The organism is Enterococcus sp. (assembly GCF_032555305.1).
Taxonomy (GTDB): domain Bacteria; phylum Bacillota; class Bacilli; order Lactobacillales; family Enterococcaceae; genus Enterococcus_A.
The window spans coordinates 1-57671 of sequence record NZ_JAWGOQ010000022.1; the positions used below are offsets into that span (position 1 = coordinate 1).

The following is a 57671-nucleotide window of genomic DNA, read 5'->3' on the forward strand; positions in this document are numbered from 1 at the left end:
TTTCAACGGTGTAAAAAGCGATGATCGGTGCTAATTTTTCTCTAGAGTATGGATATTTTGGTCCGACATGTTTTTCGTTGGCTACGATTAAGCGGCAGCTCTTCGGAATAGTCAAACCTGAAAGCTCAGCGATATGCTGAACAGATTTTCCGACTATTTGCGGATTCATTGTTCCATTTGGTCGTAGAATAAATTTGGCTAGCTTTGCCGCTTCTTCCTCAGATAGAAAATGTGCTCCCTGTTGGACTAATTCAGCTCGAACCTCTTTTTCATTGGCCCTCTCCACAATAATCGACTGTTCAGACGCACAAATTGTTCCGTTGTCGAAGGTTTTTGAATCCATAATTCGCTTGACTGCTAGCTTGATATCAGCGCTGCGTTCGATATAGGCTGGTCCATTTCCAGGCCCAACCCCAATTGCTGGTGTGCCAGAAGAATAGGCCGCTTTCACCATGGCGTTCCCACCGGTTGCCAGAATCAAATTTGTGTCTTTATTGACCATAAGTTCATGGGTTCCTTCCATGGTAGGCATGGTCATGGCGGATACACAGGCTTTCGGAACACCTTCGTTTTCTAAAACTGTTTGGATGATTTTAACTGTCTCTATGATGCAGCCTAACGCATTAGGATGTGGTGAAAAAATAATACTATTGGCTGCCTTAAGAGCAATCAGTGCTTTATAGATCACGGTTGATGTAGGGTTGGTTGAAGGAATCAAACCGGCAATCACGCCTACTGGTACAGCTATTTCTGTGATTCTGTTTTCCACATCTTCTTTAATCACGCCAACCGTTCTCAGATCCTTGATATATTCATAAACTGATTTTGAGGCAAAGCTATTTTTGATCACTTTATCCTGCCAAATGCCAAAACCAGTTTCCTGATTAGCCATTTTCGCTAGTTTTTCCCGTTGGTTATAGGTTTCTTCAGAAATAGCCTGACAGATACGAGCAATTTGTTGCTGTGACAAGCCCGCTAGTATTTTTTGTGCTTTTTTGGCTTCGTGGATCAAATTTCTAACTTCTTGAATCGATTGTAAATCTTTGTCGATTAATCCCAATCACTTTCACTCCCCTCGGATTCAATTAAAATAGCCTTGATTAAGCTTTCTTTTGTTGCAAATTTTATTTCCTTTTTGGTCAGTGATCGAAGATTCATTTTATAGGCGATCGTTCGCAACTCGGTAACTTTTTTATCTGATAATTTTTTCTTCAATCCTTTATCTTCAGCATTTTCGCGGATAATAGGCCGGTCGGGAATCTTTTCTTCTATAGTGGTTGCTTCAGTAGTTTCTTCCTCATTCATTTCTTGATGAGTTGTTTCTTCTGGTATTTCTTCACTAATCTCATGAGAAGTTGTTTGTTCTGGTTGCCTCATCAAAGCCTTGGTTTGCTCATCTAAACGAGCAATTACATGACTAGACAGAAGGCAATTTAAAGTTTTTGCCATTTGTGTCGCCGCCTCTACCGCTGCATTTACCGCCGCTACATCGCCAGTTAATTGAATGGTCGTTATACCGCCTCGAATGACTTCCGCGTTATTCAACGTTACATTGGCCGCCTTGAGTGCTGTATCGGCAACACTAACTGCTCCTAAATATCCACGGACTTCAATCATTCCTAGTGCTGTCATCTTGTATCACATCCTTAATAATCCTTGGGATCGGCTGCTACATTTTGAACGGTTTGGGCGAAGGCGTTGCAGGCTGCTTTACAAGCTGATTGCGTACCAGATAACAAGGCGCCGCCGAAATTGGTTTCTGACGGTGGTCCATAAAAGACGCCCATTTTTACATCAGCTGCTTTAAGAGCTGCGTCTAAACCTAGCATCGCTTCTAGTGGCGGCGCGATCAAGTAAGCGATCGCTTCTCCTTCAGTGACATTGGCTTCTTTGGATAGAAAACGGCCAGAACGTGAAATCACATGAGCAAAGTAAGGAATGCTATCATCATCATTGGCACTGATAAAGCTTGCCTCATTTTCGATGACTTGAATAGCGATGGCTAAGCCACTGCTCACTTCTGCTGGACTGGGACCAGCTAAGATCCCGATCACTTCACCCGCTAATTTTGTTGAAGCATTTCCAGCTCCTCCGTACATACTTTTAGCATAAACAACTTCGACCTCGGCTGCCTTCGTGGCTTCATCCAGTGCGACATAAGTCACATCATCGCAATCAGAAGTAATGATACCAAATGATTTCATTCCTTTTGGCAGGTCAAACTGTTTTGCCAAGTCCTCATCAGCATTGGCGATCATTTTTACACTTAGGACGGTTGCTCCTAAACGATCATTTCTCATTTTTTTCCCTCCTTCGGCTATTCCGCTTCCTTCAAATCAATTCCTGATTTCTTTTTCTGCAACATTTTATGGATCAGCTCGACAATATAAGCTCCCGCTTCAACAGCAGGAGTCCCGCCTTTATGAATATTGGAAATCACTGTTCGGCGCGCTTCTGGCATTCCAACTGTCGGACGATAAGCGATATAGGCACTCATGGATTCCGCAGTTACCAAACCTGGCCGCTCTCCAACCAGCAAGCAAACTACTTCTGCATCGGTTAATTCCGCAATTTTATCCATCGCAGGAACTCGGCAGTATTTAACAAATAGTACTTGGTCAAAATCCAGATCATACATTTTCAAGCCTTGTTTAATAGACGGGAGAATTTCTCTAACATTTGCTTCTATTGCCGCTGAGCTAAGTCCATCACCAACGACAATTTGTAATTTAGCACCTTTTTGGCACTTGTCTTTGATTATTTCACAGTTGGTTTCATCGAAAACTCGACCATAATCTGGTCTGGTTAAATACTCATCTTTACTTTGGCAAATGGTTTGAGTTGGAATTAAGTTCAACTCTTTAATTAATTCCTCTGAAACATCTGAAAACACTGCATCTTGTGCGGCAGCATGATCTGCTCGAAAGCGCAAGACGGATTGAGTCATATAACGTTGTCCCGCACGACCGACGCCGATGCGTGCCGGCGTAAAGGATTTCATTTTCAAATAGCCATCCGCATCATTTGGTTCAGTCACTAACAGTTGTTTTCTTAAATCGACTTCCGTAATGTCCGCGATACTACAGTTCTCATCGACGTTTTCGGATACTTTATCATTGGCTGCTTCTATAACATTTTTAGTTGCTACTGCCGTATTGCCTTGCTGATCCACTAAATCGGTTAAAATTGATTCCACCATTTTCTTGATATCTTGTTCGTTCATTTTCTTCACCCTCTCTTATTTAAGAAATAATGAGGCATCGCCAGCTCGTTGAGTCAGCTTGCCATTTTCTATAATGCCCATTTTTTCCAACCATTCTTCAAACTCCTTGATTGGTCTTAAATTGAACATTTCACGTATCGTCGCTGTTTCATGGAAGCCGGTGGTTTGGTAATTCAGCATGACATCATCACCATGGGGAATGCCCATGATATACGTACAGCCTGCTGCAGCCAGTAGGACGGTAAGATTTTCCATGTCATTCTGATCGGCTTTCATGTGGTTGGTGTAGCAGACATCACAGCCCATTGAGATGCCCGTTAGTTTCCCCATAAAGTGATCTTCAAGACCGGCTCGAATAACCTGTTTGGAGTCATAAAGATACTCTGGCCCAATAAAGCCTACAACGGTGTTAACAATAAAAGGGTCATATTTTTTAGCAAAACCGTAACAGCGAGCTTCCATCGTAACCTGATCTGCTCCGAAATTAGCTTCTGAGGAAAGTTCAGAACCTTGTCCTGTTTCAAAATACATCACGTTTGGCCCTACCGCTTGTCCCTGTTGTAAAACTAAATCTCGTGCCTCTTGAATTAAACCGCCGCTGATTCCAAAGGCCGTGTTGCCCTTTTCTGAACCAGCAATTGATTGGAAGACTAGTCCTGTTGGAGCCCCTTGGCGAATCGCCTCCATTTGCGTCGTTACATGGGCGAGCACACAGGTCTGTGTCGGAATGTCCCATTCGCTTCTGAATTCTTCAAACTTATTTAGGATTCGCACGACACTTTCAGTTGAATCATCTACGGGATTTAGACCGATAACGGCATCACCAACACCGTATGACAAACCTTCCATGACCGATGCCATGATTCCATCCACATTATCAGTAGGATGATTCGGTTGCAGACGAGCGGAAAATGTTCCTGTTTTTCCGATGGTGGTATTCGCAGTCTTTTGGATTTTGATCTTCTTAGCACCAACAATCAAATCCATATTCGACATTAATTTACAAACCGCTGCTATCATTTCAGCTGTCAAGCCTCTGGATATTCGTTTAATCTCAAAATCGCCTGTCTTGTCAGACAGAATCCATTCCCTAAGCTCCTCCATGGTCCAGTGTTTAATTGAATCAAAAATCTTAAGATTGACTTGATCAACGATAATTCTCGTTACCTCATCTTCATCGTAATCAACTACTGGATGATTAAATAAATCCTCTAAAGTTAATTGCGCAAGGACTACTTTAGCGGCAATTCGTTCCTCGGAGCTCTCAGCCGCTACTCCTGCCAGCTTATCGCCGGATTTTTCTTCATTGGCTTTGGCGAGAACTTCCTTGACGCTTCGAAACTGATAAGTCTTACCAAAAAGCATGGTTTTCAAAATCATTTCTATTTCACTCCTTTTAATTAAATACTAGTGTTTTAACAATCACTGGCAGAACGGCTCCGCCAGCCACTGGTTTTCCAATATCAATATAATCGCCGTTTTCAACTAAGATTGAATCCAGACAGACAAAGGGATAATTCCTTGGCAGCTGGGCAAAGAGACTATGCCCTAAAGCTTTAGCCATATCTTCTTTGACAAGTACAATCAAGGGGGATTTTTCATCAATCAATGGTTTCAGTCCTTTAACAATTCCGGCTGCGTATCTTTGAATGTCGATAAAACTGGGGTTTTTTTTCCCTTCAATAGCTAGAACGATTTGCGACAAATCGTCTTCCAACCGATGCCAATTCAGCTTTTCCTTAATTTGAAACGCCATTTGTTCTGTATCTTGTGTCTCATCCTTTTTTGAAAGCTTCAGAATCGGTAAATTTTTTAATGGCAATAACTTTTCTGTATAAGAAATGGTACTTCCGCTCACCTCAGCAGTATGAGAACCAGCTCCGACGACCGTTGCTCGAATCGTTTCTTCGGAAGGCAGGACCTCCAGCTCTGAAAATAATCTGGATTCTTTTAATTGCTGGCCTAGTAATAAACCGATATCTCCGTATTTGAAGCAATCCTTTTCCTGACTTTCAAGACAATCTGCGACTCCGCCTGAAAATGTTAGAGAGGTAAGATCGTAATCCAGCTTTAATCCATGGTTGGTCATCAGCAAATCATAATAGACACTTTTTTCTCCTATTCCCACGCTGTTTTCAAGAACGGTTACTAACTCTGCAACAATCTTTTGGAGCTCTTGCTTTTCCGCTGCTTTCCCCTCTTCTATCAAAAGCTTTTGTTCTTTGATAATTTGTTTGAGCTTTGGTGAGATATATTGGATGGTCTGTGTTTTTGAATCTATTTTGATTAAGCGACCGCCAATATCAAAGCAAGCTGTATCTAACGTATCTCCGTCTCTAAAGGCTGCTAAATTTGTGGTTCCTCCACCAATATCTAAGTTGACAATGGTTCCTTTGTACTGCTTCGATAACTTCTCCGTTCCTGCCCCTTTTCCTGCAATAATGCTTTCCAAATCCGGTCCAGCAGTGGCTACTACGAAGTCCCCGGCGTAACCGCTGAGTGCCTTCAACACTTTACTAGCATTTGTCTTCCTCGCCGTCTCACCTGTAATAATTACAGCACCCATTTGAATATCGCCTTTTTCGATTTCGGCCTGTTTATATTGTTCGGTCACGAATCGTTTGATGGGTTCATCATCGATTTCCTTTTGATTCATCAGAGGTGTAAAAATAATCTCACTACGATAAATGACTTTCTTCTCAGAAATCGTAATTCTGGGAACTGAGAAGGCAGATGCGTAATTTTCGATTGTCAGCTCCGACAAGACTAGCTGCGTAGTTGATGTTCCTAAGTCGATGCCAACGGTTAACATTTTTTCTTTTCCCAAAACCTACCCTCCTGTCAAAACATAAAAAAGACGCTTAAAAAAGAGAAAATTTCTTTCCACTTTCTTAAGCGTCTTTGCTTAATTTTTAAACAACGTCAATGTTGTCATTTTCAAAGGTGAAACAGACTTTTGTACCGTTTCTCCCCGATTCAATTTTTATCTTGCCTTTTAATTTATCCTTTACATAGCTTGTGATGATCATTAGGCCGAGACTGTCGCCGTGATCCGCCTTTGGATCGAAGCCTTTCCCATTATCCTCGACTGTGATGGAGATTAAACTCTTCTCCTTTATTCCAGTAATTGTTACTTGCCCCGATTGATTTGGTTCAAAAGCATGATCGAATACATTTTGCAGCAATTCATTCACGATCAAAGAGATGGTGACCATTTCATCACTTAGAACCTGAATCTCTTGGTCGATGTCTAAAGTCAAATCAATTTCTCGCTCTGACGAACTTTGGATGATATGGCGGAAATTGAAAACAACTGCCTCCAGGGTTTGATACAGCGAAACTTGATCTTCAACCTGCTTAGAAAGTAATTCGTGAGAAGCCGCAATGGCCATAATCCTTGAAACGCTCTCCCGAAGAATTTTTTTGGCTTCTGAACTGCTAGTTCTTCTTTCTTGAATCCTTAATAAAGAGACGATCGACTGTAAATTATTCTTTACACGATGATGGATTTCTCTGATAACAACCGATTTGGAAATGATCTCTGCCTCTTTGCTTTTGACATCGGTATTATCTTGGATAATGACTAGTAATTTTCCACCTTTTTCCACCCAGATCTTCTTAATGATAAAATAATAGCTCAGATAAGCTGTTTCGTTTTCAATCGGTTGATTGGAATCTTGTCGACCGATTTGATACATGATGTAGTCAAAGGTCGTATAATCAAGAGTTAAATTGTCATAATGCATATTCTTGATTCGGTCTTTGTAGCCCAATCTACGATATAGGTTTTTCGCTTCTTTATTGCTAGAGATCAAAAATCCATACTTATCATAAACGAGGATTGCCTCGGGCAGTTGATTGACAAAGGATTGGTCTAAGTGACTTAGAGTCTCTGATGACGGAAGCTTATCGGAAAGTCGCTCATTGCTTTCTTTTTTATCGTCTTCGGTCACACCTTTTTCCAGAATGATCACGCCGATCGTCTTTCCGTTATTTTTGATTGGAAAAACCGATTGCTGAATCAAAATATTTTCCTGGCTAACGGCCATGAGCTTCACCGAATTTAGACCCGTTTCTAAGGTTCTTAATGCTCCCGGTTCATTTTTTAACAGTGCATCTTCGCCGACAATATCGCGTTTGTATAAGGATTCTTTGGTCTTTGGACGCTTGTGATAAATCACCAACGCTTCCTTTTTCATTTCGTTATAAACATCGATGAACACATCGATGTCTTCGTAATGAGGATTTTTTTCAACTTGCTGAGCTGAATGAAGCAATGCTTCTATGTCGTCAGGGGAAAGTGAGGTATACTCCTGACAAAGTTGGATCATTCCAGCATTACTCATCGTTTATCACGATCAATTCAGCAATTTCACTCATTGGACAACGCTTGTCCATGCTTAACTTACGAATCGTTTGGTAGGCCTCGGCTTCGGATAAGCCATTTTCTTTACTCAAAATGCCTTTTGCTTTTTCAATGATTTTTCTTTCATCTAGTTTTGTCTTTAATTTTTCAACCTGCTTGATTAAATCTTGAGTTTCCTTACCACGAGCAATACTCATTTCCAACGTTGGGATCAATGATTTTTCATCTAAGGGTTTTACCAGATAGCCGATTGCACCAAGGTTCTTTGCTTTTGTCGTATTTTCTACATCACTGTAGGCTGATAGGAACACAATGCTACTGGCTGTATTGTCCTGAATAATTTTCTTTCCTGCTTTTAGTCCATCCAAAACGGGCATTTGAATATCCATTAGAACAACATCTGGGCGCGTTTTTTTACAAATCTCTATGACCTCAAAACCATCTGCTGCTTCGCCAACGACTTCGTAGCCCGCTCCTTGTAAAATATCGCGAATATCAAATCTTGTAATTGGCTCATCATCGACTATTACAACTCTTCCATTCATCCCTTCACATCCTTACACTTTTTCAAGAATCCGCCTACTTTATTTTGTAGTAAAAATAATCTCTAGTGATCGATCTAACAAACCTCATTAAAAAGTACGCGAAAATTCTTATTGTACTTCAACAAGTGCTCCTCATAGGAGATAAAAAGCAAATAAAGTAGACATAAAAAGCTCCCAAATAAAAAACAATAACAAAATGTCTGTTTTCTATCAAGGAGCGTCATTGCTCTTAAATTTTGGGAGCACCTCGTTGTGCTAGTTCGATTATAGGGTAGTTTGAAAGGGCTGTCAATGCTTTTATAAAATCTCTTGAATGATCGTTTCGATGTCTTGGATAGACGGCACAACAGGATTTGTTTTTGTACAGGCATCATTTATTGCAGCTTCAGAAATTGCTGGTATTGCTTGTTCAACTTCTCTCTTGTTAATGCCAAATTCTGAGAGTGTTGCTGGCATTTTCAAGCTGTTCCGCAACTGAATAATTTGACGAATCAGCGTGTTCACACCCATACGCGGATTATTTGTTGATGCACCTAAGCATTTAGCTAGTTTTAAATATTTCACTGCTGCCTTATTTTGGAGATGTCCTACCTCATTTAAATCCGCATTGAACTGAATTACACTAGGTAATAAAATCCCGTTGATTCGACCATGAGGAATGTGTAAGCGAGCCCCCGCGGCGTGAGCAATCCCGTGATTGATTCCTAATGATGTTTGATTAAAGGCGATACCAGCCAAACAAGATGCAAGATGCATCATTTCTCTTGCCTGTCGATCCTCGCCATTTTGGTAGGCCCTTTCCAAATAAGCAAAAACAAGTTTGATGGCTTTTTCACAATAAGCATCGGATAAAACAGTGGCCTTGATCGAGACATAGGATTCGAGGATATGAGTTAAGACATCCATTCCTGTATCCGCAGTGATTGCAGGTGGGACTCCCATGACTAAGTTCGTATCTAAAATGGCGATATCCGGCTGAATTTCATCAGTAACTAGAGGAAATTTCGTTCCTCTTTCAGGAATCGTGATGATTGAAAAATTTGTTACCTCTGACCCCGTTCCGCTTGTCGTAGGGATAGCAATTAATTGATCGATCTTATTGGTTAAGATTCGATTGGTGAAATATTTCATTGCTTTTGCTGCATCAATTGCTGATCCTCCGCCAATGACCAGTATAATGTCTGCTTGAAAATCAACGATTTGCTTCACTCCACTGACAATCTTTTCAACTGGCGGATCTGGGACGATATCACTAAATATTAAATAGTCGTTTTGATCAATGTGGCGAACGATGTCATTAATCTCGCCATTTTCGATCAAAAAGGGATCTGCTACTAAAAAAATTCGTTTACTTTTTAGCTCCTTAAGCCCTTCAAGGACCTCTGAGCCCAGCCAGATCGTTGTCTTAAAATGAATTTTTTGCATACTATTCCTCCTTAAATAAAAAAGACACTCCAAACAATCATTCATTGTCTGGAGCGTCATTGCTCTGCATCATTACCACCTTGTAAAGACTGGTTATTTAATTGTAAAATCTCAACAAAAGGGAGTCAGCAGTACATCCTTGTACCTGTAATCTCTTTCCGCTTTGAAAGACCAGCCCATCCCCCATTACTGTACAGCAATGTACAATAAAATGGCAAACATAGTTATCTTATTTTGGTTGGGCTGGATCTTTTATCTTAACAAGGGTTTGTAAAGAAAACATCCTGCTTTGCAACGAAACAGCATGCCCGTTAATGAAAAAGTAAAAAGATCTGACTTAAAAGCAAGTTCTGCTCCTCACAGTGGCGGCACCGTACCAGAATTTCACTGGTTTCCATTTATCTTTTTCATAAAATAACTATTATCGACCTACAGATAAAATAGCATAGTTCGTAAGCGAATACAATCTATAAGTCCGTACTTTTAATCTTATGGAAAACTTTTTCACCTCTCTCGTAAAAGATATCTTCTTGCTTCTCCCGCGCATTGATGACTCTAGCCAATGCATAAAAATAATCAGACAAACGGTTAATAAAAATGACGATTTCATTATTTAAAGTAGCTGTCCAGCTTAAAGTAACTATGGATCGCTCTGCTCTTCGGGTGATCGTTCTGGCGACATGTAGCATACTTGCAATTGTTGTTCCACCAGGTAGAATGAAACGTTCAATTTCCGGAGCTTCATCGGTATAGCGATCAATTCGTTCCTCCAGCCAGACAGAACTTCCAGAATACAGACGACCTTCCGTGCTGGCGCTTTCTGGCGTTGCTAAATCTGTTCCAAGATCAAAAAGCATTTGCTGAATTTCTTGCAGCTCCTCTGTGATTTGTTTGTCTTGCGTTTCTGAAATAATGTAACCGATCCATGAATTTAATTCATCGATTGTTCCATAGCTTTCCACCCGATCAGAATCCTTTGCGACCTGAGCGCCCCCAACTAACCTTGTCATACCCTTATCGCCTGTCTTTGTATAGATTCGCATATTCATCTCTCCTTTTGTAAGCTGTTAAACAGTCATCGTTCGTTCCAACGGTAGATATTTTTCGATATTTATTTCTTTACGAAAGCTAGATGGAGATTTTGAAGTGATGTCCCTAAAACTCTTGCAGAAATAGCTTGTTTGTGAAAAGCCGACACGTCGGGCAATGTCATCGATGCTCAAGTTTGAATGACGGAGAAACTCTTTGGCTTTGATTACTCGTTGGTATTTTAAATAGGTTACAAAATTCATCCCTAGTTCCTTTTTAAAAAGCTTGCTGAAATAGTACTGACTTAGATACACCTTGTTTGCGACCTCTTCTAGACAAATTTTTCGATGAAGATTTTTTTCGATATACTTTACTGCATTGATAATTTCTGTTTTTTTAGGAAACGTCTCGATCATTTCATTGGCGTCTCTTAACTGTCCAACATCGATTTTTCGTTTAGGGTTCGATGTGGTTAAGGTACTTTGAGCAAGGTTTACAAACAAGTCAACAACTTTTTCCAATCTTTCTGCTGAAAAATAGGTTTCCGTATTCAATTGATCAGAAAGCATACTAGTCTGATTTTTTTCAAGCAAAGAACGGTTCTGTATCTCTGCCAATCGTCCAATAATGATATATCCGACTAAAATATTGTTGATATAAACTGGCAGCGGAACATGGGTAAAACCTGCATGACATAGATATTTATTTATGCTCCCATTTTTTATAGGACGAATCATCTGATGCATTTGGCAATTTTCACAGGCTGCTTTTTCTTTAGCAGTAGATTTAATCTTTTCACAAAGGCAATGACTTCCAGTAATCACTGATTGTCGATCCCCGTTGATATCAGCAATAAAAAAACAAATACCGACTGCTAGAGAATAATCCCTCATCAAATGAAATAGCTGTGGCTCCTTTTCCTCACTTAGTATGAAATAGCTCTTACTCATGCTCCCATCCCTTTCTAAAAAAGACAAAAAGAGACTTAGTATCAACAGGTTCGTTGATTACTAAGCCTCTTTGCTTACTTAATTAAATCGTCCATGATTTAATTTATTTGATTTTCTAACCGAATTGGATTTTAAGTGAACACTTCACCACGTTGTAAAGTGCTTTCAAGAACTTATCGACATTATATACTAAATACAAATAATCGGCTATACAAAATTCATTAAATAACGAATTTTGTATTTGATTAACTCAACCAGTTCTCAGGATCTTTCCGCCATTTTTTTAACAGCTCAAGCTGCTCCTGATTGATGTAATTTTCTTGTAAGGCACTTTCAATCAAGGTTGAGTAGTTGGTTAAGGTAGCCAAAGGTGTGTTAGCCTCTTCGAAATTCTTCTTACCCTTAGCTAGCTCATAGGTGAAGATTGCTGCAACTCCTAATACATCTGCACCTTCGCGTTTTGCCGCAACAGCAGCTTCTAGCACACTGCCACCAGTAGAGATTAAGTCTTCAATCACAACCATCTTCTGTCCTTCAGTTATCCGGCCTTCGATTTGGTTGCCGCGACCGTGATCTTTGGCCTTACTGCGGATGTAAACCATTGGTAAATCTAGGATTTCTGCTACCCAAGCAGCATGCGGGATACCTGCCGTTGCTGTTCCTGCAATGACTTCTACATTGGGGAATTTTTCCTTGATTTTCGCTGCTAGGCCTTGCGCGATTGCACGGCGTACTTCTGGATAGCTCATGGTTACACGGTTATCACAGTAAATAGGTGATTTGAGTCCGCTTGCCCAAGTAAAAGGCTCGTCGGGACTTAAAGAAACTGCTTCGATTGATAATAGGTCTTTGGCAATTTGTTCTGCGATCATTTATGCTTCACCGTTCCATTCTTTTTTGATTTGTAAGTAACTTTCATAAGGATTTTCAGCTTGCGTGATGGGTCTTCCAACTACGATATAATTTGAGCCAATTTCACGAGCTTTAGCCGGTGTCATTACGCGTTTTTGGTCGCCAACGCTAGCCCCTTGCGGACGAATTCCCGGTGTTAAGCAGATAAAATTATCGTTTGTTGCTTGATGGATTTTTTCTACTTCATGGGCTGAACAAACAACGCCCTCTAATCCAGCTTTTTCTGCACATTTTGCATAATGCAACACGCTTTCTTGCAGACTGACCTCGATTAGCTGATCCTCATGCATTTGTTCTTCGCTGGTAGAGGTTAATTGGGTAACAGCGATTAATTCAGGAATTGTTCGATCCTCTTTTGTTCCTTCAGTCAGACCTTGCTTCGCCGCTTGCATCATTTCCACACCGCCGGCTGCATGGACATTCGTGATTTTCACGCCCATCTTTGCGATCCCCCGCATTGCTTTTTGTACGGTATTAGGAATGTCGTGAAGCTTCAAATCAAGGAAAATATCATGTCCTTGACTACGTAGAAAATTAACGATTGCTGGTCCTTCTTGATAAAAAAGTTCCATCCCGATTTTCACGAATAGTTTTTCACTGATGGGAAAATGGTTTAAAAAGGTTTCAATTTCCTGTTTTGAAGCGAAGTCAAAAGCAATAATCGGTCGATTTTCCATTAGAACCCTCCTCTAATCTCTTGTCTTAGCTGCTCCAAAGATTCGATCCCAAGCTCTGCCATACGGATCGGCAGTTCTTCAATCAATTTTGGACAAATGTATGGATCAGTAAAGTTTGCTGTTCCGACTGCCACTGCACTAGCACCCGCCATAAACATTTCTAAGACATCATCAACGGTTTGCACGCCGCCCATGCCGATAATCGGCAGTTCGCTAATGGCAGCCACCTGGTTGATCAGCCGGATTGCGACTGGTTTGATGGCTGGACCGGATAAGCCGCCGGTTCTATTTGCTAAGATTGGTTGGCGCGTTTTTAAGTCGATCCGCATGCCAAGTAAGGTATTGATCATGGTGAAACCATCCGCTCCACCTTTTTCAATGGCTTTAGCGATCGGTACGATATCAGTCACGTTGGGACTTAATTTGACGTAGACGGGAACAGTGGCAACTTCTTTAACTGCCTTCGTTAATCGATAAGCAACCTCTGGATCGGTCCCAAAAGCGATTCCGCCGTGTTTTACATTGGGGCATGAAATATTTAGTTCGATGGCTTTGACATTTTGTGCGTCACCGATTTTAGCGCAGACTTCAACATAGTCTTCTTCGCAAGCACCTGCCACATTGGCGATGATTGGCAGTTCTTGATACTTTTCTAAACTTGGTAGGATCTCTTCTAGCACGACGTCCATGCCAGGATTTTGCAGACCGATCGCGTTTAGCATCCCGCTTGGTGTTTCCGCTACGCGCGGAGTTGCATTTCCAAAGCGTTCTTTTGGTGTAGTCGCCTTGATCATGATGGCGCCTAATTGATTCAAATCATAGTAATCCGCATACTCCTTGCCAAATCCGAAGCATCCGCTTGCCGGCATAATCGGATTCTTCAGGTCTAATCCGGGTAACTTCACTGCAATACTCATTAAAAGATGACCTCCCCTGCTTGGAAAACGGGCCCGTCTTCACATACTTTGACACTCTTGTTTTCATCCTCAGGTACATGACAGACGCATGCATAGCAGGCGCCCATCCCGCAAGCCATGCGGGATTCTAATGAAAGCTGCACATTGGCGACTTCACTGTACAATTGTTCGACTGTTTTTAAAAGACCGTTATTGCCGCAAGCAAAGACCGCGTCTGGTTGGCGTTCTTCTGCCAGCAATAAATTACCGACATTGCCTTGGATACCGAACGTTCCATCATCTGTTGAAAATTGCGTCTCACCTAATGCTTGGAATTCATCTGCATAATAAACCACTTCCTGTGTCCCAAAGCCTAAGAAATGGATGCCCTTTACCCCTTTTGCCTTAAGTTCTTTTGAAAGCTGGTATAAAGGGGGAACTCCGATCCCACCACCCACGATAAAGGCAGTGTCTCCGGCATTCAAGCTGTCGATCTCAAAGCCATGGCCTAAAGGTCCCATCACATCCAGCTGTTCGCCAGCGGACATTTCAGAAAAATAGCTGGTCCCATCACCTTCGACACGATAAATGATCGTGCAGGTGCCTGCGGATTGATCGTATTGATTAATACTAATGGGACGGCGCAATAATAAATCACTTCTTGGTACGCGAATATGCAAGAACTGTCCCGGCATCGTCATTTCTTTGACTAATTCTCCGGTTAAAACCAGCTCATAGATTCTCGGTGCTAACTCTTGTTGACGAACAATCGTCATCATTTCCTGCTTCATAACGGCCTCCCTATAAATCGCCAGAGTGAAGCATGCTCCACTCTGGATGAATTAAATTTCTTGGATTGAAAATGCACGTGATTCCATGACTCTTAAGATGGCATCCGCTGTGTCTAAGGATGTGAACAATGGCACACCGTGCTCAACTGCTTCGCGGCGAATGATAAAGCCGTCTTCGGATGAGTTTTGGCGATTTTTATCAGTCGTATTGATGACCACTTGCGCTTTGCCCGTGCGAATCAGCTCAATCACATTGTGATCATCTGATTCAGAGATTTTCGCGATTCGTTCCGCACTCAAGCCGTTTTCTTCTAAGAAATTGGCTGTTCCTTCTGTCGCAACTAAACTGTAGCCGACAGCCTTGAAGCGTTTTGCCAAATCTAGTGCTTCATCCTTATTTTCATCAGCTACCGTGAATAGGACTGCGCCGAAATCTGGTAAATGCAAGCCAGACGCTGCGAAGGCTTTATATAGAGCTTTTGCCAAATTACGATCAGTTCCCATGACTTCACCCGTCGATTTCATTTCAGGTCCTAAGTAAGTATCGACCTTTTGCAGCTTCGTGAAGCTGAAGACCGGTGCTTTGACGTGAACCATGTCGCTTTCAGGATAAAGGCCATCTTCATAGCCAAGCTCCTTCAAGCTTTGGCCCAAGATTGCTTTTGTTGCGATCTGCGCCATCGGGATATTCGTGATTTTACTCAAGAATGGCACTGTACGACTCGCACGAGGATTGACCTCGATGACAAAGACTTCATCGTTATGGATGACAAACTGAATGTTCATCATGCCGATGCAGTTCATGCCTAATGCTAACCGGCGTGTGTAATCTTCAATCGTTGCCTTCAACTCATCGGAGAAGGTTTGTGGCGGATAGACCGCCATTGAGTCACCTGAGTGTACCCCTGCGCGTTCGATATGTTCCATAATTCCTGGAATCAAGACGGTTTCACCGTCACAGATGGCATCTACTTCACACTCTTTACCAACCAAATAGCTGTCCACTAAAACAGGATGTTCTGGAGAGGCTTTAACCGCGTGGGCCATATAGTCTTCCAAATCGGATTGGTTTTCAACGATTTCCATCGCCCGTCCGCCTAAGACATAGCTTGGACGAACCAAGACTGGATACCCGATTCTTTCAGCGATCTTGACTGCTTCTTCGGCGCTCGTTGCTGTATCACCTGGCGGTTGCGGAATTGATAGACTTTTCAGCACCTGTTCGAACTGATCACGGTCTTCCGCGCGGTCTAAGTCTTCGATGGTTGTTCCTAAAATTTTAACCCCATTGTTAACTAAAGGCTCAGCAAGATTAATCGCAGTTTGTCCACCGAATTGAACGATGACCCCGATCGGTTGTTCTAACTCGATTACGTTCATCACATCTTCAAGGGTTAACGGCTCGAAGTAGAGCTTATCTGAGATGGAGAAATCAGTCGAAACAGTTTCTGGATTGCTGTTCATAATGATCGCTTCATAACCAGCTGCTTGAATCGCTTTTACCGAGTGAACAGTTGCGTAGTCAAACTCCACTCCCTGTCCGATCCGGATCGGACCTGAACCAAGAACTAGGACAGATTCTTTGTCAGAACGAACACTTTCATTTTCAAATTCGTAAGTGCTGTAAAAATAAGGCGTTTGGGATTCAAATTCTGCCGCACAAGTATCTACCATTTTATAGACTGGAACGATTCTTTCGGCAGTTCGGAATTCCCGCACTTCATTTGCTGTCATATCCCAAAGTTGTGCGATTTTTACATCGGCAAACCCATTTTGTTTGGCTTTCTTCAATAGCTCAACATCTTTTTTGTTTTGAGCTAAAGCTGTTTCTAGTTCAACGATATGAAGCAGCTTATCTAGGAAGAAGAGATCGACTTTGGTCAACTCATTGATTTCTTCGATTGAATACCCGCGACGAATCGCTTCAGTTAGATAGAATAAGCGATCATCTTGTGCCTTGACCATTTTTTCAGTTAATTCATCATCGGTAACCTCGCTTAGTTCTGGTAATTCCGCGTGATAGGTTCCGATTTCTAATGAACGCACGGCCTTCAATAATGATTCTTCGATGTTCCGGCCGATTGCCATGACTTCACCAGTGGCCTTCATTTGTGTGCCTAAGACACGTTCGCCACTTTCGAATTTATCAAAGGGCCAACGCGGAATTTTGGCAACGACATAATCTAGCGCCGGTTCAAATTCTGCATACGTCGTTTCTGTTACTGGATTTTTCATTTCATCCAGCGTCAGGCCTACCGCGATTTTTGCTGCCAGCTTCGCAATTGGATAACCCGTTGCTTTACTTGCTAGAGCGGATGAGCGAGAAACTCGCGGATTTACTTCGATTACATAGTAGTTGAAGCTATGTGGGTCAAGAGCCAGCTGTACATTACAGCCGCCTTCGATTTTCAAGGCGCGGATGATCGATAATGACGCATCCCGCAGCATTTGATATTCGTAGTCAGATAATGTTTGGCTTGGTGCGAAGACGATCGAATCGCCGGTATGAATACCAACAGGGTCAAAGTTTTCCATGTTACAAACCACGATGGCATTATCAGCAGAATCCCGCATCACTTCATATTCGATTTCCTTGAAGCCGGCAATTGATTTTTCAATCAAACATTGAGTAGCTGGCGAAAGCTTCAAGCCGTTTTCAGCGACAGTCCGAAGCTCTTCTTCGTTGTCACACATCCCGCCACCGGTTCCACCAAGTGTAAAGGCCGGACGAACGATGATCGGATAACCGATGGTATTGGCAAAGGCAACCGCTTCTTCAACGGTATTCACGATCTCGGATTCAGGAATTGGTTGGTTCAACTCTTCCATCAATTGCTTAAACAAGTCGCGGTCTTCCGCTTGATCGATCGCTGATAATTTTGTTCCCAGCAATTCAATTTTTAACTCATCTAAAATACCTGAATCTGCTAATTCCATTGCCATGTTCAAGCCAGTTTGCCCGCCTAATGTTGGCAGGATTGCATCTGGCAATTCTTTACGCAGGATACGAGAAACAAATTCGAGCGTGATTGGTTCGATATAAACACTGTCCGCGATTTCTTTGTCGGTCATGATCGTTGCTGGGTTTGAATTCACCAGAACAACTTCATAGCCTTCTTCTTTTAGCGCTAAGCAAGCTTGTGTGCCGGCGTAATCAAATTCCGCGGCTTGTCCGATCACGATAGGTCCAGAACCGATCACCATGATCTTTTTAATATCTGTACGTTTTGGCATTTATGCTTGCTCCTTCCATGCATCCATCATTTCCATAAACTCATCAAATAAATGAACCCCGTCGTGTGGTCCCGGCGCAGCGTCTGGGTGATACTGAACGCTGAAGGCTGGGTAATTCCGGTGACGAACTCCTTCAACCGTGCCGTCATTGACTTCTACGTGGGTAACCATTAATTTTTCTGGATCAATTGTTTTTTCATCCACTGCAAATCCATGATTTTGTGAAGTAAAATCGATGCGACCTGTAGCGATTTCCCGCACCGGATGATTCAATCCACGGTGTCCAAATTTCATTTTATAAGTATCCGCTCCGTTAGCTAATGAGAACAGCTGGTGTCCAAGACAAATCCCGAAGATCGGCACTTTTCCTTGAATTTGCTGAATCATTTCGATTGCCTCTGGCACATCTTTGGGATCTCCAGGACCATTGGTCAACATCACACCATCTGGGCAAAGGTCTAAAATCGTTTGAGCATCTGTGTTATAAGGCATCACAGTCAAATTACATTCGCGACGTGATAATTCTCGCAGAATACTGTGTTTTAGACCGAAGTCGATCACGACCACATTACGGCCTACGCCTGGGCTTGGGTAAGGAGTAACTGTCGAAACTTGTGCAACTTGGTTCGTTGGTAAGACCGTTGCTTTTAGTTGATCAAACGAATGTTCAAACTGATCGGCTGGATCAACAATACTGCCTTTCATGGTTCCAACGCTGCGTAATTTTTTCGTTAATGCGCGGGTATCAATTCCTGAAATTCCGGGAATCCCTTTGCGCTTCAAAAATTCGTCTAGCGTCATTTGGTTGCGCCAGTTGCTAGCTAAGCGGGCGTGTTCTTTTACGATCACGCCTTTACAGGTGGGGGCGATGGATTCATAATCATCGCGGTTCACGCCATAATTTCCAACCATTGGATAGGTGAAGGTAATGATCTGTCCATTGAAGCTTTGGTCCGTAATCGTTTCTTGATAACCGGTCATACTTGTGGTGAAAACCACTTCGCCGACCACATTTGCTTCAGCGCCGAAGCCTTCCCCTTCAAATACTGTGCCATCTTCTAATATTAAAAGTCTTTTCAACGTCTTAGTCCTCCTTGTTGTATACCAACTGACCATCCACGAAGGTCATCAGTGTCGCACCCTTGACCGGCCAGCCAGTGAAGGGCGTGTTCACTCCTAATGAAGCAAATTTTTTGTCATCGATTTTTTCTTCGTGACTCAGGTCAAATACCGCGATGTCCGCTGGCTGACCAATGTTTAAGGTTCCCACCGTCATTCCGAAAATTTCTGCTGGCTTGACTGCCATCCAATCAATTACTTGTTCTAAAGTAAAGCGTTCTGTTTCAACAAAGTGTGTATAGATTAATTGGAAGGCTGTTTCACTGCCAACGATTCCGAATGGTGATTTCAAGAAGCTTTGATTTTTTTCTTCGAAGCCGTGAGGTGCATGGTCGGTTGCGATACAGTCGATCGTACCGTCAAGCAAACCTTCGATCAAGGCTTCGCGATCCTCCACCCCGCGTAACGGTGGATTCATTTTCCAGTAGCCGTGATCCTCTGGAATATTTTCATCGACTAAGATCAAGTGATGCGGAGAAACTTCTGCGGTAACATGTACACCGGCTTTCTTCGCGTCGCGGATGACACGAACGCTTTCTTTAGTAGAAACGTGGCAAACATGGTAGTGAACTCCGGTTTCTTCTGCTAAGATCAAGTCTCTAGCGATTTGCGAAGATTCAGTCGCGCTTAAAATCCCTGGTAAATCGAGCTTTTCGCTGATTTTTCCGTGATGCATCACGCCGCCGAATAATAAGGATTCATCTTCGGTGTGAGCGACTAGCGCCATATTATTTTCCGCGGCTTCCTTCATGGCTAGATACATGGTTCCAGCTGTTTGTACCCCTACTCCATCGTTCGTGAAGGCGAAGGCGCCGGCTGTTTTCAAGCCTTTTTGATCGGTTAAGGTTTCGCTGCGAAGCTCTTCTGTAATCGGTGCGTATTGATGGACTTTTACGACTGCATCCTTATCAATAATCGCTTTTACATCGTTGAATTTTTCGACGGTGTCAGGAACTGGATCAAGATTCGGCATCGCGCAGACTGTTGTGTAGCCGCCGCGAGCTGCCGCTTTTGAGCCATCCTTGATGGTTTCTTTATAAGTAAAGCCTGGTTCTCGTAAATGAACATGAACATCAACTAAACCTGGTGTGATTAATTGATTGTTTGCGTCGTACTCTTGATCAAACGAAATGCCCGAAAAGTCTTTGCCGATACCGGCGATAATCCCGTCTTCCAGCCAAAGGTCACATGCCATTGTTTGATTGTCTTTTGTTACGATCTTTCCATTTTTAATTAATGTTTTCATATTATCTGCCCCTTTACGCTTTTCCATTAAGTACTGCTTCTAAAATAGCCATCCGAATATAGACACCATTGGTCATTTGCGGAACGATTCGTGATTGTAAGCTTTCAACTAAACTGTCTGCAATTTCGACATCACGGTTCACAGGTGCCGGATGCATGATGATCGCTTTTTCCTTTAATTGTTTCCCGCGTTCAATCGTTAACCCGTATTTTTGATGGTACTCTTCTTTCGAAAAGCTTTCCTGTCCATCATGCCGTTCGTGCTGTACTCTTAAGAGCATCATGACATCCACCTCAGGTACAAGCTCATCCAGAGGACGGTAGGTGCCGTAGACATCAAAGCTTTCGTCATACCATTCTTCCGGTCCGGAAAAGAACACTTCTGCACCTAGGCGTTTCAGCATTTGCATGTTAGATTTTGCCACTCTCGAGTGAGTAATATCACCTGCGATGGCAACTTTCAATCCAGCAAAACGACCAAACTCCTGATAAATTGTCATTAGATCAAGCAGGCATTGCGTTGGATGTTGACCGCTGCCGTCCCCGCCGTTGACGATGGAGCATTGAATCGTTTTGCTTTGAATTAATTCATCGTAGTAATTTTCATCCCCGTGACGAATCACTGCGACATCAACACCAAGTGCCGACATTGTTAACACAGTATCGTACAATGTCTCGCCCTTTTGAACCGAGCTGGTTTTGGCGTCAAAATCAATCACATCAAGTCCGAGTTTTTTCTCAGCGACTTCAAAACTTTTATGGGTCCGGGTGCTGTTTTCAAAGAAAAGATTAGAGACAAAGTATTGGTCCTTATGGGGTGTCCAGCGCGCACCTTGTTTAAACTGCTGCGCTCGGCGAATCAGTCCCATTACCTCTTGATCGGTTAGAGCTTCGACGGTCAATAAATGTTTCAGACTGATCTCTTCAGACTGGATGATCATGAAATTTCCTCCTTTAATTCCTAGATAAAGTGATTATTTCTCGCTACGTGCCTGTTCCGGCAAGATTAAGTTCAAGATAATTCCTAAAACTGTGGCTAATGCCATGGCAGATAAGGTGAAGGTCCCCGCTTCAAAAACCAAACCGCCAATACCGATGACAAGGATGGTTGAAGCAATCAATAGATTCTTTTTCTTATCAAAGTCAATTTTGTTTTCAATTAAGATTTTCAATCCGCTGGCTGCGATGACTCCGAACAAGATGAAGCTGATACCTGAGATCACCGGCCCCGGGATACTTAAGATCAAGGCACTGAGTTTGCCGACAAATCCTAGTAAGACTGCGAAGACTGCTGCACCGCCGATAACGAACACGCTGTGTACGCGAGTGATTGCAAGGACACCGATGTTTTCGCCATAACTGGTTACTGGCGGTCCGCCAACTAAACCTGCGACGATTTGTGCTAATCCATCGCCCATCAAGGTACGATCCAAACCAGGATCTTCGAAGAAGTTGCGTTTTGTTAGCTTGTTCAAGACCATCAAGTGACCGATATGCTCAGTCATAGTGACAAAAGCGATGGGCGCCATCGTGGTAATTGCATTTACGTACAGTTTTGGCTGGTAAGTAGCAAATGGTACGCTGAAAGCGGGCATTGCCAACCATTTTGCGTCGATGATCGGTTGATAGTCAATGATGCCGAAGATCATTGCTGTCACATACCCACCAACAATTCCTAATAAGATTGGGATCAAGCCCAAAAATCCGGTGAAGAACATATTGAAGAAAATCGTTAAGGCTAAAGTAAGCAAAGCGACTAACACATACTTAAAGCTGTATTCGCCATTGTTATACATGGCGTTCTGTGCGGCGTTGCTGGCTAATCCTAAGCCGATAACCATTACAACGGGTCCAACGACGATTGGCGGTAAGATTTTGTCCAGCCAGCCAGAGCCGATTTTTTTAATAATGAAGGAAACGATCAGGTAAACCAAGCCGCAAGTCAAAGCGCCTTGGGCGACTGCTGGGTATCCATCACTCTTCATCAATAATTTCATCGCCGCGATAAAGGCGAAGCTGCTGCCTAAGTAAGCAGGTATTTTACCTTTGGTTACAGTTAGGTAGACCAGTGTTCCTAGCCCTGAACTAACCAGTGCAATACTCGGATTGATTCCAACTAAGATCGGTACCAATACAGTCGCGCCAAACATGGTGAATAAATGTTGAATACTTAAGCCTACCCAGTGTCCTGCACTTGGGCGGTCGTGGATATCTAAAACAACGTCATCATTATGAAACTCTTGCATGAAACTTCCTCTTTCTAGTATCTAAACAGTTGTCTAATTAGTCTTCTTTTTGAATTAAGATGCGATCTTGTCCGTCATTTTCTTCCATTTCAACGACGATCTCTTCCGTTAATGCTGTTGGAATATTTTTTCCAACATAATCCGCGCGGATTGGTAATTCACGATGACCGCGGTCAACTAGAACGGCTAATGAGATACGGTTTGGACGTCCTAAGTCAATGACAGCATCTAGCGCTGCGCGAATCGTTCTGCCGGTGAACAATACATCGTCAACTAAGATCACTTCCTTGCCCTCGATTGAGAAAGGAATGTCTGAAGAATGCAATTCTGGTTCAGCTTCTGCTACATCCACATCATCTCGATACAACGTGATATCTAGTTCTCCAACTGGTACATCGATGTGCTCCAGTTGTTTTAAACGTTCAGCAATTCGTTGGGCAATAAAAATCCCGCGGGTTTTAATCCCAATCAAGACGATATCTTGAACTCCTTTATTTCGTTCGATGATCTCATAAGTGATTCGAGTCAATGCCCGTTTCATTGTTACCTCATCTACAACTTCTTTTTTATGCATCCTGTCTCCTCCTTAAATTTTCCAATAAAAAAACTCCTACCCGTAGTTAGGTAGGAGGAATGTTATCGACTTCGTCAAAATGATAGTGTTCACCTAGGCGCACCCAGTCCAAATCACTATCTACTTCCTTCTTAGCCTCACGGGACTACTCTTAAAGGATTACTATTTAGTTATTTATTTCTTACTACAGACACTATACTATTCCTTATTTAAGAAATCAATCTTTTTCTTTTAACTGCTTCAAAGTTTTTTTGAAAATTTCTGGCAGCGGTGCTTCAAAGACCATCATCTCGCCGGTTGTCGGATGTTCAAAGCCTAATAATTTCGCATGTAAAAATTGCCCATTGCCCTTCAAGGTTTTCTTTGGTCCGTATAAAGGATCGCCGGCAACTGGGTAACCGATATATTGCATGTGGACTCTGATCTGGTGCGTCCGCCCGGTTTCTAACTGTAACTCGATCAATGTGAAACCATCAAAACGCTTCAAGACTTCGAAATGTGTCACAGCCGGTTTGCCGTCTTCAATCACGGCTTGCATCTTACGATTAACCTTCGAACGACCAATCGGAGCTTCAATCCGACCTTTCTCGTGAGGAATCTCTCCATGAACCAATGCGACATATTTTCTCAGAGAAGTTTTATCTTTCAATTGCTTCGCTAACGCTTCATGTGCTCGGTCATTTTTTGCTACCATCAACAATCCAGAGGTGTCCTTGTCGATTCGGTGAACAATCCCTGGACGAATCACGTCATTGATGGTTGACAAACTCTTGATTTGATACAATAATCCGTTGACCAATGTCCCTTGTGGATGACCAGCTGAAGGATGGACCACCATGCCTTGTGGTTTGTTTACTATAACTACATCATCGTCTTCATAAACAATATCTAAATCAAGGTTTTCTGGAACGAGATCCAACTCTTCTGGTTCAGGAATCTCGATCAAAATGCGATCACCAGCATTTACTTTGTAGTTTGCTTTAATAACTTTGCCATCGATAGAAACATGTTGATCTTTGATCCATTGTTGGATCTGTGAACGGGAATAGTCAGCTAATCGTTCGTTTAAAACCTTATCGATCCGTCCGGTTTCTTTTTTTATTATTACTTCAATTTGATTATTCATTTTTCTTGTCTCTCTCATCTAATAGAATATAAATAAAAATCATGATGACACCAACGACTAAAGCCATGTCAGCGATATTAAAAATCGGAAAGTTGATAAAATCCAAGCGGAACATATCCACGACATAACCTAAACGGAAACGATCAATGAAATTACCAATCGCTCCTGCTAAAAAAAAGCTTAAACCCAAGGTCAGCCATTTGCTCTCGTGTAAGTGTTTCACTAAATAATAGATCACTGCAATGACCGCAACGACCGTGATGACAATAAAAAAGACCTGCTGTCCCTCAAATAAACTAAAAGCACCGCCGGTATTGCGAATATGTGTCAATGATAGAATATTTGGAATGATTGTTTGACTGTCACCGAAGCTATATTGACTGACGATCCACCATTTGAACCATTGATCAAGCACGATGATTCCCGTGCTTAATAATAAATAAATAAATAACAAGCTTACTGCTCCCCTTCTTGACTATAAATATCCCGTGGCCGAATAATCCCCAGCAAATTACCATCCGAGTTGCCATTTTTTGTAATTAAAATAGCTTCTAAAATGGCTTCTGTCTGAAACATTTTTTCTACCTCAGAAACTTTTGTATCAGCGGAAACGAATTTAAAATTTGCTCGCTTCCCATTTCCCAACAATAAATCCTCAGCCACTCTCCCTTTAAGACTGACTGATCCATTCAGGCTTGCTTGTGCAAAATAAAATCCAATTGTCCGTAAAGTTATCAAGCCCATGAACGTACCAGAATCATATACCGGAAACTGTGAAAAACGCTTTTCCGTAATGATTTTCATTATATCTACTAATGGCAAATTACGTTCAAAACCAGTAACTTTTTTCCCGAATCGCGGTAATACCTTTTCTGGACGTAATAGACCTTCTTCAATTTCTTGAATTCGTTTGACTGCCCACTCATTCGGTTCAGCGATAATGAAATCATCCGCCACTTGATCATGTACGATAGCATTGCGTAATTGAGCTAGCTGCAACAAATCATTTTCGCTGCCGCCTATCACATTATCACGTCGTTTTGATAAGCGTCGCACTGCCTCGCTGAAGCTCATATTTGTTGGATTACCTAATTGACGTTTTAATTCTTTTTCAATTCGATTAAAGGTACTTAAAAAAATATCTGCCCGTTCTCCCACTGGGTAGCTCCTTTTCTTTACTAAAAAATCTGATAACTTCAGTATAAGTGAAAAAAGGCCTTATGGAAAGCCCGAGACTTTGAAAAAAGCTTATAAAGTAATCGCCTGATTCAAAAAAAATGCCCCGAAAAAAACTTTCGGCACATTCTCTACATATCATTCAAGATAACTTTGCTGATTATTTCCAAACCTTGCTCCAATTCTGACTGACTAATTGTCAGCGGTGGCAACAATCGTAAAACACTCTTTCCTGCTTTGATAGCTAATAATCTCTGCTCTTTCAATTGTTGGATAACAACCTGCAATGTTTCAGGTGAAGAAAGCTCAACCCCAATCATCAATCCTTTACCTCGTACGGCGATGACCTTATCGGATTTTTCAATTAACTTGGATAGTTCCTCCATCAGATAATTTCCTTTAGCTGCAACACTTGAAAGAAATTCCTGTTGATTGATTTCTCTAATTACTGCATTAGCAACCTTCATCGCCAGATTATTACCGCCAAACGTAGTTCCATGAGAACCAGGTCCAAAAGCTTTAGCCAGCTTACTTTTTCCTATCATCGCCCCAACTGGAATGCCATTCGCTAAAGCTTTAGCGATTGTAATAATGTCTGGTTCGATCTGATAATCCTCAAAAGCATAAAAGGTTCCTGTTCTTCCCATACCTGTTTGAATCTCATCTATGATCAATAAACTGTCATTTTCTTTACATAATTTCGCAACAGCTTGGAGCCATTCCTTATCTGCCGGAATAATACCGCCTTCTCCTTGAATAACTTCCAGCATTACAGCTGCTACACTATCATCCAACTTTTCTTTCAAGGGACCTAGCTGATTATAAGGAAGATAGTCAAAGCCTTCGACAATTGGATAGAAACCCTCTTGTAAAGCAGGCTGACCTGTAGCACTCAACGCACCATATGTTCTTCCGTGGAATGACTGCTCAAAACTAAGGATTGTGGATCGACCAGTAGCTTTTCGGGCTAGTTTGATAGCTGCTTCATTGGCTTCAGTACCGCTATTACAGAAAAATGCCAAATAATCCTTTCCCATAGTTAGCTTTTCGGCGACTTGTTCTTGTAAGTGATTAGAATACAAATTAGAGCTATGCCAGATTTTATCCGCCTGTTCGAATAGAGCTTCCATGACTATAGGATTGTTGTGTCCTAGATTACTTACAGCGATCCCGCTCATAAAATCCAAATAGTTCGTCCCGTTTTGATCCTGAACATAACTGCCAGAACCAGCGACTAGGTCAATGGTATCCCGTGCATAATTTGGAAACAAGTAACTCATGCGAAGACCCCCTCCTTTACGATCACAGTACCTGCACTTTCAATACAATTTGTAATATGGACTTCTGAGACACCATTTTCTAAAGCATCAACAGCGCTATCTAATTTTGGTATCATTCCTCCAGTAATTACTTTATCAACCTTCAACTGTTCTACTTCATTAGTAGAAATTTTTTCTAGCCATTCATCTGCTTGTTTGACACCAGGTACATCCGTTAACAAATACAAGGCATCAGCATCAACAGCTTCCGCGATTTTACAGGCGGTATCATCGGCATTAATATTTAGCCATTGACCTGTTTCAGTCATTCCCAAGGGAGCGATTATTGGAATATAATTCTTATGCAACACACCTTCTATAGCAGCTGGATTGATTTCAGTGATTTCACCTACATACCCCAATTTATTTTGATCAATAAAAGTTCCTTGAATCATATTGTCACTTGAAGCATTAAGGCCGATTGTTCCAAATCCTTGTTGTTGAAATAGCGTCGTAATAGTCGGCTGAACTTGTCCGATTAAAACCATCTGAGTTACTTTTAGTGCCTGCTCGGTTGTCACACGCAAGCCGTCCTTAATCATGACAGGAATGTTCAAACGTTCCATCATCTCAGTAATATAGTAGCCTCCGCCATGAACGATAATTATCTCATGACCGTATGATTGCCATAACTCAATTTGTTCAAAAAAACTTTCTGTTAAATTATCGCTGGCTACGCCACCAATTTTTACGACTATTTTCCCCATAGTATTTCGCTCCTTATTTCATACTGATCATTTCACTACAATGTGAGTGCGCTGCTTTTACGTATGATACAATGCATTTACCTCGACATATTTATAAGTTAGATCGCAACCCCAAGCCTTTCCACATTGTTCACCAATATTCAAATCGACAGTAATATTAATTTTTTCTTTTTCTAAAGTTTGCTTCATTATTACTTCATCGAAATCTTGAGGCTGGCTGTTTTTCAACAACTGCTGATTACCGATCCACATATCGATCTTTTCTGGATCTGTATGTGAACCTGCATAACCCACTGCACAAATGATTCTTCCCCAATTTGGGTCCTCACCGAACATAGCCGTTTTCACTAAACTTGAACCAACCACTTTTTTTGCGACTAATCGAGCTTCACTGCCGTTGAGTGCTCCCACAACTTGTGCCTCAATTAACTTAGTTGCACCTTCTCCGTCTTTTGCAATTTTCTTGGCCAATGTTTCACTGACTAATTGGAACATCGAAATAAATTTTTCATGAGCTTCAGTATTTTTCTCAATCATAGGATTTTCGGCTAGACCGTTAGCTAGAACTAGGACCATATCATTCGTAGAAGTATCTCCATCGACTGTGATCTGATTGAAGGTTGTTTCAGTTTTGTCAGCCAAAACTTCCTGAAGTAGTTCCTCCGATATTTGAGCATCAGTCGTAATAAATGCCAACATCGTAGCCATGTTAGGATGAATCATACCGGACCCTTTAGCTACGCCAGCCATTGTGATTATTTGACCATTGATTTCTTCAGTAACGACAATTTCCTTCGTTGCAGTATCAGTTGTCAAAATCGCTTCGTGAAATGCATAAGATTCTTGCGTTTGCAAATCGACTCTACTAATTCCTTCTTCGATAATCTCCATGGGTAATTGTTTGCCAATTACACCGGTGGAAGCGACTGCTACATCTTCTTTAGCAACCTGCAAATGTGATGCAGCTAAACTCTGCATTGTTTGTGCGTTTTCCATTCCAAGTTTTCCAGTACAAGCATTCGCGATTCCAGAATTGACGACCACTGCTTGAATCTTTGAATCTTTCATAGCTTCCTTAGTTACAAAAATCGGAGCTGCTTTGACTTGGTTTGTCGTGTATACTGCTGCTGCGTTAGCAGGGATCTCTGAATAGATTACTCCTAGATCTTTTTTTTCTTTTTTTAATCCAACATGTAAGCCAGCAGCACTAAAGCCTTTTGGACTGGCGATTGTTCCATCTATAATTTGCATATTTTTCACACTCCAACATTTTTTATGGATAAATTGGTACTAGATTTAATCCAGTAGTTTCAGGCCAGCCTGCTAGATGGTTTAAATTATGAACAGCTTGTCCAGCGGCGCCCTTAACTAAATTATCCAATACAGTAACCACGGTGATGATATTCGTTACCTCATTATAAGCGACTCCAATATCACAGAAATTTGAACCTACAATCTGACGTAAATTTGGATAGACGTCTTGGTCTTGAACTCGAACAAATGGTTTCTTTTCATAGAAGCTTTTGAATAATTCTAAAACCTTTTTTTGCGTTAATTTTTCTTTACTACGAGCATATGTCGTAATAAAGATACCTCGTGTGACGGGAATCAACGAAGTAGAAAACTGAATAGCTGGAATTTTTTCATTCCACATTTTCAATTGCTGCATGATTTCTGGAATATGCTGATGACTGTTCATCTTATACAGTGTCATGTTTTCATTGCTATTCACGAAATGGCTAGATTCTGATAAATTCTTCCCTGCACCAGACAGCCCCGATTTTGCATCAACAATGATTGAATCTGTCTCGACAACTTCCTGTTTAACCAGCGGAGCTAGTGATAGCAATGTACCAGTAGCGTAACACCCTGGGTTAGCAATCAGTTTAGAAGATGGTTCTGAATAAAAATCAGCCAGTCCATAGTGTGCACTTTGTAAGATTTCAAATGGCGCACTTGAATTTTTATACCATTTTTCATATTGTCCGTCTGTTTTTAATCGAAAATCTCCAGAAAGATCAATCACTGGAAAATCCGCCTGCACAAATGCGGTGGCAATCTCCTTAGAAATACCTGATGGAGTAGCGAAAAAGACTAGGTCTGATTGCTCCATGATTTTTTTTGAATCAATTGGTTCCAAAGGGAGGTCTAACAGTCGATTTAAGTGAGGCAAATATTCATTTATATCTTTGCCGTTTTGAGAATAACTGTGAATGGAACTAATTTCTACTTTGGGGTGTTGCAACAGTATTCGCACCAGTTCAACCCCGCTATAGCCTGTCACTCCGATAATCGAAACTTTCAAATTAACCCCTCCTTGCATTTGTATAATAATACGATTAGAATACTACTATTTCTGACGATTATACGTGTAGTGTTTATACAAGTCAATGGTTTTTTATAAATAATTTTGCATATTTTCGATATATTATGCAAAATAAGCTTTTGAATATGCAAAAAAGGAGCAAACACTCAGTGAAATGAGTATTTACTCCTTTTTGTATTTTAGAACAAGCCTATAGCATTACCTTTTTCATCAACATCCATGTTTAAGGCAGCTGGTTTTTTCGGCAATCCAGGCATCGTCATCACATCACCTGTCAATGCGACTATAAAGCCCGCTCCAATTTTTGGTACGAATTCGCGGATTGTTACATCAAAATCGATCGGTGCTCCCAATTTACTTGGATCATCAGATAATGAGTATTGCGTCTTTGCCATACATACAGGCAGGCGGTCCCAACCATATTTTTTGAAACTTGCTAACTGTTGCTCTGCTTTCTTACTATAGATAACTTCATTTCCGCCATAAATTTCACGAACGATCGTTTCGACCTTCTCATTTAAATCATCATGATCTCTGCTGAAGATCGAATGGTAATTGCTCTCTTCGTTTGCGATTGTATCTACAAGTGTATTGGCTAGATCAATGCCGCCATCTGGCCCTTTTTCCCAAACACTGGCTAACTCAACTTTGACATCTTCTTGCTGGCAAAGTTCTTTTAACAGTGAAATCTCCTTATCAGTATCACTGATAAACTCGTTGATTGCGACAACTACTGGCAAACCGTATTTCCGCATATTGCGAATGTGTTTAGCTAAGTTACTGAAGCCATCTCTTAACGCATCAAGATTTTCTGCACTTAAGTCCGTTTTCGCTACACCACCATGCATCTTCAACGCACGGATTGTAGCAACAATCACTACAGCATCCGGGGCTTTACCTAAGCTTGGTACTTTGATATCTAAGAATTTTTCACCACCAAGGTCTGCGCCAAAGCCAGCCTCTGTCACAACGTAATCACCGCAATGTAAAGCAGCTCTCGTGGCTAGAATACTATTACAGCCGTGTGCAATATTCGCAAATGGTCCGCCATGCACAAAAGCAGGCGTTTGATATATCGTTTGTACTAAGTTAGGCTTAAGTGCATCTTTTAATACAAGTGCTAATGCACCCTCTACGTTCAAGTCGCCAACGGTCACTGGCTCGCGATCAAATGTGTATGCTACCACAATATTTGACAAACGACGTTTTAAGTCCTCAATACCTGTCGCAAGGCATAAAATAGCCATGATTTCGCTGGCAACTGTGATATCAAAACCATCTTCACGAGGCACTCCATTCACCGGCCCACCTAGCCCAACAGTGATATGACGAAGTTCACGGTCGTTCAAATCTACAACACGCTTCCAGATTACGCGACGAGCATCAATTTTCAATTGATTTCCTTGATGAATGTGATTGTCCAGCAAGGCGGATAGTGCATTATTCGCTGTCGTGATTGCATGCATATCACCTGTGAAGTGTAGATTGATATCTTCCATCGGCAATACCTGAGCATAACCACCGCCTGTTGCACCACCCTTAATCCCCATTACTGGTCCTAAAGAAGGTTCTCGTAGTGCAATTACTGTTTTCTTACCAATTTTATTTAATGCGTCGCCTAAACCGATTGTGACTGTCGATTTTCCTTCTCCAGCTGGTGTTGGATTAATAGAGGTCACTAAAATCAATTTTCCTTCAGGATTTTTTTTCATTTGTTCTAAAGCATCAAATTCGATCTTTGCCTTATATTTACCATGCAATTCTAAATCATCAAAAGATAAGTTGATTTTTTCTGCGACCTCAGTTATTGGTTTTAAAGTCGTTGCTTGAGATATTTCGATATCAGTTTTCATAAAAACTCCCTTTCCCGAACGTTACTCAGAAAAATACACTTTTTTATTCGTTCATTTGTATTATAACGAATTCTTTAAAGAAAAACAGCACTTAGAATCATCAATCTTATTGATTCGCAATTTTTGTTTTCATCACGTATAATAAAACCAGCAATTGCAAAGGGGTGTTGTGTAATGAATAGTGGCATTGTTAAATGGTTTGATGAGAAAAAAGGTTATGGCTTTATTGCCTATGAAGAAAATCAAGAAGTTTTTGTTCACTTCACTGCTATTGAGGAGGAAGGATTCAAAACCTTGGATCCCGGTGACGAAGTTGAATTTGTAATTGTGGAAGGTGCTCGCGGTATTCAAGCGGCTCATGTTAAGAAGAAATAAACGAAAAGATCAGTCATGGCTGGTCTTTTCGTTTTCTTTGACTTCAATTTCAGGATAAAAGGCTGTAAAATCTTTAATAAATGCTGTTCTTTTCTTTTTGGTCATAGCAAAATGGAAAGATGCCCCGCTGAGTCCTTTGCGCTGAATGATTACTCCGTCTTTACACGGGCTCAAATAATCGATATGTTCTCGCAGAAGCGTCTCTCGTCGCCAAAGGCGCGCGTAACGAACTCTTATCCCAGATTCATCAATGTTTAAATAGCGATGGAGTCCCACAATTGCAAATAAAATAGATATTCCGATGACTATGTTTCCTTGCAAATACGGATGAGTTTTTTCCAATGTCAGAATCAACCCATAAAAAAGAACAATCAGAGTCAACGACCAATATATAATACTGATTGACAGCTCTGGTTGCCAAAAATAGCGTTTTTTATTCATTCATATACTCCTACTCTAAAAAAGGATGGTCATTATGTTAAAAGTTTACACAGATGCAGCCACGAACACGGAAAAAAGCGGCGGTGGCATTCTAATTATTTCTGAAGAGCAAAAACAAGTTTCTATCTCACTAACAGAGACGAATAATCATCAAGCTGAATTGGCTGTGATTCTCTATGCTTTAAATTATTTGATTGATCATAAGTTGAATGATCAAACGATTTTACTCTATTCTGATAGTAAAACTGCAATAAAAATTTTAGACCAAAGGCAGACAAAAAACAAGCTCTTCCTGCCATATTTATCAGAGTTTAATGAATTAGCTTCACAATTTCCCTTATTAGTACTTCAATGGATTCCTGAAGCAAAAAATAAAGGGGCGGACAATCTTGCCCGCCAAGGTTTGCGAAAAAAATTATAAAACAGGTGATAACAAGCGTGAGAACCGCTGTTTGAAATTCAACCAGTAGGATTGATTTGCGATCATTTCATCTGTTAACAAGATACAATCTTTCATATCTTCCTCAAATATTTGTCTAAATTGCTGTGCGATCTCTGGATCGTAAATAAAGCTGCTGACTTCAAAGTTCAATTCGTAGCTGCGAATATCTTGATTGGTTGATCCAAAACTTGCTAGCTCATCGTCTACAACAACGGTTTTAGAATGGAGAAAGCCATCTGCATAGTGGTAAATTTTTACGCCTCTTTGATGTAGATAGTTTGCATAATATTGGGTTGCCCGATAAATGAAAGGATGATCTGGCATATTTGGAATCATTATACGGACATCAATTCCTGAACGAACAGCGATTAAAATAGCAGAAATCATTGTTTCGTCTGGAACAAGATATGGGCTCTGTATCCAGACACTTTTTTCAGCCGCTAAGATCATACGAACAAATCCATCCTTGATAATCTGTTCACTGGAATCAGGTCCATCCGCAACGATTTGCATAGCAACTCCTTTTTTAATGTGTTTTTGTGGTAGAACAAAATACTCTGGCAAATAGCTCATCCGATCAGCTTTATCTTTAACAGAAGCATTCCAATCACGAATAAAAATCTCCTGCAAGGTAAAACTTGCGGTACCTTCGATTCTTCCGTGAGTATCCCTCCATCTTCCAAATCGTTTCGATTCCCCAAGATACTGATCCCCCACATTGAACCCACCTGTCCAACTGATCTGTCCATCCACCACCACAATTTTTCGATGCAAGTGATAATTCAATCGTGTTTTGGCCAAAATATTTCTTGAGGTGATAAAAGGAGCGACTTTCCCGCCATTTTTAATCAAGGTCTCAAAAAACTGTTTATTTGTTTTGGGCGACCCCCATGGATCATAGATCATTCGTACTTCTACACCTTCAGCGGCCTTCTCCTCTAAAATGCGCATAAAACGATTGCCGATTCGATCATTAAAAAACGCATAATACTCGACATGAATCGTACTTTGAGCTTCCCGTAAATCTTTAAAAAGACGCTCGAATTTCTCTGTTCCATCTAGAAAAAATTCCAATTCATTTCGAATCGCCAAAGGAGACTCATCTAAATTTTTAAAATATTTTACCAATGCTGTTGCTGCTGGATACAGTTGATCCGGTTCATTATAATCCACGTGTCGATTGTCTTGTTGGATTATTTCATTAATTTCCTTTACCCGATCTTCATCCTCTTGATCAAAAAGATACATCGTTTCCCCATCGATACCGCGACCGCAAAAAGCATAAATCAAAAAGCCAATGACGGGTAAAAAAATTAACGTCAGTAACCAAGCCCAGATAGTCGTAATGTTCCTGGGTTTACGAAATACGGTGATAATCGCCCCTACCAAGTTGACGATAAAAATAAAAACAATAATTTGCTCAATAATTCCCAAATGGTCCCCTCTTTTCAGAAAAATAATTCTCTCATTTGAATTATACCTAAAGCGTCCGATTAATAAAAGAAAGTCGCTAGAGAATCTCCATTTTCTCATTAAAAGAGGCAACATCATAAAGATGCTGCCTCCAGACTTTATACAAATTAAGCTAACCAATTCTCAACTTCTGTTAACGCATCAGCAAGTCCTGCTGGATTTTTCCCGCCAGCTTGTGCCATGTCAGGACGACCACCGCCACCGCCGCCAACTTTTGGTGCGATAGTTTTGATCAATTCCCCCGCCTTCAAGCCTTTTTCATTCGCTGCTGGGCTCATTGCCGCCAACAGATTTACTTTTTCGCCTTGAACGGTTCCAAGAACCAAAACATCAGATAATTGTTTTTGTTTCCACTGATCTGCCAATTGACGTAGCTGATTCATATCTTTAACATTTACCTGTGCTGTAATTACAGTCGTACCGTTGATGTCTTTAACGTTTTTAAAGATATCTCCAGCTTGTTGGTTGGCCAATTTTGTTGCCAGCTGTTCATTTTCTTTTTGTAGTTCACGTAATTGTTGCTGTAATTGTTCTGTTTTTCCGACTACTTCCTTGATTTGTGGTGATTTCACGATTTGAGCCACTTGCATTAATTGTTCCTCTTCTTCGCGGAAAGATTCATACGCTTCTTTTCCGGTCAAGGCTTCGATTCGACGCACACCTGCACCAATGCCTGATTCAGACACAATTTTGAACAAACCAATATCTTCAGTATTGATTACATGTGTCCCCCCGCAAAGTTCGATTGACCAATCTCCAATGTTTACTACACGTACATCATGTCCGTATTTTTCACCAAACAAAGCCATAGCACCCATGTTTTTTGCAGTATCGATATCCGTTTCAATCGTTACAACTGGAATCGCCTCCCAGATTTTCTGGTTAACGATTTTTTCCATTTCCTTCAACTCATCAATTGTTACTTGACCAAAATGAGTAAAGTCAAAACGTAAATGTTTATCTGTAACTAATGAACCTGCTTGGTTCGCATGATCACCTAATACTTCCTTCAATGCTTTATGCAATACGTGAGTCGCTGTATGGTTCTTGATCACCTTATTACGGAAACCAGCATTCACCTGCAAGAAGTAGGTTTCTCCTTCTTTTAATGAGGCTAACACTTCTACAGTATGAAGCGCTTGGCCGTTTGGTGCTTTTTGTACATCTGTTACATTGGCGATAATTTTTCCATCTTGATCAACGATTATTCCTTTATCAGCGATTTGACCACCCATTTCAGCATAGAAAGGTGTTTTCGCAAAAATTAACTGCGCTTCCCCTTCGTTGACAGCTGAAACAAGCGCATCATTTTGTAAAACAACTAACAATTCACTTTCAATTTCTAAATAATCGTAACCAACAAAGGTACTTTCAACTTTGATATCCCCTAACAAAGCTGTTTGAACACCCATTGATTTTTCAGTCGTCCGAGCAGCTCGAGCACGTTCCTTTTGAGCTTGCATCTCTACTTCAAAGCCTTCATGATCGACTTTTAATCCTTCGTCTTCTGCTACTTCTTCTGTCAGTTCTACAGGGAAACCAAATGTGTCGTAAAGCTTGAAGATTGTTTTTCCATCTAAGGTTGTCTCCTTCTTCGCTTTCAATTCGGCTAGAACATCATTTAACATGCTTAATCCATCGTTAATCGTTTCGTGGAAACGTTCTTCTTCAGTACGTACAACCTTTTGAATGAAGGCTTCTTGCTGCTTCACTTCAGGATAATAGCTGACCATGATTTCACCAACAACAGGTACTAGCTTATATAAGAACGCTTGGTCAATGCCTAATTTCTTACCATGCATAACTGCACGACGTAATAATCTACGTAAAACATAACCCCGTCCTTCATTTGAAGGTAAAGCGCCATCGCCGATTGCAAACGCCAATGAACGGATGTGGTCTGCAATGACCTTGAATGACACATCCATTTGCTTATCCACGCCATATTTCTTTCCGCTCAATTCTTCGACTTTACCAATGATCGGCAAAAATAAATCAGTTTCAAAGTTTGTTGGTGCATCTTGGATAATCGAGACCATTCGTTCAAGTCCCATACCTGTATCAATGTTTTGATGTGGTAATGGCTCATATGTTCCTTGCGGTGTGTGATTGAATTCAGAAAAAACTAAGTTCCAGATTTCTAAGTAACGTTCATTTTCACCGCCAGGATAATTTTCAGGATCATCTTCAGCTAAGTCATTAAATGCTTCGCCGCGGTCATAGAAAATTTCTGAATCCGGACCGCTGGGGCCTGCTCCTAAGTCCCAGAAATTGTCTTCGATTTCTACCACGTGATCAGCTGGAATGCCAACTTCTTCTAGCCAGATCCGCTTTGCTTCTTTATCTTCTGGATAGACTGTCACATATAATTTATCTGGATCAAAACCGATCCAATCTGGTGATGTTAAGAACTCCCATGCCCACTCGATTGCCTTAACTTTAAAATAATCTCCAATCGAAAAATTCCCCAGCATTTCAAACATGGTATGATGACGAGCTGTTTTCCCAACATTTTCAATATCATTAGTTCGAATTGATTTTTGTGCATTGGCAATTCGTGGGTTTTCTGGTACGACACTACCATCAAAATATTTTTTCATAGTCGCTACACCTGAATTGATCCATAACAAAGTTGGATCGTTGACAGGCACTAAAGAAGCGCTTGGTTCAATCATGTGATCCTTAGTCTTAAAGAAATCTAAAAACATTTGACGCACTTCAGCGCTTGATAAATTTTTCATCTGTTCTCCTCTTTTCTAAAAAATAAAAACTACCACTGCAGTCAAGGACGAAAACTCGCGGTACCACCTTGATTGCAATGATAGTTTGATCATTACCTCTTCAGCTCGATAACGCTGAGCAGCGTTGGTTTTTCAACCAAAATCTGATGGGAGCAATTCATTATTTGCAACATGCAGCTTTCAACAATCGTGCACTCTCTGTGGAAGCAAAAATAATAAACCATATCCTTCTAAGAGTATAGAAAAAACTTTACTAAAAGTCAAACTAGATCTTGATCAAAATCGCCTTGCGATACAAGTAATCGCTCGGAGATAAAATCTCTTCGTGAAGCATCGTTGTAGTATTGCTGAAATAACTAGATAATGGTAGGAAATCCACGATCGGGATCCCTACGTTATTTTTTTTGTTAGTCAATTTTAATACCCCAGGATCTTCCGTAATCTCGAAACGATCCATGGTGGTGTCAAAAAATAGACCAAACATGTTTGCTTGCTCCATCATTTTCCGGACATTTCTCCCACGATATGGGTCCTTGACATTCAGGTCATTGCCCCAACGGAATAACCGACGACTCCCGGCTCCATTGACATATTCCCATTGGTCTTCCGTCAACAAATCAAAATTCTTTTTGCGAATTTTTTTACGTAAGCTAGTATATGTGTGTGATTCATGGCTAAAAACATGGTAACTATCAGAATGAGGAGCCATTTCGATATACCATCTGCCTTCCTTCAATACATTTTTAGGAAAAGACCACGTCATACTTTCTTCTGATGTCAAATTAGGTGATAAAACTTCTTTAATTTCTTGCTCATAGCTTGAGAACTGATCCGCCTCACCAGAGAAGCCTCCAGTCACAGAATCATAGATTCCTAAATAACTCGTTCCCGCAGGCAGAGCATAACGCTGTACGAACATGGGAGGGATTTGAACCTTCCGCAAACTAGTCGTTTTATCATTAATCAGTTCTCCGAGTGAATCGACATCAAAAAAGTTATATTGCCCCCGCAACTCTTGTGGAATAATGATCTCTTGAGTATTTGGTGCAGTTTCTAATAAAGACAAGCCTTTCGTTCCCAAATTCCATCCAAGAATCGCATCCTTATTGCCGGGTATAAACACAAACTCTTCTTCGTCAATCATTAACTGAAAGGTCTGGCATTTGATACCATATAAATCAAAATCTTTTAACTCAATATCCGAGATCTTCATTAAGGGATTAACAAAATGAAGCAAAAGCTGGCTCAATAAAGTACGTTTTTCTTTCGGGCTCAACCGTTTCCAATAGGACCAGTCTAATTGATCTAACAAGTTCATAAATCTTTCTGCCTCCTCCAACAGCTCATATGCTAGAATTATACCATTATCATCAAGAAATGAGGAAAAAGATGATGGAGTATTTTGGAGCTTCTCCAGAACTGCAGGCTACTGCCTTATATTTTTGCTATCAGATTTTCGTTTTAAAACAAAAAATCCCAACGGAATTGGAATTCGATAAATTAGACACCACTGACCCAAAATTTTTAGTTTTCTTTGATGAACAGCATCCTGTGGCAACGACGCGATATCAAAAAATCGATAAAACTTACATTAAATCCTGATCGATTATGTGTTCATTGACTTTTGCCATCGTGGATTAGAAACAAAGCTTTTAAAGTACATTAAGATACTAGCAAGAAAAGAAGATTGTCAAATCTCGGTCCTTATGCGGAAATTATCGCTCAGAAGTTTTATGAAAAGTTAGTATACAAGTAATTTCAGATGTTTTTATAGAAGATGGTACTACTCACGTCAAAATGCAAAAAACTGGTACCCATTACTTAACGGACACCAGTTTCTTCTATTTAAGAGTTATTGGAACGTTTCTTATTCTTACGAGCGCCACGTTCTTCTTGACGACGAGCAACACGCCTTTTTTGTTTATTTGACTCAGAAATAGCACGATCAATTTTCTTCTTATATCCTGGTTTAATTTTTTTCTTCGATTTTTTTACCAGGCCAATCAATGTTGGATCAAGCTCATCTTTTGATTTTTCGCGTTTTTTTCGGCGATTACGATCATAAGTATCTATGATTTCACCATTTTTAATTTCTTTAGGTTGGAAGGTTACTCCTAAATTTTCAATTTGGTTGATATCATTCTCATCACTTGGGCTATATAGAGTGATCGCTGTGCCCTCCAATCCGTTTCGACCAGTCCGACCAACGCGATGGACAAAGAAATCTAGATCCTGTGGAACTTCAGCATTAATGACATGAGAAACCCCTTCTATATCGATTCCACGAGCAGCCAAATCTGTCGCTACAACATATTGATACTCTAAATTTTGTACTTGTCTCATGACCCGTTTTCGTTCTCTCGGAGAAATATCCCCGTGTATCTTCGCAACTCTTAATCCTTGTGATTTTAGGTAACTACTAATCTCATCAACATGTTGTTTAGTATTAGCAAACACAATTGCTAAATAAGGGTGACCAATCGTCAATAATTGATAGATTAGACGGTTTTTATCTTTTCCTTTGGTTGAGATTAGCCAGTTTTCAATCGTATCAGAAATCACTGCTTTTGATTTAATTTCTTCGATAACCGGATTCTCCATATACTTTAATAGGAAAGGACGCAATTTTTCTGGGATTGTCGCAGAGAAAACTAGCATTTGTAGATGTTTAGGTAGACGTCCAGCAATCTGATCAACTTCGTGCAAGAAACCCATGTCCAATGTCATATCTGCTTCATCAACAACAAAATATTGTGCTGTATGAATTTTTAATGCTTGTTCATTCATCATATCTAAGATACGACCTGGCGTCCCAATAACCACATGAGGTTGGTGGGTTGTTAATTTATCCATTTGGCGCTGCTTATCTGTTCCGCCAACAAAGTTTGTGACACGGATCTCATCTGGAGAAAATTGTGCAATCTGAATGGCAGCTTGGTAGATCTGAGTCGCTAATTCCCGGCTAGGTGCCGTGACAACGATTTGCACCTCATCTTTTGTTGCATCGATCTTATTCATTAATGGTAATAAAAACGTATGGGTTTTACCTGAACCTGTTTGGGATTGCCCAACAACGTTTTTGCCTTTTTTAATTAATGGAATAAGTTTTTCTTGAACTGCTGTGGGTTCAGTAAAACCTTTATCCTTGATCGCTTCAAGAATAAATGGCTGAAAATTAAATGATTCAAAAGTTCGCATGTTATACCTCTTTCTTTAACGTACTAATCGTAAACGTGTGACTCGCTTTATCATGGAATAGGCGGGTTTTTCTTCTTATGAGAGCATACAATAAGTTGAATAGAAATAAAAGTAAAATTCCTAAACTCATAAAACCAAATGTGATATAAGCAATAAAAATGGAATGATTATTCTCAGGTAAATTAGTCATTGTAAATATAAAAATCTGCATCAAACCATTCAATAGTAAATAGAATGCGCTATACCGTTTAACTAAGCTCCAAAAGCGAATATGTTCTTGTCCTTTCTCTACAACTTTGATTCGTACTATTTTTTTTCCTACTGTTTGACCATTCCATAGATACATCATTAGCATGAAGTAAATGATAACCTCCAGTGTAAAGCTGGCAATTGGATAATTCAGTAAAGTTCTAAGTTCTATAGGGACGATGCTTGCAAAAAGGCTTAGTACACTACTGAAGAAACCTATCACTATCCAATCAATCATCATTGCCATTAAACGTCTTAGCAATGACACTTTTTGCCCTTTCATTAAAGATTCTGAATCCAATTCATTTCTGGTCGGCAAGAAGAAGGTAAACAATGGTGCACAGATAAACCCAAACGTTCCTCCTAACGTATTGTGTAACAAATCATTCACATCGAATAAACGGTATGGACGAGGATAAATGAAATAAAGTCCACTTAATTGGGTCAATTCAAAGAAAAGAGACAAGCAAAAACTTACTAGAATTGTTTTCCAAAAAGAAAACTTAAAATAATAGCGGCAATATATTCCAAATGGAAAAAGTAGAAAAATATTGAAGACGGGTTCTAAAAAGACACTTTGCTTCATCGCGGGTAAATAGGTACTAGGATTGCTTAATTGCAAAACCGTTTGATTGACAAAGTTTTGCCACGATTGAAATAAATGAAGCTCATAATGTGGACCGGTCATCTGTGCAACTGAACTGATACTAGGTAGTGGTAAGATCACTAAATAATATGCACTTAATAAATAGAAGACAAACGAGTATAAGATTATACTCCTTAACTTGCCTAATTCTCCGTATTTACGATAATAATAAATCAAAATTGGCGCTGTGATAACCATCGCTAAAATTGGAAAAGTCAATACTGCAACTTTGATTGGAAAAATGTAACTGTTCATAAAGAAACTCCCTTATTCAACAAATCTATTTGCCGATCTATTTCTAATCAGCAAGGCTTTTTTCTGAGTTATGGTAAAATGGATACAAGTCTAACGTACTACTAATGAATATCTTAAGGAGGTAAACAATATATGCTTAACCCGCTTTTTGCGTTTGGCGTTCCCGCGGCTTTAATGATTGCTTATATGATTTTCTATTTTGCGAAAAACTTGAAAAACAGCGACTATCGTCGATTTGCCTTAACTTTGATTGCAGTCTTTTTAACAACCTTCAGTTATCAAGTTTATAACTACAGTCAAACGGTCATTTCCCTTACCTCTGCAGAAAGCTTTCAAAAAAACTTTGGTTACAGCCAAGGACGTTTGATTGTACCGTTTGCTTTAGGGGCAGTTCTTACTGTTATCAATGTTTACTATCTTTTTCGTCAATTTAGAAAAAAAGAATAACAGGGTACCCTGTTATTCTTCCAAATCAAAGAATTTGATTTCTACATTATCTAATAATTTCAAGGTATTCAAATCTAAATTAACCCACTCTTTTGAGGCGGGCTGATAGTGATTATCCTCAAAAGACATTTCGATTTCATTCAACAGTTGTTCCGGTGTTCCAAAAAAGCTTCGATCTTTTTTTAGTAAGACACTAATCAGTGCAGGATTCTCTACTAAAAAATAATCCGCCTGATATTTATATAAAATAATTTGATAGGTCTTATTTGTAAGCTTGCAACGGATTGCAAATAACCCCTCAGACAAGCTGGGCATTTTTTCCAAAACTTCTTCGGGACTCAAGATTTCACGATGTAGCATTCAGAGTTCCTCCTAACCAAACATTATTATAGGAGAAAAGTTAGTTCACTGGAAATAATACGTCTTGTCTAAGGGCGTTTTTAACTTTTAGTTGGCAATTTTAGCTACGCTTTTATGACAAATCCCACTCAGCGTAAAACTCCTTTAAAAAATCTTCCATAAAAAGCAAGCGTCTTTGAGCTTCCAGCTTACCTGCTTTAGTATTCATAGTAGCTGGGAGTTTGAATAGTTTTTCATAAAAATGATTGATTACCGTGCTTTTCTTCCGGTATTCCTGTTTGTTTTTAAATTCTTTTGGCGGAATGTTTGGATCATACAACGGGCTTTTTGTGTGTCCGCCATAATATGCCGTTCTTAAAATACCTATTGCTCCTAGTGCATCAATTCGATCAGCATCTTGTACTATCTGCCCTGCTAAAGTTAAATCTGCTTTCCCCTCATCCAATTCCTTAGAGAAAGAAATGTTCTCAATAATCTCAAAAACTTCTTGAAAACTTTTTACAGGAAAATCGAGTTTTTTTAAAAACTTTTTAAGCCGTTCTTTTTCACCCATAACATCTTCTACAACTTTGTCATCAATCACATCATGCAGATAACCTGCCGTTTCAATGATCAATGTATTTGAAATACCCTCTTGTTCGGCTAGTCTTTTGGCTATTTTTGATACACGATCGGCATGATAAAAATCATGTCCGCTGCGATCACCGCCAAGTTTATCTTTTGCATAATCACGAATCACTTCTATCTTATTCTGCATCTGTACGCGGCTTTCTTGGCGGACGTTCTCCCCAATATTGGAATAAATCTGTTCTTATTGCACCGTTATATAATTTTCTTTTCTTTGTAGCTTTGGAACCGTAAAATTCTTCAAACGCCAAATCACTAGTCAAAATGTATTTACTCCAAGTTTTTAATGGGCGGAATACATCGCCCATTTCATGGTATAAGGCGCGAACCTGCTCTTCTTCACCTAACCGTTCGCCGTAAGGAGGGTTGGCTACGATCACACCATATTCTTTCTCCGTTTTGAAATCTTTGACTGCTTGTTGTTTAAATTGAATTGAATCACCCAATCCGATTTCTTCCGCATTCGCCCGAGCAATATCAATCATACGACCATTGATATCAGAACCAGCAATATCCAGTTCAATATCATAATCGGCTACTTCATCAGCCGCGGTCCGAACTTTATCGAAAACTGCCGGATCGAACCAATCCCATGCTTCACAAGCAAAATCACGATTAAATCCAGGAGCAATATTATGTCCGATTAGTGCTGCTTCAATACACAAAGTACCAGACCCACAAACAGGATCATAAAACGGCCGATCTTTCCGCCAATTTGTCAGCAGCACTAAAGCGGCAGCCATATTTTCTTTTAAAGGGGCTCCGCCCTTTTCTAATCGATAACCACGCTTAAATAAGCTTGGCCCTGTTGTATCCAAGGTCAATATTACATGATCTTTTAGCAAAGCCACCTCTAGTTGAAACAATGCTCCAGTTTCGGGTAAAGGAACTCTAGCGGGACGATGATAGACTTCGCGCAGGCGTTCAACAATTGCCTTTTTAGTGATTGATTGACAATCTGGAACACTATACAACTTAGATTTTATTGAACGACCTGCTACTGGAAACTCAGCATCCATTGGTAAGAAATTTTCCCAAGGGATCGCTTTAACTTTTTCAAATAATTCATCAAAAGTAAAAGCATCAAATTCTCCAACGATGATTTTTACACGATCTGCTGTTCGTAGCCATAAGTTTGCCATGGCAATTGTTTCTAAATCACCTTTAAATCTTGCTCGGCCGTTCTCGACCTGACAATCTATTCCTAAATCTCTAAGTTCTTTGCCTACTAATGCTTCAATTCCTGCCGCAGCAGTGGCGATCAAATTATATTGTTCTTCCATAATAGCTCCTTACTACTAATATGATATTGGTCATTTAAATCTATTCCTAAATAATTACTTAACTAACGATTGCTAAAGTCAATTGATTTTTTTGATGAAAAGCAAAAAAATACGATAAGCCTTACGGATGTAAATTCCTTCATCTGAACAATTGAATAAAAAAATCATGTAGCAACCAGCAGAAAGTTATACTCATCAGAAAAATTTTCGAACGAATATGGTTCCACTAATTATAGTAAATCACAAGGTAAAACTCGAAAAAAAGACCTTCACAACACAAAGTTGGAAGGCACACCCTGAATTGCTGCAATTTTCTGTAAGCCATGTTTTGTACGGCGATCAACTCAGGGAAGTGTGATCGTCGTGGTAATCATCTATCTCCGGTATAAATACCGTCTCTTTCATCGTTCATTTCCTTAGAAAAAGCGCCCCTACCATAGTTTGGGTTGCTCGCTCGAGGGGTTTACCGCGTTCCACCATTTTGATTTCTCAAAATGCTTCGTCACTGTGGCACTTTCAAGAATACTCAGACATAGATTGCTCCTTAGTCTTTTTTTCTGCCGTTACTTCAAAAGAAGTACCCTAGCTTATGATTTCGCTAAGCACGAACACTACAAACATCTCAGTTTGTGCGAGCATGGACTTTCCTCAGCCAGCGTACTGCCAACCGCGATCACCCAAAAATTGCATCATTCAAAATTAAAATTGACGAGTTTTCTCGATATCAGTCTCATCTTGTGTGTAGCTTTGCCCAAAATCAGAAGGAGCCGCTTGGTTGGATGCTTGTTGGTCAAGCTTCTTACCAAACACTTCTCTTTCAAGATTTGATAAACGTTTCAAGATATCAAAATTTGTTACAGCCGAACTCTTAGGCGCCGCTTCTTTCACACGTGAAGGTGCTGGTTGAGCTTTTGATAGTTGTTCGACTTTTGCTTTCAAACGATCGTTTTCTTCTCTCAACGTTAATAATTCTTTGTTATAAGCTTCATAATCTTTGATTACATTGTCCAAAAATTCGTCGACTTCGATTGGATCGTATCCGCGCATTTTTGTTTTAAATTCTTGCTCCAAAATATCATTAGGAGTATAGATTACATTCGCCATTTTTCCACCTCATTAGCTCTTATCTTAATTTACTTTCCTATACATTCTAGCGGATATATCTGAGGAAATCAAACACTATCCCCAAAGTCTAAGGAATTTTCTAAATCATCCATAGTAATTGTTAACATTTCATATGAATTTTTCTCTTGATATTTTTCGACATCAGCCAAGAAGAACTGACTTTTACCTGGATATTCTGCATCATAGACTACTAATGTAGCATCTGTATGTTGCAGTAAAAAACTTACATGATTTTTAAATTGTCCGGGGTTTTGGTACGGATGATGACTGACGGAATCCACAAAATCCGCTGTTTGCACAAGCTCGCTTAAATATAATTGATTGTGTTCTTTCCAGTTACTTCCGAACTCTTCAAAAGGAAAAATAATTGCTAATTTAATTTCTGGATACTCTTCTTTTAATTCATTGACAATTTGACCTGCCCATATTTCTGTACCAAGACTTCCGCTAATCATTACCCATTCCAATCCATTTTCAATTAAAGCTGTAAGTTCTCTTTTTAAAACATTCTTAATCACTTGCACACGTGGATCATTCTCACTAAAAATTCCCAGCTCATAGCTTTGGTAACCGGTCACGTATAAACGCTGTATTATTTCATTCATTGCATTTTCCTTACTTTCACTTAAAAATAAAATATCTTTCAAAAAAATTTGCTATAATAGCAAACAGGAGTGTGATGAAAAATGACCTTTCACTACCCTAATGGTCAGCTATTTTCACAAAAGAATCCAGCCGAACGCTCATTAAAAAAAGAGACTACGTTTGCTAATCGTGGTATGCGCTTTGAAGAAGCGATTAATCAAAGCAATGAATACTACCTAACTCATGATAGAGCAGTTGTTCATAAAAAGCCAACGCCGCTCCAGATTGTAAAGGTCGATTACCCCAAACGAAGTGCCGCAGTTATCAAAGAAGCTTACTTTAGACAGCCTTCTACAACTGATTATAATGGCGTTTATCATGGATACTATTTAGATTTTGAAGCAAAGGAAACAAAAAACAAAACCTCTTTCCCGCTTAAAAATTTTCATCAGCATCAAATCACTCATATGCAGCAATGCTTGAAGCAAGATGCGATTTGTTTTGTTTTATTATGGTTTTCCAGCTTAAATCGTTGCTTTTTTCTTTCTGCCGAAGAACTGGTACACTATTGGCAGACTCAAGAAAATGGCAAAAAATCAATACCGTTAAAACTTATAGAAACAGTTGGTATCGAGATCACACCGCAAATTGCCCCAAGAATCCCTTACTTGCAAGCGGTGGAACAATATCTTGAAAAAAGGAGTTCATTAAATGGCTAATCCCTCACGTTCGCAAAAAAATGTGCGAACCTCTCAAGGAAAGAAACCTAAACAAAAAACAAAAAAGAATCGCCATATCGGATTGAAAATTGCGATTGCGATTGTTGGATTTCTCTGTGCAATCTTACTCACAGGTATCGGAGTCTTTTTCTTCTATGTTAAGGATGCACCCACTCTTAGCGAAAAAAAATTAGATGCTACTGTCTCGTCAAAACTGCTTGACAGTAATGGAGAAATTTTCGAAGATCTTGGAGCTGAAAAACGAGAAAAGGTCAGTGCTACAAAGATTCCGCAAGAATTAGATGATGCGATTGTCTCAGTTGAAGATCGCCGGTTCTTTAAGCATAATGGTGTTGATCCTGTTCGAATCGCCGGTTCTGCTTTACACAATCTCACTAACAAAGGCGGACTACAAGGTGGTAGTACCTTGACTCAACAATTAGTGAAACTTTCCTTCTTCTCCACAACAACGGAAGAAGCAGATAAAACCTTGCGAAGAAAAGCGCAAGAAGCCTGGCTGGCGATTCAGCTTGAGAAAAAACATTCAAAACAAGAAATCTTGACCTACTATATTAATAAAGTGTACATGGCAAATGGCCTTTATGGAATGGAAACAGCCGCTGAAAATTACTTTGGCAAAGAGTTGCAGCATTTGACACTAGCTCAAACTGCGCTACTGGCAGGAATGCCACAAGCGCCGAACTCATATGATCCTTATAAACATCCTGAAGCGGCAAAAGAACGAAGAGATACTGTTTTGTACACGATGTTGAATAATAAAAAAATCTCTCAAGAAGACTATGACAAAGCCACGAAAGAACCAATTGATCAAGGGTTATTGACGTTGGAGACGGATAATCAAGAACGTAAGGTAGCTGATAACTATGTCAAAGAAGTTATTGCGCAGGTTGAATCAAAAACTGGGAAAAATGTCTATACAGATGGTTTGGAAATCTATACTAATTTAGATATGGATGCTCAAAATCGGCTGTACTCGATCGTAAATGGTGATGAATACGTTCAGTATCCTGATGAAGACTTGCAGATTGCTGCTACTCTGGTTGATAGTAAAACTGGGAAAGTTACTGCTCAGATCGGTGGTAGAAATATCGCCGATGATGTATATCTAGGGTTGAATCGAGCTGTAAGTACCAATCGCGATTTTGGTTCAACAGTTAAGCCTATTACTGATTACGCTCCAGCTTTTGAATACCAAAAAAGAACATTCACTGGAGATCGAATTGACGACCAACCATATACCTATGAAGGAACAAAAACGGAAGTTAAAAACTGGGACAACAGTTATCAGGGAAATATTACCTTACGTCAGGCGTTGTATGATTCACGAAATGTTCCGGCAGTAAAACTATTCAATGAGGTTGGGCCTGAAAATGTATCGAAGTTTCTTAAAAAGCTAGGGATACAGTATAAGGATATTCAGCAAGCCAACGCGATTTCAAGTAATACAGAAACTCAAGATGGAACAAAGTATGGAATTTCAACTGAAAAAATGGCGGCTGCTTATGCTGCATTCGCAAATGGCGGGACTTACAATGAACCGCTATACATTAATAAAATCAAGTATCAAGATGGCTCGGAAGAAAAATTTGAAAATAAAGGAAAAAAAGCGATGGAACCTTACACCGCTTACATGATTACTGATATTTTGAAAGATGTAATTTCAAAAGGTACAGGAACCTATGCACAAATTCCTAATTTATTCCAAGCTGGAAAAACTGGAACTTCAAATTATACTGATGATGAACTAGCAAAGATTCCTCATTACGGATCAATCTCTCCAGATGTGATGTTTACTGGGTATACAACCCATTATTCATTATCGGTCTGGGCTGGATATGATAAACGAACGACACCAATAACGACTCAATCGGAAAATATTGCTCAAGATGTTTATCGTGAAATGATGAGTTATGCATCGGAAAATGTTACGAATGAGGATTGGGTAATGCCAAATGATGTACTTAGAATCGGAAATGAGCTTTACGTAAAAGGAGCCTCATCTGTTCCGACACAACCTAGTAATACGTACCAACGTTCGTACTACAGCACCACTTACAGCAGTGAAGTAGTTAGCTCGACTAGCAGTAGCGATTCAGCCGCTAGCATATCGGAATCGTCAACAGTTACTCCGCCTGAAAGCAGTAGCGAAGCTCCATCAAGCTCTGCTTCAGCACCTGATCCGACACCGAGTCCTTCTTCATCTGCTGAACCACAGCCTTCTCAACCATCGTCTAGTAGCCAACCTCCTACTCAGACACCAGCTGTGCAAAATGAACAACCCAGATCAACGAATTAAAAAAAAGCCGCTCGAATCATTTTCGAGCGGCTTTTAGTCTGTCTTTTCCATCCTGACACATATCTAATAAAGGGCAAATTTCACATTTTGGAGCTCGGGCAGTACAATGATAGCGTCCGAAGAAAATCAAAGTATGATGACTTTTCACCCATAACTCTTTTGGTATTTTTCGCATTAAGGTCGATTCAACCTCCGTTACCGATGCGCTTAATTTACAGATCCGCAAACGTTTAGTAACACGTTCAACATGAGTGTCGACAGCGATAGCAGGAATCCCATAGGCATCGCCAAGCACCACGTTTGCTGTCTTTCGTCCGACGCCGGGTAATTTAACCAACTCCTCTCGAGATGATGGAACAATACCACCGTAATTATCAAGGAGCATTTGTGCACAAGCTTTGATATTTTTAGCTTTATTACGGTATAAACCAATCGTTTTTATTTTTTTAATAATATCTTTTATCGGAGCTTGTGCTAACGCTTCTGGTGTCGGATAAGCAGCGAAAAGAGCAGGAGTCGCTTTGTTTACTGAAACATCCGTTGCCTGAGCACTTAGAATCACCGCGATCAATAGTTGAAATGGTGAATCAGAATGAAGCTCTCCAATTGCATCTGGAAACATTTCATACATACGCGACAAAGCTTCCATTGTTTTTTCTTTATTAAGCATCCGGATCTTTCCCTTCTAACCAATTGTATAAAGAAACTTTAGGAAGTTCTTCCGAATGTTGTTTCTCTTCCTCTTTTTGCAACAAGATTTGTTTTCGGCGTCGCTGTTCTTCTTCAACTTGAGCTTTTGATCGAATATTTTTCTTTTCCCAGCTTTGCAGGACCGTTTCAATGTATTTAAAATTGTAGGCTTGATTCAATACAGCTTCTTGCAATGCTAATTCTATTAAAGCCGGCGAATAATGATCATCGTTCAACCAGTAGCCAATTTTTTGATATTCAATGGGTGATAACGGACGACCGAACTCCTGTTCGAACGAGCGTAGCATTTTCCTCTGGGCAACTAAATCATTTTCTTCTTCTGCCTCAAAGCGTTGTTGTTCCTTCAATATTTCTAGTTTTTCAAAAGCTGGTAGTAAATTGTAATGGTCACTCTGCTTCCCTTGTTCATCTAAGGCGGTTTCAAGAGAAACGAACTCTTTCTCAACAAGCGTGTTCAGCGCGGCATAGATTTTTTCGGTTGTACTTCCCATGTTTTTGGCAATTAAAGTCAGATCGGGAAAATCTTCCCCTGCTTGGTGTGCTGCATAAAGCTGTAGCCATAACATAAATTCACCAGTGCTTAACCCCAATTTTGTATAATTTTGCAATAGCAGATTAGATATCGTCGTTTCTCCACCTGCCAAATAATCTTTCAATGAAATCATTCGAAATCCTCCGTTCACTTTTTTAGTTTACACTAAAAAAACTGGAAGTCCAATACTAGCAAAAAGTTCTTAATAAGCAAAAAAAACAGGAGGGACTTTCCTCCTGTCATTGCTTTATTCTGCTTCAGCTAATGCCGCTTGAGCTAGAATATTCAAGTAGTTCCACGGACGGTCAAAGTGTGGTTGGAAGAAGAAATCTTGTAATGCTAAATCTTCCAATGTCATGCCGTTTTGGATTGCTATGGATAGGGTGTTAGCTGACTGTGTAATATCATATTTTGATAAAAATTGGGCTCCTAAAATCTTATTTGTTCCCTTTTCTGAAACGATCTCCATCAAAACTTTTTCCGTTGTCGGCATGAACTCTGGACGATAGTTGTCTTCAATCACTGTTACATTTGCATCAATTCCATTTAGCGCTGCACTTTCCTTGGTTAATCCAGTTGAGCCGATTGTCCATCCAAATAAATAAAGTCCTGAAGTTCCTTGTGTTCCGCGATATTTCATTTTTTGTTCGACTAAGTTGTGCCCAACAAGCATGCCTTGACGTACAGCGTTCGTCGCTAGAGGAATGTATTGATCCTGTCCTGTAGGATTATAGTGAACAACTGTTGAATCACCAGCAGAGAAGATATCTGGATCACTTGATTGCATGTACTCATTAACTTTGATCGCACCACTTGGTAACATATCGACTTTTCCTTTAAGCAATTCTGTATTAGGACGAAATCCTACACACAAAATAACCATATCAGCATCGACTTCTTTGCTTGCTGTTACGACTTTTTTTACTGAACCAGCTTCATCAGCAACAAATTCTTCCACATTTTCGCCTAACGCTAAAGTAACACCTCGATCAACCAATTCTTTTTCTAATCGGCTGGTAAAAGGCTCGTCTAAATATTTATTTAAAATTCTAGAAAGACCGTCAATCAGCGTAACTTCTTTACCTGATTCAGCGAATGCCTCGACAAGTTCTATACCTATATATCCTCCACCGACTACAACCACTTTCTTCGCTTCTTTGGCTTGCTCAATGATTACATTTGCCTGATTATAGTTTTTGCACAAAAGAATATTTTTAGAATCAATTCCTTTGATTGGAGGAATAATTGGCCAAGAGCCAGTAGTAACAACTAATTTATCATAATCAACAATTTTTTCTTCGTTTGTTTTTAAATCTTTTGCTGTTACTTTTTTAGCATCTGTATCAATGTTTGTTACATCGTGTTCCATGTTCACTTTTGCACCTAAAGAAGCAAGTTCTTCAGGATTAGAATAAAATAGACCCGCTGGATCCTTAACAACTCCACCCACGTATAAAGCGATTCCACAAGATAAGAAAGAAACATTATCATTTCGTTCAAACACTGTGACATCAGCATCTGGGTGATTTGCCAAAATATTTTTAACGGCTGCGGTACCGGCATGTGTACATCCTACTACTACTACTTTCATTGTCATCCCACTTTCGTTGATTCGTTTTTTTGTTTGCAATTTTTTGCACAAGGACAGTATAACAGAATTTGTATTCTGTCTAAATTATTTTGCTCACAGACAAACATTTTTATATCTTTTAAAGATTCTTTGTAAGCGGGTAACATTGCGTGCTGATCATAATTTAATTATGTTAACTATTTGAAGCTTAATCGGACTTACGTTCTTTTCTAAATCAAGTAATAGTTAATGATTTAAGGCTTTTTTGATTATTGTTCTAATTATCGGAATAAAAAAACTGAGAAGGATACCCTTCTCAGTTAGATATAGATGAATTATAATTCGTTAAAAGTATTTACTACGTTTTCAACAGTAAAGCCGAATTGTTCTAAGACATAATCGCCAGGTGCAGACGCGCCAAAGTGATCAATGCCGATCATTTTTCCTTCTGAACCGATATAACGTTCCCAGCCAAATGGAGAAGCGGCTTCGATTGCTACGCGTTTTGTGATTGCTTTCGGTAAGACGGATTCTTTGTACGCTTCATCTTGTGCTTCGAACAAATCAAAGCTTGGCAATGATACGACTGAAACATCTTTACCTTGCGCCTTCAAGTCTTTTTGCGCCTGAACTGCTAAGTTTACTTCAGAACCTGTAGCAATTAGAATACCATCTGGTGTATCAGAATCAGCTTTAGCGATCACATAACCACCTCTAGCGACGCCTTCCTTAGCCGTATTCTTACTGTTTGGTAAAACTGGTAAGTTTTGACGACTTAAGACTAAGATTGTTGGTTTGTTTTTCGTTTCTAAGGCTTGAATCCATGCTGCTGAAGTTTCATTACCATCAGCTGGACGAATGACTTGCACATTTGGCATGCAACGAACACTTGCTAACTGTTCGATTGGTTCATGTGTTGGTCCATCTTCACCAACAGCCACAGAATCATGTGTCAATACATAAATGACCGGTAAGTTTTGGATTGCTGACATTCGAACCGCTGGACGTAGGTAATCAGTAAATACAAAGAATGTTCCGCCATATACACGTGTACCACCATGTAGATGGATACCATTCATTGCACTTGCCATCGCAAATTCACGAACACCAAACCAGATATTACGACCTTCATAAGAATCAGGCTGGAATTCTTTTTCATCAGCAATTGTTGTATTATTTGAACCTGACAAGTCAGCAGAGCCGCCCCATACGTTAGGGATAGCTTTTGCGATTGCTTGAATCGCATCTTTACTTGATACTCGACTTGCTTGAGCAGTGCCTTCTTCATAAACTGGCAAAGCTTCTTCCCAGTTTTCTGGAAGTTCGCCAGCAAATACCATCTTGAATTGTTCCGCTAATTCAGGATGAGCTTTTTCATAGTTTGCAAACATCGCATCCCAGTCCGCTTCTGTTTTAGCGCCTTTGTCATTGATTTCTTCTTTGAAACGTTTTGCTACTTCTTCTGGAACGGTAAAATCAGGGTATTCCCAACCATAAACAGTTTTTGCAGCATCAATACCATCTTGTCCGATCGGTGCTCCGTGAACTGCTGAGGTACCTTCTTTAGGCGATCCAAAACCGATCACTGTTTTAATTTCGATCAAAGTTGGTTTTTCTGTTTCAGCCTTCGCTTCATCAATCGCTTTAGAAATTGCTTCTAGGTCGTTGCCATCTTTAACTAAAATATGTTGCCAGCCATACGCTTCATAGCGAGCCCCAACGTTTTCAGTGAATGCTTTTGATGTTGGTCCATCTAGCGAAATATCATTTGAATCGTATAATACGATTAATTTACCAAGCTTCATATGACCAGCCATTGAGCTAGCCTCACCAGAAACACCTTCCATTAAGTCGCCATCACCACATAGTGCATAGGTGTAATGATCCATAACCTTAAAGCTGTCGCGGTTATAAGTGGCAGCCAAATGTGCTTCAGCCATCGCCATCCCAACAGAAGTCGAAATACCTTGACCTAAAGGACCTGAAGTTGCTTCAACCCCATCTGTATGATGGAACTCAGGGTGCCCGGGTGTTTTGCTTTCCCATTGACGGAAATTCTTCAAGTCGTCAATGGTTACCTGATAGCCTGCAAGATGCAACAAGCTGTAGAGCATTGCAGAACCATGACCCGCAGATAAAATGAAACGGTCGCGGTTTGGCCAATTTAATGAAGTTGCTGGATTGACATTCAAATGCTTCGTCCATAAAGCATAAGCCATTGGTGCTGCCCCCATTGGTAAACCTGGATGACCTGAGTTTGCTTTTTGAATTGCCTCAATACTTAACGTTCTGATTGTGTTTACACCTAGTTGATCGATTTTGTCGAACAAGTTAGTTCCTCCTTTTTGGTCATAAATACTTTAATTACAGATTTATTGTAACCGATTTATTATGACTTTTCAATCACTTACCAACAAAAGATTTACTTTCTGTTGTGTAATCCTTTTTTCTTTTGAATCTTTTTAAGCTTTTCAGGAGTCACATCGTTGCCTTCTGGGTCAACGACTTTCATTCCTTCTATATGATGGCGCATTCCGCTACGAAATGAAGCAATGTACTCTTCACGCAAAACCTTTTGTTCATGTGCTTCTGCATCTGTTAAACCCACGGTTTTCTTTTTCTTTGCTAATTCGTTAATTCTTGCAATTGTTTCATCATTGATCATCCTTAGCACCTCTTTTCCCCTTCTAATTATACATAAAAAAAAATAAGTTGAAAGTACCAAGAAATACGAACGCTTGTTTGATTTGTTTGAATAACTATGCTACACTAAAAAAAAATGAAAGAAGGTGCGGGCATTGGCAAAAAGAACGGAAACAAAACAGTTAGAAGTTTTACGTTTCATTCATGAACGCGTTGAAAATAAAGGTTACCCACCAACTGTGAGAGAAATCGGAGAAGCTGTAAATCTTTCATCTACTTCTACAGTCCATGGCCATTTATCCAGATTAGAAAAGAAAGGTTGGATCCAACGAGACCCAACAAAACCAAGAGCAATCGAATTAACTATGGTTGGTCTAGAAAAAATTGGAGCTACCCCGCAAGTTATACCTATGTTAGGAGTTGTTACCGCCGGGGAGCCAATTTTAGCAGTAGAAGAAGCATCAGATTTCTTCCCAGTTCCTCCAGATCTTTCAAGTGAGGAAGGCAGCCTATTCATGTTGACGATTCGTGGAGATAGTATGATTAATGCGGGGATCTACGATGGTGACCATGTCATTGTTAGAAAGCAATCGACAGCGACCAATGGTGAAATCGTAATCGCTATGACTGACGATAATGAAGCGACTTGTAAGAGGTTTTACCGCGAAGCTGATTACATTCGCTTGCAACCAGAAAATGATGAGTTAGCACCATTAATTTTCGACAATGTATCTATTCTTGGAAAAGTTGTCGGCTTGTACCGTAATCATATCTATTAATCGGAATTCACTTCCGATTATTTTTTTCTTTACAAAACGAACAAACATTCGTATAATGATTATACAAACACACGTTCGTATTATTATTAGGAGTGATTATTGATGAAAGCAGTAAGAAGATTTGGTTTGATTATCGCTGTATTGTTACTAGGTTTATTGATTGGTAAGTTAGGTTCCTTAGCTACGATCGTCATTTTCTCTGGTTTGTTTCTTGTATGGTTTATGTTGTGGGATGAACGCAAGTATGCTCAGCATTACGCTGAACGTCAATACGATGATGATAATATAGATGAAGAGTTTTACTATAAAGAACCTGCCGAAGATTTTTATTATGTGACTTATGATCATCATTATCACAAATCGGCTTAATTTCAATTTTCAAGCTGCTGGATAAAATCTAGTAGCTTTTTTTAATTTTGAATAGTAAAAAAGCTGGAGATTATTTCTCCAGCAATCTATTCTTAATAGTTCATTAAAGTTAAAATATCGTACCCTTGAATTTTGTCACGACCATGTAATTCTTCAAGTTCGATCAAGAAAGCACACCCAACTACGATTCCGCCGAGTTTCTCAACTAATTCAATCGTCGCCTTTATTGTTCCGCCGGTAGCTAACAGATCATCAGTGATCAATACACGTTGACCTGGTTTAATCGCATCACTATGGATCGTCAAAGTGTCTGTGCCATATTCTTTTTCATATTCTACTTCAATAACTTCACGAGGTAATTTACCTGGCTTACGCACAGGTGCGAAACCTAAGCCTAGTTCAAATGCTACCGGACAGCCTACGATAAATCCTCGGGCCTCCGGTCCAACTACCATGTCGATTTGTTTTTCCTTTGCGTAGTTGACGATTTGTTTGGTTGCTTCACGATAAGCTTCTCCATCCGCCATAAGTGGTGAAATATCGCGGAAAATGATCCCTTCTTTAGGATAATCTGGGATACTAGCAATATAATCTTTCAAATTCATTTCGGTATTTCCTCCTAGCTTTTCAGCCAATTTCTAATCGTTTGAATATCATTCATCAATAAAAATTCTTCACTATCAATTCGTGCCATGCGTTTTTGGTATATATCGCTCTCTTCGAAAGCCCGCGTCTGTGGAGACTCAACCATTTGCAAAACGCCGTCGTCTATTGTAACAAATTTTAACTCAGAAAACACGTGAATCATGAATACAAGCAATTTTTCTGGAATTCTTAAGTAATTCGAAACAACTTTTAATTTAAAGCGAATGTCCACTCTCGGTTGTTTTCGGAAAAATTGATAGAGCTCAGTAAATTGTTTTCGACTGGGTAAGCCATTCAGATAAGCCTCATCTGGACTATAAAGGTACAAATAAACACGCTCAAAATTGCCATTCTTAACAATCTCCTTAAGCAGTTCTTTTTGATCAGGGCAGTCGAGAACTACTAAATGATCGAATTGCATTAAAGAGATCGACTGATCATACAAAGTAACAGGTATTTCTAAATCTTTTGAAAAGAGTTTTTGAGTTTTGGCGTGAAATGCAAGGTAGAGTACTTGATCACTATCAATTTTTTGCTTCCATGTGTATTTCGCCCGGCGATCAATCACCTGCAAACCATTGGAAGAAAAATCAATCAATCGTAATTGAACCTTTTTTTGCCCATTCCATTCATTAATCTCAAGATCACCAACGAACCTTGTTTCTGGTTGCTGAATCTCTTCCCCATCAGCTCCGAACCCAAAACCAATCGCGTCCAGCTGATTATCTCCATTCTTCAAGGAAAACTTAACATGCTGCTGATCACTGCCGATTTTTTTAAAGAAACTAACATTACCATCCACTAAGAAATACGGAGCTGGATTATCCGTCCCAAACGGTGCCAGTTTTTTCAGTTCTTCGACAAATTTCAAATTAATTGCTGATAACGGTAAAGATTCATCGATCAATAGTGTGGAGCCCTTAGTCAGATCAATTTGTTCGATAGAAATATAATCGTTCATCATTTTCTGGAGGGCAGGAATATTCTCTGCTGGCATTGTCAATCCGACTGCTGCGGCATGTCCACCAAAATGAGTGAATTCGGTTCGCATTGTATTCAACATCTTAAATAAATCTAGCGCCTCAATACTTCGACCAGATCCTTTTGCCACACCGTTTTCATCGATCGATAGAATAATTGTTGGCCGTCCAGTTTGCTTTAAAATATTCCCTGCAACGATCCCCAAAACACCAGGATTCCATCCTTCTGCCGCAATTAAATGGACTGCATCTTCGGAATTCACTAGCACAGCCGCTTCTTCTGTTGTTTTCTGAACGATCTGCTTCCGTTCATTATTAATTTGATCCAACTTTTCAGCCAGTTCGTGTGCAAGCTCTTCATCAAAGGTAGTCATTAATTCAACCGCTGGATTTGGATCTCCCAATCGTCCAATTGCATTT

Annotated in this window: 55 protein-coding genes, 1 other RNA gene and 1 riboswitch (1 of these 57 running past the window's edge); of the genes, 8 read left to right on the top strand and 48 right to left on the bottom strand. The window is 40.1% G+C overall.

The window, feature by feature from the left end:
- From E6139_RS15265 to E6139_RS15405, 29 genes are all read right to left on the bottom strand, one after another.
- On the bottom strand, window positions 1-1060 hold a 1060-nt coding region (locus E6139_RS15265; protein WP_316403994.1), incomplete at its 3' end, for an aldehyde dehydrogenase family protein.
- Entirely contained in the window at window positions 1051-1632 is a 582-nt protein-coding gene (locus E6139_RS15270; RefSeq protein WP_316403995.1) for a BMC domain-containing protein, read from the bottom strand. The genes E6139_RS15270 and E6139_RS15265, both read right to left, overlap by 10 nt.
- Before the next feature lie 14 nt (window positions 1633-1646).
- Complete coding sequence (eutL, locus tag E6139_RS15275; RefSeq protein ID WP_316403997.1) at window positions 1647-2300, bottom strand: ethanolamine utilization microcompartment protein EutL; 654 nt, start codon at window positions 2298-2300, stop codon at window positions 1647-1649.
- A gap of 17 nt (window positions 2301-2317) precedes the next feature.
- Window positions 2318-3223 (bottom strand): ethanolamine ammonia-lyase subunit EutC, encoded by a 906-nt coding sequence (eutC, locus tag E6139_RS15280; protein ID WP_316403998.1) that lies wholly within the window; start codon window positions 3221-3223, stop codon window positions 2318-2320.
- Window positions 3224-3238: 15 nt separating this feature from the next.
- Window positions 3239-4603, bottom strand: coding sequence for an ethanolamine ammonia-lyase subunit EutB (locus tag E6139_RS15285; RefSeq protein WP_316403999.1), 1365 nt, complete (start codon window positions 4601-4603; stop codon window positions 3239-3241).
- A 16-nt stretch (window positions 4604-4619) separates the two neighbouring features.
- Window positions 4620-6035, bottom strand: a complete 1416-nt coding sequence (eutA, locus tag E6139_RS15290; protein ID WP_316404101.1) for an ethanolamine ammonia-lyase reactivating factor EutA — start codon at window positions 6033-6035, stop codon at window positions 4620-4622.
- A gap of 100 nt (window positions 6036-6135) precedes the next feature.
- Window positions 6136-7569 (bottom strand): sensor histidine kinase, encoded by a 1434-nt coding sequence (locus E6139_RS15295; protein WP_253295874.1) that lies wholly within the window; start codon window positions 7567-7569, stop codon window positions 6136-6138.
- The gene (locus tag E6139_RS15300; RefSeq protein ID WP_016180218.1) at window positions 7562-8134 is read right to left on the bottom strand and encodes an ANTAR domain-containing response regulator; all 573 of its coding nucleotides are present in this window, start codon (window positions 8132-8134) and stop codon (window positions 7562-7564) included. The genes E6139_RS15295 and E6139_RS15300 overlap by 8 nt, the downstream gene beginning before the upstream one ends.
- Before the next feature lie 297 nt (window positions 8135-8431).
- Complete coding sequence (locus tag E6139_RS15305; RefSeq protein ID WP_316404002.1) at window positions 8432-9559, bottom strand: 1-propanol dehydrogenase PduQ; 1128 nt, start codon at window positions 9557-9559, stop codon at window positions 8432-8434.
- 274 nt (window positions 9560-9833) lie between these two features.
- A riboswitch (adenosylcobalamin (AdoCbl) riboswitch) is annotated at window positions 9834-9983 on the bottom strand.
- A 43-nt stretch (window positions 9984-10026) separates the two neighbouring features.
- Entirely contained in the window at window positions 10027-10602 is a 576-nt protein-coding gene (locus E6139_RS15310) for a cob(I)yrinic acid a,c-diamide adenosyltransferase (RefSeq protein WP_216407335.1), read from the bottom strand.
- Window positions 10603-10626: 24 nt separating this feature from the next.
- On the bottom strand, window positions 10627-11538 hold the full coding sequence (locus tag E6139_RS15315) for a helix-turn-helix domain-containing protein (RefSeq protein ID WP_316404005.1): 912 nt from the start codon (window positions 11536-11538) through the stop codon (window positions 10627-10629).
- Between the two features lie 245 nt (window positions 11539-11783).
- Entirely contained in the window at window positions 11784-12410 is a 627-nt protein-coding gene (pyrE, locus tag E6139_RS15320) for an orotate phosphoribosyltransferase (RefSeq protein WP_316404007.1), read from the bottom strand.
- A complete protein-coding gene (gene pyrF / locus E6139_RS15325) occupies window positions 12411-13127 on the bottom strand; it encodes an orotidine-5'-phosphate decarboxylase (RefSeq protein WP_316404008.1) in 717 nt (238 codons plus the stop codon). It abuts the gene before it with no gap.
- Window positions 13127-14044, bottom strand: a complete 918-nt coding sequence (locus E6139_RS15330; protein WP_316404010.1) for a dihydroorotate dehydrogenase — start codon at window positions 14042-14044, stop codon at window positions 13127-13129. The genes pyrF and E6139_RS15330 overlap by 1 nt, the downstream gene beginning before the upstream one ends.
- The gene (locus E6139_RS15335; protein WP_410470546.1) at window positions 14044-14832 is read right to left on the bottom strand and encodes a dihydroorotate dehydrogenase electron transfer subunit; all 789 of its coding nucleotides are present in this window, start codon (window positions 14830-14832) and stop codon (window positions 14044-14046) included. The genes E6139_RS15330 and E6139_RS15335 overlap by 1 nt, the downstream gene beginning before the upstream one ends.
- Before the next feature lie 33 nt (window positions 14833-14865).
- Complete coding sequence (gene carB, locus E6139_RS15340) at window positions 14866-18048, bottom strand: carbamoyl-phosphate synthase large subunit (RefSeq protein WP_316404012.1); 3183 nt, start codon at window positions 18046-18048, stop codon at window positions 14866-14868.
- Complete coding sequence (locus tag E6139_RS15345; RefSeq protein WP_016180209.1) at window positions 18049-19128, bottom strand: carbamoyl phosphate synthase small subunit; 1080 nt, start codon at window positions 19126-19128, stop codon at window positions 18049-18051.
- Between the two features lie 4 nt (window positions 19129-19132).
- Complete coding sequence (locus tag E6139_RS15350) at window positions 19133-20413, bottom strand: dihydroorotase (RefSeq protein ID WP_316404015.1); 1281 nt, start codon at window positions 20411-20413, stop codon at window positions 19133-19135.
- 13 nt (window positions 20414-20426) lie between these two features.
- Complete coding sequence (locus E6139_RS15355) at window positions 20427-21353, bottom strand: aspartate carbamoyltransferase catalytic subunit (protein ID WP_316404016.1); 927 nt, start codon at window positions 21351-21353, stop codon at window positions 20427-20429.
- 33 nt (window positions 21354-21386) lie between these two features.
- Window positions 21387-22658 carry a solute carrier family 23 protein gene (locus E6139_RS15360; protein ID WP_316404017.1) on the bottom strand — a complete coding sequence of 424 codons (1272 nt, stop codon included), beginning with the start codon at window positions 22656-22658 and terminating at the stop codon, window positions 21387-21389.
- Window positions 22659-22695: 37 nt separating this feature from the next.
- Entirely contained in the window at window positions 22696-23232 is a 537-nt protein-coding gene (gene pyrR, locus E6139_RS15365; protein ID WP_316404019.1) for a bifunctional pyr operon transcriptional regulator/uracil phosphoribosyltransferase PyrR, read from the bottom strand.
- Window positions 23233-23449: 217 nt separating this feature from the next.
- The gene (locus tag E6139_RS15370) at window positions 23450-24358 is read right to left on the bottom strand and encodes an RluA family pseudouridine synthase (RefSeq protein WP_316404020.1); all 909 of its coding nucleotides are present in this window, start codon (window positions 24356-24358) and stop codon (window positions 23450-23452) included.
- Window positions 24351-24812, bottom strand: coding sequence for a signal peptidase II (gene lspA, locus E6139_RS15375; protein WP_316404022.1), 462 nt, complete (start codon window positions 24810-24812; stop codon window positions 24351-24353). The genes E6139_RS15370 and lspA overlap by 8 nt, the downstream gene beginning before the upstream one ends.
- 2 nt (window positions 24813-24814) lie before the next feature.
- Window positions 24815-25516: a CBS domain-containing protein gene (locus E6139_RS15380; RefSeq protein WP_316404023.1), complete on the bottom strand. Its 702-nt coding sequence runs from the start codon at window positions 25514-25516 to the stop codon at window positions 24815-24817.
- 149 nt (window positions 25517-25665) lie between these two features.
- Window positions 25666-26814 carry an acetylornithine transaminase gene (locus E6139_RS15385; protein ID WP_316404024.1) on the bottom strand — a complete coding sequence of 383 codons (1149 nt, stop codon included), beginning with the start codon at window positions 26812-26814 and terminating at the stop codon, window positions 25666-25668.
- The gene (argB, locus tag E6139_RS15390) at window positions 26811-27560 is read right to left on the bottom strand and encodes an acetylglutamate kinase (protein ID WP_316404026.1); all 750 of its coding nucleotides are present in this window, start codon (window positions 27558-27560) and stop codon (window positions 26811-26813) included. Before argB ends, E6139_RS15385 begins: the two co-directional genes overlap by 4 nt.
- Before the next feature lie 57 nt (window positions 27561-27617).
- The gene (gene argJ, locus E6139_RS15395) at window positions 27618-28811 is read right to left on the bottom strand and encodes a bifunctional ornithine acetyltransferase/N-acetylglutamate synthase (protein WP_316404027.1); all 1194 of its coding nucleotides are present in this window, start codon (window positions 28809-28811) and stop codon (window positions 27618-27620) included.
- A gap of 22 nt (window positions 28812-28833) precedes the next feature.
- Window positions 28834-29865 carry an N-acetyl-gamma-glutamyl-phosphate reductase gene (gene argC, locus E6139_RS15400; RefSeq protein ID WP_316404029.1) on the bottom strand — a complete coding sequence of 344 codons (1032 nt, stop codon included), beginning with the start codon at window positions 29863-29865 and terminating at the stop codon, window positions 28834-28836.
- Between the two features lie 200 nt (window positions 29866-30065).
- Window positions 30066-31739 carry a formate--tetrahydrofolate ligase gene (locus E6139_RS15405; RefSeq protein WP_316404030.1) on the bottom strand — a complete coding sequence of 558 codons (1674 nt, stop codon included), beginning with the start codon at window positions 31737-31739 and terminating at the stop codon, window positions 30066-30068.
- A 174-nt stretch (window positions 31740-31913) separates the two neighbouring features.
- Here E6139_RS15405 and E6139_RS15410 point away from each other — a divergent pair, with 174 nt between their 5' ends.
- Window positions 31914-32114: a cold shock domain-containing protein gene (locus tag E6139_RS15410; RefSeq protein WP_316404032.1), complete on the top strand. Its 201-nt coding sequence runs from the start codon at window positions 31914-31916 to the stop codon at window positions 32112-32114.
- Between the two features lie 9 nt (window positions 32115-32123).
- Here the strand turns inward: E6139_RS15410 and E6139_RS15415 are convergent, their stop codons facing one another.
- Window positions 32124-32555, bottom strand: a complete 432-nt coding sequence (locus E6139_RS15415) for an EbsA family protein (RefSeq protein ID WP_316404033.1) — start codon at window positions 32553-32555, stop codon at window positions 32124-32126.
- A gap of 34 nt (window positions 32556-32589) precedes the next feature.
- Here E6139_RS15415 and E6139_RS15420 point away from each other — a divergent pair, with 34 nt between their 5' ends.
- Window positions 32590-32976 carry a ribonuclease HI family protein gene (locus tag E6139_RS15420; RefSeq protein ID WP_316404034.1) on the top strand — a complete coding sequence of 129 codons (387 nt, stop codon included), beginning with the start codon at window positions 32590-32592 and terminating at the stop codon, window positions 32974-32976.
- Here the strand turns inward: E6139_RS15420 and cls are convergent.
- The 3 genes from cls to E6139_RS15435 all read right to left on the bottom strand — a co-directional run bounded on the left by cls (window position 32971) and on the right by E6139_RS15435 (window position 38529).
- On the bottom strand, window positions 32971-34431 hold the full coding sequence (cls, locus tag E6139_RS15425) for a cardiolipin synthase (RefSeq protein WP_316404036.1): 1461 nt from the start codon (window positions 34429-34431) through the stop codon (window positions 32971-32973). The two genes, E6139_RS15420 and cls, sit on opposite strands and share 6 nt — an antisense overlap.
- 146 nt (window positions 34432-34577) lie before the next feature.
- On the bottom strand, window positions 34578-37211 hold the full coding sequence (alaS, locus tag E6139_RS15430) for an alanine--tRNA ligase (protein ID WP_316404038.1): 2634 nt from the start codon (window positions 37209-37211) through the stop codon (window positions 34578-34580).
- Window positions 37212-37476: 265 nt separating this feature from the next.
- On the bottom strand, window positions 37477-38529 hold the full coding sequence (locus E6139_RS15435; protein ID WP_316404040.1) for a hypothetical protein: 1053 nt from the start codon (window positions 38527-38529) through the stop codon (window positions 37477-37479).
- Between the two features lie 71 nt (window positions 38530-38600).
- On the opposite strand from E6139_RS15435, the gene E6139_RS15440 reads away from it, so the two are divergent.
- On the top strand, window positions 38601-38813 hold the full coding sequence (locus tag E6139_RS15440) for a hypothetical protein (protein ID WP_316404041.1): 213 nt from the start codon (window positions 38601-38603) through the stop codon (window positions 38811-38813).
- Window positions 38814-39056: 243 nt separating this feature from the next.
- Here the strand turns inward: E6139_RS15440 and E6139_RS15445 are convergent, their stop codons facing one another.
- On the bottom strand, window positions 39057-40409 hold the full coding sequence (locus E6139_RS15445; protein WP_316404043.1) for a DEAD/DEAH box helicase: 1353 nt from the start codon (window positions 40407-40409) through the stop codon (window positions 39057-39059).
- 1 nt (window position 40410) lies between these two features.
- Window positions 40411-41559 (bottom strand): VanZ family protein, encoded by a 1149-nt coding sequence (locus E6139_RS15450; RefSeq protein WP_316404044.1) that lies wholly within the window; start codon window positions 41557-41559, stop codon window positions 40411-40413.
- A gap of 132 nt (window positions 41560-41691) precedes the next feature.
- Here E6139_RS15450 and E6139_RS15455 point away from each other — a divergent pair, with 132 nt between their 5' ends.
- On the top strand, window positions 41692-42006 hold the full coding sequence (locus tag E6139_RS15455; protein WP_316404045.1) for a hypothetical protein: 315 nt from the start codon (window positions 41692-41694) through the stop codon (window positions 42004-42006).
- A 12-nt stretch (window positions 42007-42018) separates the two neighbouring features.
- Here E6139_RS15455 and E6139_RS15460 read toward each other — a convergent pair whose 3' ends face one another.
- The 6 genes from E6139_RS15460 to E6139_RS15485 form a co-directional block, all read right to left on the bottom strand.
- A complete protein-coding gene (locus E6139_RS15460) occupies window positions 42019-42366 on the bottom strand; it encodes a hypothetical protein (protein ID WP_316404047.1) in 348 nt (115 codons plus the stop codon).
- 112 nt (window positions 42367-42478) lie between these two features.
- The gene (locus E6139_RS15465; protein WP_316404048.1) at window positions 42479-43123 is read right to left on the bottom strand and encodes an HD domain-containing protein; all 645 of its coding nucleotides are present in this window, start codon (window positions 43121-43123) and stop codon (window positions 42479-42481) included.
- Window positions 43113-44276: a class I SAM-dependent RNA methyltransferase gene (locus E6139_RS15470; RefSeq protein ID WP_316404050.1), complete on the bottom strand. Its 1164-nt coding sequence runs from the start codon at window positions 44274-44276 to the stop codon at window positions 43113-43115. Before E6139_RS15470 ends, E6139_RS15465 begins: the two co-directional genes overlap by 11 nt.
- A 312-nt stretch (window positions 44277-44588) precedes the next feature.
- An RNA gene (gene rnpB, locus E6139_RS15475) (RNase P RNA component class B) lies at window positions 44589-44961 on the bottom strand.
- A 14-nt stretch (window positions 44962-44975) separates the two neighbouring features.
- Window positions 44976-45380, bottom strand: coding sequence for a cell division regulator GpsB (gene gpsB, locus E6139_RS15480; protein ID WP_316404051.1), 405 nt, complete (start codon window positions 45378-45380; stop codon window positions 44976-44978).
- 68 nt (window positions 45381-45448) lie between these two features.
- A complete protein-coding gene (locus E6139_RS15485) occupies window positions 45449-46006 on the bottom strand; it encodes a DUF1273 domain-containing protein (RefSeq protein WP_316404102.1) in 558 nt (185 codons plus the stop codon).
- An 81-nt stretch (window positions 46007-46087) separates the two neighbouring features.
- Here E6139_RS15485 and recU point away from each other — a divergent pair, with 81 nt between their 5' ends.
- Both recU and E6139_RS15495 read left to right on the top strand, forming a co-directional pair.
- Window positions 46088-46705 carry a Holliday junction resolvase RecU gene (gene recU / locus E6139_RS15490; RefSeq protein WP_316404052.1) on the top strand — a complete coding sequence of 206 codons (618 nt, stop codon included), beginning with the start codon at window positions 46088-46090 and terminating at the stop codon, window positions 46703-46705.
- Window positions 46698-49022 carry a PBP1A family penicillin-binding protein gene (locus tag E6139_RS15495; RefSeq protein WP_316404054.1) on the top strand — a complete coding sequence of 775 codons (2325 nt, stop codon included), beginning with the start codon at window positions 46698-46700 and terminating at the stop codon, window positions 49020-49022. Before recU ends, E6139_RS15495 begins: the two co-directional genes overlap by 8 nt.
- A gap of 16 nt (window positions 49023-49038) precedes the next feature.
- Here E6139_RS15495 and nth read toward each other — a convergent pair whose 3' ends face one another.
- The 5 genes from nth to E6139_RS15520 all read right to left on the bottom strand — a co-directional run bounded on the left by nth (window position 49039) and on the right by E6139_RS15520 (window position 54500).
- On the bottom strand, window positions 49039-49692 hold the full coding sequence (gene nth, locus E6139_RS15500; protein WP_316404055.1) for an endonuclease III: 654 nt from the start codon (window positions 49690-49692) through the stop codon (window positions 49039-49041).
- The gene (locus E6139_RS15505; RefSeq protein WP_316404057.1) at window positions 49685-50398 is read right to left on the bottom strand and encodes a DnaD domain protein; all 714 of its coding nucleotides are present in this window, start codon (window positions 50396-50398) and stop codon (window positions 49685-49687) included. Before E6139_RS15505 ends, nth begins: the two co-directional genes overlap by 8 nt.
- A gap of 114 nt (window positions 50399-50512) precedes the next feature.
- Window positions 50513-51856, bottom strand: a complete 1344-nt coding sequence (locus E6139_RS15510; RefSeq protein ID WP_316404058.1) for an FAD-dependent oxidoreductase — start codon at window positions 51854-51856, stop codon at window positions 50513-50515.
- A 314-nt stretch (window positions 51857-52170) separates the two neighbouring features.
- The gene (gene tkt, locus E6139_RS15515; protein ID WP_316404060.1) at window positions 52171-54165 is read right to left on the bottom strand and encodes a transketolase; all 1995 of its coding nucleotides are present in this window, start codon (window positions 54163-54165) and stop codon (window positions 52171-52173) included.
- Window positions 54166-54257: 92 nt separating this feature from the next.
- Window positions 54258-54500 (bottom strand): DUF896 family protein, encoded by a 243-nt coding sequence (locus tag E6139_RS15520; RefSeq protein WP_316404062.1) that lies wholly within the window; start codon window positions 54498-54500, stop codon window positions 54258-54260.
- A 133-nt stretch (window positions 54501-54633) separates the two neighbouring features.
- On the opposite strand from E6139_RS15520, the gene lexA reads away from it, so the two are divergent.
- A complete protein-coding gene (gene lexA, locus E6139_RS15525) occupies window positions 54634-55257 on the top strand; it encodes a transcriptional repressor LexA (protein ID WP_316404063.1) in 624 nt (207 codons plus the stop codon).
- A gap of 102 nt (window positions 55258-55359) precedes the next feature.
- Window positions 55360-55626, top strand: a complete 267-nt coding sequence (locus E6139_RS15530) for a hypothetical protein (RefSeq protein ID WP_316404064.1) — start codon at window positions 55360-55362, stop codon at window positions 55624-55626.
- Between the two features lie 92 nt (window positions 55627-55718).
- On the opposite strand, the gene E6139_RS15535 is transcribed toward E6139_RS15530, so the two are convergent.
- Together E6139_RS15535 and recJ are read right to left on the bottom strand one after the other, a co-directional pair.
- Window positions 55719-56231, bottom strand: coding sequence for an adenine phosphoribosyltransferase (locus E6139_RS15535; RefSeq protein WP_316404066.1), 513 nt, complete (start codon window positions 56229-56231; stop codon window positions 55719-55721).
- A gap of 14 nt (window positions 56232-56245) precedes the next feature.
- On the bottom strand, window positions 56246-57671 hold the 3' portion of the coding sequence (gene recJ, locus E6139_RS15540; protein ID WP_316404067.1) for a single-stranded-DNA-specific exonuclease RecJ. Its footprint extends 854 nt past the window's final position; only the last 1426 of its 2280 coding nucleotides appear in the window; the start codon falls outside the window, past its right edge; it ends in the stop codon at window positions 56246-56248.

Excerpts from the sequence above, each read along its gene's own strand:
- E6139_RS15270 (WP_316403995.1), bottom strand. The coding sequence starts at position 1,632 with ATGACAGCACTAGGAATGATTGAAGTCCGTGGATATTTAGGAGCAGTT.
- eutL (WP_316403997.1), bottom strand. The coding sequence starts at position 2,300 with ATGAGAAATGATCGTTTAGGAGCAACCGTCCTAAGTGTAAAAATGATC.
- eutC (WP_316403998.1), bottom strand. The coding sequence starts at position 3,223 with ATGAACGAACAAGATATCAAGAAAATGGTGGAATCAATTTTAACCGAT.
- E6139_RS15285 (WP_316403999.1), bottom strand. The coding sequence starts at position 4,603 with ATGATTTTGAAAACCATGCTTTTTGGTAAGACTTATCAGTTTCGAAGC.
- eutA (WP_316404101.1), bottom strand. The coding sequence starts at position 6,035 with ATGTTAACCGTTGGCATCGACTTAGGAACATCAACTACGCAGCTAGTC.
- E6139_RS15295 (WP_253295874.1), bottom strand. The coding sequence starts at position 7,569 with ATGAGTAATGCTGGAATGATCCAACTTTGTCAGGAGTATACCTCACTT.
- E6139_RS15300 (WP_016180218.1), bottom strand. The coding sequence starts at position 8,134 with ATGAATGGAAGAGTTGTAATAGTCGATGATGAGCCAATTACAAGATTT.
- E6139_RS15305 (WP_316404002.1), bottom strand. The coding sequence starts at position 9,559 with ATGCAAAAAATTCATTTTAAGACAACGATCTGGCTGGGCTCAGAGGTC.
- E6139_RS15310 (WP_216407335.1), bottom strand. The coding sequence starts at position 10,602 with ATGCGAATCTATACAAAGACAGGCGATAAGGGTATGACAAGGTTAGTT.
- E6139_RS15315 (WP_316404005.1), bottom strand. The coding sequence starts at position 11,538 with ATGAGTAAGAGCTATTTCATACTAAGTGAGGAAAAGGAGCCACAGCTA.
- pyrE (WP_316404007.1), bottom strand. The coding sequence starts at position 12,410 with ATGATCGCAGAACAAATTGCCAAAGACCTATTATCAATCGAAGCAGTT.
- pyrF (WP_316404008.1), bottom strand. The coding sequence starts at position 13,127 with ATGGAAAATCGACCGATTATTGCTTTTGACTTCGCTTCAAAACAGGAA.
- E6139_RS15330 (WP_316404010.1), bottom strand. The coding sequence starts at position 14,044 with ATGAGTATTGCAGTGAAGTTACCCGGATTAGACCTGAAGAATCCGATT.
- carB (WP_316404012.1), bottom strand. The coding sequence starts at position 18,048 with ATGCCAAAACGTACAGATATTAAAAAGATCATGGTGATCGGTTCTGGA.
- E6139_RS15350 (WP_316404015.1), bottom strand. The coding sequence starts at position 20,413 with ATGAAAACATTAATTAAAAATGGAAAGATCGTAACAAAAGACAATCAA.
- E6139_RS15355 (WP_316404016.1), bottom strand. The coding sequence starts at position 21,353 with ATGATCATCCAGTCTGAAGAGATCAGTCTGAAACATTTATTGACCGTC.
- E6139_RS15360 (WP_316404017.1), bottom strand. The coding sequence starts at position 22,658 with ATGCAAGAGTTTCATAATGATGACGTTGTTTTAGATATCCACGACCGC.
- pyrR (WP_316404019.1), bottom strand. The coding sequence starts at position 23,232 with ATGCATAAAAAAGAAGTTGTAGATGAGGTAACAATGAAACGGGCATTG.
- E6139_RS15370 (WP_316404020.1), bottom strand. The coding sequence starts at position 24,358 with ATGAATAATCAAATTGAAGTAATAATAAAAAAAGAAACCGGACGGATC.
- E6139_RS15385 (WP_316404024.1), bottom strand. The coding sequence starts at position 26,814 with ATGAGTTACTTGTTTCCAAATTATGCACGGGATACCATTGACCTAGTC.
- argB (WP_316404026.1), bottom strand. The coding sequence starts at position 27,560 with ATGGGGAAAATAGTCGTAAAAATTGGTGGCGTAGCCAGCGATAATTTA.
- argJ (WP_316404027.1), bottom strand. The coding sequence starts at position 28,811 with ATGCAAATTATAGATGGAACAATCGCCAGTCCAAAAGGCTTTAGTGCT.
- E6139_RS15405 (WP_316404030.1), bottom strand. The coding sequence starts at position 31,739 with ATGAAAACTGATATCGAAATATCTCAAGCAACGACTTTAAAACCAATA.
- E6139_RS15410 (WP_316404032.1), top strand. The coding sequence starts at position 31,914 with ATGAATAGTGGCATTGTTAAATGGTTTGATGAGAAAAAAGGTTATGGC.
- E6139_RS15415 (WP_316404033.1), bottom strand. The coding sequence starts at position 32,555 with ATGAATAAAAAACGCTATTTTTGGCAACCAGAGCTGTCAATCAGTATT.
- E6139_RS15420 (WP_316404034.1), top strand. The coding sequence starts at position 32,590 with ATGTTAAAAGTTTACACAGATGCAGCCACGAACACGGAAAAAAGCGGC.
- alaS (WP_316404038.1), bottom strand. The coding sequence starts at position 37,211 with ATGAAAAATTTATCAAGCGCTGAAGTGCGTCAAATGTTTTTAGATTTC.
- E6139_RS15435 (WP_316404040.1), bottom strand. The coding sequence starts at position 38,529 with ATGAACTTGTTAGATCAATTAGACTGGTCCTATTGGAAACGGTTGAGC.
- E6139_RS15440 (WP_316404041.1), top strand. The coding sequence starts at position 38,601 with ATGATGGAGTATTTTGGAGCTTCTCCAGAACTGCAGGCTACTGCCTTA.
- E6139_RS15445 (WP_316404043.1), bottom strand. The coding sequence starts at position 40,409 with ATGCGAACTTTTGAATCATTTAATTTTCAGCCATTTATTCTTGAAGCG.
- E6139_RS15450 (WP_316404044.1), bottom strand. The coding sequence starts at position 41,559 with ATGAACAGTTACATTTTTCCAATCAAAGTTGCAGTATTGACTTTTCCA.
- E6139_RS15455 (WP_316404045.1), top strand. The coding sequence starts at position 41,692 with ATGCTTAACCCGCTTTTTGCGTTTGGCGTTCCCGCGGCTTTAATGATT.
- E6139_RS15460 (WP_316404047.1), bottom strand. The coding sequence starts at position 42,366 with ATGCTACATCGTGAAATCTTGAGTCCCGAAGAAGTTTTGGAAAAAATG.
- E6139_RS15465 (WP_316404048.1), bottom strand. The coding sequence starts at position 43,123 with ATGCAGAATAAGATAGAAGTGATTCGTGATTATGCAAAAGATAAACTT.
- E6139_RS15470 (WP_316404050.1), bottom strand. The coding sequence starts at position 44,276 with ATGGAAGAACAATATAATTTGATCGCCACTGCTGCGGCAGGAATTGAA.
- gpsB (WP_316404051.1), bottom strand. The coding sequence starts at position 45,380 with ATGGCGAATGTAATCTATACTCCTAATGATATTTTGGAGCAAGAATTT.
- E6139_RS15485 (WP_316404102.1), bottom strand. The coding sequence starts at position 46,006 with ATGAATGAAATAATACAGCGTTTATACGTGACCGGTTACCAAAGCTAT.
- recU (WP_316404052.1), top strand. The coding sequence starts at position 46,088 with ATGACCTTTCACTACCCTAATGGTCAGCTATTTTCACAAAAGAATCCA.
- E6139_RS15495 (WP_316404054.1), top strand. The coding sequence starts at position 46,698 with ATGGCTAATCCCTCACGTTCGCAAAAAAATGTGCGAACCTCTCAAGGA.
- nth (WP_316404055.1), bottom strand. The coding sequence starts at position 49,692 with ATGCTTAATAAAGAAAAAACAATGGAAGCTTTGTCGCGTATGTATGAA.
- E6139_RS15505 (WP_316404057.1), bottom strand. The coding sequence starts at position 50,398 with ATGATTTCATTGAAAGATTATTTGGCAGGTGGAGAAACGACGATATCT.
- E6139_RS15510 (WP_316404058.1), bottom strand. The coding sequence starts at position 51,856 with ATGAAAGTAGTAGTAGTAGGATGTACACATGCCGGTACCGCAGCCGTT.
- E6139_RS15520 (WP_316404062.1), bottom strand. The coding sequence starts at position 54,500 with ATGATCAATGATGAAACAATTGCAAGAATTAACGAATTAGCAAAGAAA.
- E6139_RS15530 (WP_316404064.1), top strand. The coding sequence starts at position 55,360 with ATGAAAGCAGTAAGAAGATTTGGTTTGATTATCGCTGTATTGTTACTA.
- E6139_RS15535 (WP_316404066.1), bottom strand. The coding sequence starts at position 56,231 with ATGAATTTGAAAGATTATATTGCTAGTATCCCAGATTATCCTAAAGAA.